Source organism: Streptomyces sp. NPDC007917, assembly GCF_042959105.1.
Taxonomy (GTDB): Bacteria; Actinomycetota; Actinomycetes; order Streptomycetales; family Streptomycetaceae; genus Streptomyces.
The window spans coordinates 281,244-332,340 of record NZ_JBIBKK010000011.1 but is presented as its reverse complement, the minus strand read 5'-3'; the positions used below and the strand labels follow the sequence as shown (position 1 = coordinate 332,340).

Below are 51,097 nucleotides of genomic sequence, written 5' to 3'. Positions count from 1 at the left end.
AGCCATCCAGCGGTCTCCCCACCATCTGCCATACCCAGAGCCCCTGGGTCCCGCTGATCTTACGAATGATCATTTCGAACCCACCAGAAAGGTAGGGCCCCGCCGTGCGACTCCACGTCATCCTGCCCGCCGAGTCGCCCGAGACCGGCATCCACGAGCTGACCGAACTCGCCCAGGAGGCCGAGCGCCTCGGATACGACGGCGTCTGGCTGCCCGACCACCTGCTGCCGCCCGGCCCGTACGGCCCGGAGAAGTACGGCGGCGTCCACGAACCTCTCACCGCGCTCTCCTATCTCGCGGCCGTCACCCGCCGGGTCACGCTCGGCACCTCGGTCCTCATCCTCCCGCTGCGCGACCCACTGCTGGTCGCCCGGCAGGCGGCGACGCTGGCGCGGATGAGCGGCGGCCGGTTCGTCCTGGGGGTGGGGAGCGGATGGGAGCAGTACGAGTTCGACGCCGCCGGGGCCGACTTCGCGACCCGCGGCGTCCGGACGACCAGCGCGCTGCGGCTGATCCGGCACCTGCACGAGAGCGGCGGCGGACCGTACGAGGACGCGTTCCACTCCTTCGACGAGCGCGCCGTCTTCCAGCCCGTGCCCGAGCGCCCCGTGCCGTTCCTCATCGGCGGCAACTCGCCCGCCGCGCTGCGCAGGACCGCGCAGATCGGCGACTGGTGGCAGGGGGTGGGCCTGGACCCGCGGGAGTTCGCCGGGCGCCGGGCGGGGCTGCGGGAGCTGAGCGGCGGGCGGGAGATCAACGCCGGGGCGCGAATCGACTGGGACGACGACGGGCGCGATGTCCGGGAGGTGCGCGAGGAGGTGGAGGCCTGGCGGGCGGCTGACGCGGACCATCTGGCCGTGTGGTTCGGCTCCCCGGAGGGCGGTGGCTTCCGCCGGCGGATGCGGGCGCTGGCCGGGGCGGCGGATCAGGGCGACCTGGCTTGAGCCGACCGGAGGACGGGGGCGGCGGGTGAGGCAATCTTGCGTGGTGCGCATCTTTACGCACCACGCATCTTTGCGTAGCGCGCAAGTTTTGCTACCCTTCCTGGCATGGGGTTGCGAGAGCGGAAGAAGGCCGAGACCCGCGCGTCGCTCAGCTGGGCGGCGATCCGGCTGACCGTCGAGCGCGGGTTCGACAGCGTCAAGGTGGAGGACATCGCCGAGGCCGCGGGGGTCTCGCCGCGCACGTTCAACAACTACTTCTCCAGTAAGGGCGAGGCGATCGCCGCCCGCCATCTCGACCGGTGTCTGGGCATCGCGGAGGCGCTGCGCGAGCGCCCGGCGGAGCCGCTGTGGGACGCGGTCCTCCACTCCGTACTGCCGCAGTTCGAGCCCGACGCGGCGGTGGCCGCCCACCCCGTTCCCGACGCGGCACAGTGGACGGCGGGGGTGCGCGTGGTGCTCGCCGAACCGACCCTGCAAGGCGAGCTCCTGCGGGCCGGAGCCATCGCCGAGGCCGAGATCGCCGCGGCCGTCGCCGAGCGCACCGGCACCGATCCGCAACAGGACCTGTATCCGCACCTCGTCGCGTCCGCGGTCATGGCCGCGACGAACGCGGCCATGGCGCACCACCTCCGCACCGATCCGCCGGTGCCGATGAGCCGGCTGCTCACGGACGCCATCACCATGATCGCGGCGGGGCTCCCCGCGCCCACGCCCTAGGCATCCCCTACGCACGCGAAGCCCGGCGACCGACCGGGCCGATACCCCCTGCCCGAAAGGGACTTTTCTCATGATCGATGTCGTCATCGCGGGCGCCGGCCCCAATGGCCTGATGCTCGCCTGCGAGCTCGCCCTGGCCGGCACGCGCCCGCTCGTCCTGGAACGTCTCACCGAACCGTCCACCGAGCAGCGCGCCAACGGCATGGTCGGCCAGGTCGTGCGGATGCTCGACCGGCGCGGTCTTTACGAGCGGCTGACCGCGCCCGGCGCCACACCCGAGCCGGTGCCCGGTTTCGTGTTCGGCGCGTTCCCGCTCGAACTGAGCGACCTGCCCGACAACCCCCTCTACACCTTGATGGTGCCGCAGCGCCGGATCGAGCAGATGCTCGCCGAGCGCGCCGCCGAACTGGGCGTCGAGATACGCCGTGACCACGAGGTCACCGGTCTGACGCAGGACGAGAAGTCGGTGACGGTCGAACTGCGCGGGCGGGAGCCGATCCAAGCGGCGTTCCTGGTCGGCGCCGACGGCGGGCGCAGCGTGGTCCGCAAGACCACCGGGATCGGCTTCCCCGGCGTGACCGCCGACGACTCCGTCTCACGCATGGGACAGGTGAGCGTGGACCCGGGCATGGTCGGCGCCGACGGCAGCCTGGTCGTGCCCGGCTTCGGCGTCGTACCCCCCTTCCAGCATCTGCGCACCGAGCGCGGCCTGATCGCCTGGGCGCCGTTCCCGGACCGCGATCCGCTGCTCAGCACGGTGGAGTGGGACCAGCCGGCCGAAGGCGAGGCCTCCCTCGACGAACTGCGGGCCAGCGCCTCCCGGGTGCTCGGCGCGGACGTACCGCTCGCCCCGCCGACCGGGCAGGGGCCGCATGTGATGAGGCGGCTGTTCGGCGGCAACACCCGCATCGCGGAGCGCTACCGCGCGGGCCGCGTCCTCCTGCTCGGGGACGCCGCCCATGTGCACTCGGCGATCGGCGGCCCCGGGCTCAACATGGGTCTCCAGGACGCGGTGAACCTCGGCTGGAAACTGGCCGCGGAGCTGCGCGGCCACGCACCCGAGGGGCTGCTGGACAGCTACGAGGCGGAACGCGCCCCGGTGGCGCGGCGCGTCGCCATGCACACCCAGGCGCAGTCGCTGCTGATCCGCCCGGGCGGCGAAGTGACGGCCTTCCGGGAACTGTTCGGCGAGCTGCTCGCCCAGCCCACGACCCGGCAGTACCTCGCGGAACTGCTGTCCGGCGCGGACATCACGTACGACATGGGTCCGGCGACCGGGCCGCTCGTCGGCCGCTGGGCGCCCGACCTGCCGGGCCTGCGCGAGGCGGCCCGCACCGGCCGCGCACTCCTCCTCGACCCCACCGGCACCCTCGACCCGGGCCCCTGGGCACCGCACGTCGACACCCTGACCGTCCCGGAGCTCGACACCGCGCTGCTGCTGCGCCCCGACTGCTACGTCGCCTGGCAGGGCACGACGGACGACGGCCTGCGCGATGCGCTGGGCAGGTGGTTCAGGGCGGCGTGAGCGACGCAAACCTAGGCCTGCTAGGTTAAACCTAGAGCCCCTAGGAAGAGAGGCGGGCCAGCCATGCCCAAGCCCACGACCGGCACCCTCGCCGTCCCCGGCGCCACCCTGCACTACGAGACCCGCGGCAGCGGCCCCGTCCTGCTGCTGATCCCCGGCGGCGCCGCCGACGCCGGGCTGTACGAGGGAATGGCGCCCAGCCTCGCCGCCCACTGCACCGTGGTCTCCTACGACCCGCGCGGTCTGTCCCGCAGCCCCCTCGACGGCCCGCTCACCGACCAGCGGGTGGACGTATGGAGCGACGACGCCCACCGGCTGCTCGAACTGCTCTCGCCCCACGAGAGCGCGTACGTCCTCGGCTGCAGCTCGGGCGCCATCGTCGCGCTCGACCTCCTGGCCCGCCACCCCGAGCGGCTGCGCCGCGTGGTCGCCCACGAACCCCCGCTGATCGAGACCCTGGAGGACCCCGCACCGCACCGCCGCCTCTTCGCCGAGGTGCGCGAGACGTTCCGCAGGGACGGGGCCGGCCCCGCGATGGCGCGGTTCAACGAAGGGCTGGGGGGACGGCCGTCGGACCGGCCGACCGAACTGCCGCCCGAGATCCAGGAGATGGCCGCCCGCATGCACGCCAACCTCCCCGTCTTCCTGGAACACGTCCTGTGCCCGTTCACCGCGACCGTCCCCGACCTCGCCGCCCTGCGCCCCGCCGCGGACCGGCTGGTGCTCGCGGCCGGGCGGGACTCCCGTCAGCAGGAGCCGCTGTACGGGCCGGCCCGGCGGCTGGCGCAGCTGCTCGGCGGCGAGTTCGCGGAGTTCCCGGGCGGGCACGTGGGCGCCACGGAGCACCCGAAGGAGTTCGCCGAGCAGCTTCTCGCGCTACTCCTGGACCCCGCCGACGTCAGTCCTCGCCCGCGCTGGACAGAGCCTCGGTGATCATGCGGGTGGCGAAGTCGCGGTCGTCGGTGAGGCGGTTGATGTGCTCCGCGAGCAGGAAGGCGGTGGCTTCCAGGGGAGTCATCTCGTCCTTGGTCCAGTATCCGTACTGTTTGCGCCACAGGCTGGGGCTCAGGCCGGTGCCCGCCGCGATGACCAGGCCGGCCATGGTGGGGATGGCCTCGGGGCTGACGCTCCTGGGCATCATGCGCATCGTGGCCACGAGGTTGGGCACCACGTACTCGATGACGTCCTTGTCGTGATCCTCGTAGCACATCCGCAGCCACTTCATGAACATGAAGATGAGCGTGCACGCGCCGTCCAGCACGGCATCGGCTCCCCCGGGGCCCAGGGACGCGGTGAACTGGTCCATCAGCGCCTGCTGTTCGGGGTCGGTCTCGGTCTTGCCGTCGTAGACGCTCTTGAGCCGAGAGTCGATCATCATGAGCGCCGCACCCACGTCGCCGGCGGGAGCGTACTTGGGGTCGCAGGGCGATGACACGGCATTCCTCCTCAGGTGACCGCAGTGGGTAGCGCGGCGCATCCGTAGAGTAGACGGCCGATGAGGTCAAGGTCTGGCGAATCCCCACAAAGCTCAGACGGGGGCCGCGTACGCGTCGAGCGAGCGCCGGATGTCCCCGTCCGACTCCAGGGCGGGGAAACCCTTCGACCATCCACACGCCGATCCGGCACCCTGCCCGGCATGACCACGCCCGATTTCATTCCCGGCCTGGAGCTCTCCCGCCGCTTCTACCTCGAAGCCGTACGCCCCGTGCTGGACGAGGCGGCCCGGGGGATGGTGCACTCCGCCGCCCGTCTCGGCAGCGGCTCGGAAGTCCTCGGATTCGACACCGCCCGCTCCGCGGACCACGAGTGGGGTCCCCGCTTGCAGATCTTCCTGAGCCCGCAGGACGCCGCCCGCCACGGCGAGCGGCTCAACGCGCTGCTCTCCGACCGCCTGCCGAAGACCTTCTACGGCTACCCGACCCACTTCGCCCCCACCGGCGAGGTGGGCATCGGGGTCATGCGGACGACCGCCGGGCCCGTCCACCACCGCGTCGACGTCACCGATCCAGCCACCTGGTTCACCAAGCACCTGGGCTTCGACCCGAACAAGGGCGTCACCCTGGCGGACTGGCTGGCCACCCCCACCCAACGCCTCGCCGAGGTCACCGCCGGCGCCGTCTTCCACGACGGGCTCGGACAGCTCGCCCCGGCCCGGACCAACCTCGACTGGTATCCCCACGATCTCTGGCTCCACCTGCTCGCCTGCCAGTGGCAGCGGATCTCCCAGGAAGAAGCCTTCGTCGGCCGCTGCGGCGAAGTAGGCGACGAACTCGGCTCCGCCGTCGTCGCCGCCCGGCTGGTGCGTGATCTGATGCGGCTCTGCCTGCTGCTCGACCGCCGCTATCCGCCCTACAGCAAATGGCTCGGCAGCGCCTTCGCCCGCACCCCCCAAGCCCCCGAACTCACCCCGCGCTTCACCGCCGCCCTCGCCGCCACCGACTGGCACACCCGCGAACAGCACCTGGCCCACGCCTACGAGACCATCGCCGCCCTGCACAACCAACTCGCCCTCACCGACCCGGTCGACCCGGCCACGCGCCCCTACCACAGCCGCCCCTTCCAGGTCCTGCACGCCGAACGCTTCACCGCCGCCCTGACCGCCCGCATCACCGACCCCGCCATCCGCGCCCTGCCGACGATCGGAGCCGTCGACCAGTTCATCGACAGCACCGACGTCCTGAGCCAACCCGAGCTCACACGCGGCACCACCCCCTTGCAAAAAAACGCTTGATGTAGAGCAAGCATTTTTTTGCGAGGGGGTGGGGGCGAGGGACAGAGGGCTGCATGCCGGCGTCACTCCCGCCGTGGCCCGTCGCAGACGTCGGGGTGCTTCTTCGCCTCCTCCGGGAACGTGACGTTTCCGGCGTCGGTCATCCACTCCCGTCCGCCTTCGGCCGGGCGCAGGAAGGCGACGCGGGGCCCCGGCATCCTGTGGTCGAAGGCGAGATCGTCAACGTGACAGACGTCCTGCAGGACGCCGATGCGCCCCGTGGCAACGTCGTACGCTTCCTGGCCCACCTTCGGGCCCCTGTACGGCGTCGGCCGGCTCATGCGGGCAACCCCCAACGAGCCGTAGGGCTCGGCCCTTCGTGGGAAGGATGACGGCGGCGCAAGATCTCGTACGTGCTCGCCTTGCCGTAGTCCCCGTCCTGCTTGGCCTTCTCCCGCAACGCGGTGTACTCCTTGCACTTCGCGCAGATCAACGACCTCACCGCCGCCTCCCCCGCTCCAGGTGTTTGCGGATCGCCTTGGCCAGAGCCTCCGCGCGCTGCTCCAGCTCCTTGAGCGTGGGGCGCGGGCGGGAACCCTCCGGCGTCTCCTCCTCTCGAACGTTTTTCGGATTAGTGGCGGCCAAAACGCGCATGAGCCGTTGTTCCGAGATGACAGTGACCACGTAACTCCCTTGACTGTGTGAGGAGTTGCGGCGCAACAGGCGCGCCCGCAGCGAGATGGCACAAAGGCCATCCCGCGTCATATCTGACGTAACCACGTTGGCGCATCCGCGAATTAAGGTGCAAGCGATCCGCGACGGGTCTTAAAATTGGTACATGCCACTGCGTAAGCAGGGGTCGTCCGAGGGGGAACAGGGAATGGCAGACTCGGCACACGAGCGCGCCGAGGGCCAGCAGAGGGACGTGGAGGGCACACAGGTGGCTGCACGACGAGGTGCGACGTTCCGGCGCAGGGAGCTCGGGAAAGAACTCCGACGCCTACGAGAGAAGTGCGGCCTCACCATCGATGAGGCCGCCGAGGGACTTGGCTTCTCGGAAACCAAGCTCGGCCGGGTGGAGACGGGCCACAACGCCCTCCCACGGGTCAAGGACATGGAGGCGCTGCTCGACCGCTACGGCGTCACCGACATCGACGACCGGGAGTCCCTGCTGACGCTCCACAGAGAGTCGCTGAGCAGTGACTGGTGGACCCCCTACCGAGCCGTCATGCCGTCCGGAATGCCCATGTGGGTCGGCCTCGAGGCGGACGCCCGCGCGATGCGTGCGTGGCATTCACAGCTCGTCTTCGGATTGCTCCAAACCGAAAACTACGCGCGCGCGATGTTCCTGACGGCAAAACCCGTTGAGGAGACGACCACGGAGTTCGTTGAATACAACGTGCGGGTGCGTATGGAGCGTCAGCAGATCATCACCCGCAAGGACAGCCCCGTGGAACTCCGGGTCGTCCTCGACGAGTCGGCCCTCCGCCGTGTCATCGGCAGTCCGGAGGTGATGCGGGAGCAGTACAAGACCATTGCCGAGCTGAGCAAGCGCGACAACGTAACGGTCCAGGTCCTGCCGCAGTCTCTGGCCACCTACCGGGCCGAGGGCAACTTCATCGTTCTGGATTTCGACGGTCACGTGGGGTCGGTCGTCCAAATGGATCTGCCGACGACTGTCAGCGTCACCGACAAAGAGCGGGAGGTCTGGCAGCACAATCGACGCTTCGACGCCATGCGCGAGGGAGCCCTGGCGCCAGCGGAGACCATTCGTTTCCTTGAACAACTAGCACGGGAGTTGGACTAGCTATGCCATCACGCACAAGCACCGTCGATGCGGCACCGGAAGACGCCTGGTTCAAGTCGTCCTACAGCGGCCAGCAGGGAGGGACCTGCGTCGAGGTCGCAAACCTGACCACCACCGTCGGCGTCCGCGACTCAAAGGACACCACGAGGCCCGCCCTCCTCATACCCCCCGCCGCGTGGGCCGCCTTCGTGAGCGGGGTGCGTACCGGCCGTCTCTGACGGCCCAACCCACGATGGGCGGCCCCGCCGCGGTCACCCCTGGCGCGCGCCGCCCGTCATCGCTCACGGCCTGGACACAGACTGACCACGTCACACTGCAGGATCGCCTGGTAGGGCTGCCCCTCGAACTCCGCCGCACGCGTATGGCGGACATCCGGCAGGAACCGCCACTGCGAGGGTTTGATGTGCCTCGTCCGGTCCGCCTTCTCCACGTGGGTGTTCAGTGTCCGGGCCTGCGGGTTGTTCGTCTCGACCAGAACCTCGTCCGCTTCGAGCGGAAAATGGTCGTGCAGCAGGCACAGGCCGAAGCGGTCGATGTTTCCGTGTTTCTTCAGTACCGCGATCAGGTCCCGTACGAATTCGGCGTCCCGTGGGCCCAATCCTTCGGCGTCCTCGAATCGGGGAAGCGCCGGCCTCTGTTTGGTCGCCCTTTTATCGACCATAGCCCTCTCCTACGGATTACGGATCAGCTACGGATTACGGATCGGCCTGTGCGGCCCCAAAAGATCGTAAGCCGCCGGACCGGGTCCCGCAATCCGGGGCGGTCCGTCCGGGGCGCGACCAACAGGGTTGAACATCGGCCCCCTGCTGCGCGTCTGCCGTCTCCGCTCCTCCCCTCATGAGTAGGAGTGGAGGATGATGGCAATCCGGTGGTGGCGCTGGCTGGCGCGGTTGATCGTGGTGGTGGGGTGGTGGGCATGGTGGCCGACAGAGGCGCAGGCAACTGCCCATAAGGGTTGCGATGCGGGTTCCATCGGAAAACCCAGCGTCGATGCCATCATCCAGTTCACCCATCACCGGCAGACGTTCGTCCAGGCACATGCGATCACCAAGGTCAAGGTGCCCATGGCGTGGCGCCTCGCGGATTTGCTGACGCTGAGCGATGAATCCGACAACTACCGGCGGGCGATGCGCTGTCTGCTGCGCGGAAATGAGGGGTTTCCGTCCCCTCGGCCGGAGGAATGGCGTCTCGATCCCCCTAGGGTAAAAGCCAAGGGACACTGGGTGACGGTGCACTACGAGGCGTATGCCTGGATCAGTAAATTCGGGACGACCTGGATCGGGCCCTGGCAAATCGAAGTCCGCAAAGGAAAAGATGTCTGGCAGGTCACCCTGCCGCAGAAGAAGCTGCCGGAAACGCTGAAGAAAGCGCGATGGACAAACATCGAAATCAGGCCGGGCGGTCTCAGCGTTCGCAACGAAAAACAAAAGGCGTCGCTCGTAAACGAGAAATATCGGGCTTGGAAAGGCCGGCAGCGGCCGGATGTGTCGGTCGGCCTGGCACCGCCCTGGCACGCTTCGTTCGCGCTGGAAAGCGCCAATCGGCCCTTCTGGAGCCGACTGGGCATCGGCCTGTGGTGGGTGTGCGGCTCGGCGGTGTTCGCGCTGGCGGTGCTCCATACCCGCACGCGCTCGTCGGTCCGGCCGAGATGGCTGGTGTGGTGCCGGCAGCTGCCCGGGCGGCTGGCCCGCGCGGTGGGAATGGGTCCCAGGGCGCCCAGGACGACGGGCTTGCGGTGCCCCCAGCCGCGCCCGGCCACCCCACCCGAGCCGTCGCGGCCCCACGGGCGACGGCCACGGTGGTGGACGCGCGAGGCCGGCAGGGAAGTTAGCGACCTCCCGACGCCTGCGGCCTTGCTGTGGTGGGCCGGGCTCAGCGCTGGACTTGGCCTGACTCTCGCACTGCTCTCGCCGAAACTCCGCTCATTCACCCTGTGGCAGACCTTCCTTGGCATCGCGGCAAGTCTGGCCCTCATCGTCGGCGCCCGCCCCTGGGGTGCCATCACGTCGTCCGATGCTCCACAGGCCGAGCCGGACAATCCTGCCCGGCGCAGGTGGACGCCGGCCCATAGCATGATCCTGACCTCGGCAGCGGTGGCCGTGCTCGGACTGCTGATGGTGGTGATCCCCCAACGCTTCCAGCTGCCCGCGCACATGGCTCCGCCCGACTCCGGTGCCGCCGGGCGGATGGTTCTTCAGCTGGTCATGGTGTGGGGGTGGCTGGCCGCGATGGCGGCCTGGGCATGGCGGTTCGCCGGGGAAGGCGGGTTGCTCCCCAGATCCTGGAGGAACGTCTCGAACAGGGCGCCCGGACGCTGCCTGGGAGTCGCCGGCGCGCTTCTGGGCGTGGTCGCGGTGCTGATGCTGGTCTCGTACTGGCGGTCCGCCGAGATCAATTGGCGACGTGCCACCTGGCTCAGTTCCGAGCACGTCCACAGGTACAGCTCCGAACACGCCCAGTATCTCCGGGACACTCTGGTGAGCTTCGGACCGACCGGGCTTCAGTGGGCCTACGCCTACACATGGGTGCTGACGGACATCGCCCTCGTGGCCCTGCTGAATGCCCGCGCGAAGGCCGCGCAGCACAAGGCCGACCTCTCCTCGGAGCAGGTCTCCCTGGGGCCTTCCCAAAACGACATGCGGCTGACCTCGCTTGTCTTCGCCATTGTCGTGGCGACCAGGCAGTCGCTCTTCGCGGGCTCCTCCCTGCTGCTCGTCGTCTGGCTCCTGCTGAACATCGCCGCTCTCTATGCCGTACGGGCGTTCGGCCGACGATGGTCCGTGCTGAGTCAGGCAGGAGGAGACTTTCTCACCCAGGCGTTGGGGACCGCGCAAGGCCGTGGCGACATGCTGGAGAAGGCCCACCAGTACCGCAATCTGCACAGCCAGCTGCGCCTGGTGGACCAGGGCCATGCGGAGAAGGGCGCCACCAGGGAGAAGCTGGAGGTCCGACTGCGCCGGCTGCGCCATTGGCGGCCCGCCGGATGCGACCGCGACTGTCTGCCCGACCAGGTGTCCGTCATGGACGTGGCCCTGAGCTGGGGACCGTATGACAGCTGGTGGGACAACGCACGGCATGCGGCACGCCTGGCGTTCCTCTTCGGGATTCCGGCCAGTGGCGCCATCGTGTGGGCCACATACCTCAAAGGTGCCAAGCAACTCATGCAGACGAACGCCAACTCCACGGCGCTGCCCGAGATCGTGGCGAGGTTCCTCACCTGGCAGATCGCATGGGCCGGCGCGGGACTCGTCCTGGGTGCTCTGTGGCGCATGCTGCCGGGTCGCCGCGGCCCGGCGCGCGCGTTGAGCCTGACGGTCGCCTACGCCATTCCCATCGGCGTGGGCGGCGTGGTCAACCGCATCACCGACACGGAGCTGGGCAACGCGATCCTCAGCGCATCGCTCATGCTCATCGTCCTGACGCTGACGAGCATCGCGATGGATGCGGCGACTTTCAGCAGCGAGAGACAACTCTGGCCGACCCGGTTCAGCCTTCTGCTCTCGATCTACCAGATGCGAGCGCTCTCCGTACAGCTCGCCTACCTCGTTGCCCAGCTGGCGGCCGCGGCAGGAATCTGGAAGGTGCTCGCGGGCGGGGCGCTCAACCCGCATTAGGCGCCGGACCGTCCATGCGCGCGCTAGCGCGCGCTCGTGCCCGAGTCGGTGGAGTCGGCCTTGATGGCCGGCTTGGTGTCGGTGACCGAGGTGTCGGCCTTGCGCGGAGTCGAGGCGGCGGAGGCGTCGTCGTTGCTGATGGCCGCGGTCAGGGCCAGGGCGGATGCGGCGACCACCGTGGCGACCGTGGTACGGACGGCGCGGGTGCGGCGGAAGGCGGTGGCGTTCATGGTGGGCTCCCCCGGAAGGTCGGCGGCCGGCCGACTCGAAGCCGGTCCTGCTCGGTACGGCTATGAGCTTTCCGCGCTCCGCTGGCGCCTCGCTAACGTCCCGCTAACGACGGCCCGGTCACGCGGTTCAAGGCGCTTCCCGGTCACCGCTACCGCGAGCGCAGCCGCGTCTTGAGCACCTTCCCGCTCGCGTTCCGCGGCAGCTCCGCCAGGAACTCCACCTGCCTGGGCACCTTGTAGTTGGCCATCTCCCGCCGTGACCAGGCGATCAGGTCGTCCGCCGTCAGCGTCGCCCCCGCCCGCCGCACCGCGTACGCCTTCCCCACCTCGCCAAGGCGCGGGTCCGGGACGCCGATGACCGCGACGTCGGCGATATCGGGGTGGCGGGCGATCAGCTGCTCGATCTCCGCCGGGTACGCGTTGAAGCCGCCCACGACGAACATGTCCTTGATGCGGTCGGTGATCCGCAGATTGCCGTCGGCGTCCATGACGCCGACGTCGCCCGTGCGCAGCCAGCCGTCCGGGGTGATGGCCCGGGCTGTGGCGACGGGGTCCTCGAAGTAGCCGGCGGTGATGTGGTAGCCGCGGACCCAGATCTCGCCCGGCCGGCCCGGGGGGAGTTCGGCGCCGCCGGCGCGGGCGACCTTGACCTCGGTGTCGGGGATGGCGCGGCCGGAGGTGGCGGAGACGGTCTCGGGCGGGTCGCCGCGGCGGCACATGGTGACGGTGCCGGAGGCCTCGCTGAGGCCGTAGGCGGTCAGGACGGTGGCGACGCGGAGTTCGGAGCGGAGCCGTTCGACCAGTTCCAGGGGGACGACGGCGGCGCCCGTGACGACGAGGCGGAGGCTGGACAGGTCGTGCCCGGCGCGGGCCGGGTGGTCGAGGAGGGACTGGTGGAGGGTGGGCGGGCCGGGGAGGACGGTGATGCGCTCGGCCGCGATGTTGGCGAGGGCGGTGTCCACGTTGAAGACGGGCTGCGGGACCATCGTCGCGCCGCGTATCAGACAGGCGATGATGCCCGCCTTGTAGCCGAAGGTGTGGAAGAACGGGTTGACGATGAGGTAGCGGTCGCCCTCCTCAAGGCCGGTGACCTCGCTCCAGGTGGTGTAGACGCGCACCGTCTGGGCGTGGGTGATCACGACGCCCTTGGGGTCGCCGGTGGTGCCCGAGGTGAAGGTGATGTCGGAGGGGTGGCCGGGGCGTACGGCGGCCGCTCGGGCGCGTACCGCCTCGGACGGGACGCGCTCGCCTGCCGCCAGGAAGTCCTTCCAGGCGCTGAAGTCGGCGGGGGCGTCGTCGGCCAGGACGACCACCTCACGCAGATACGGCAGACCGGGCAGCGGGCCGCGGCCCGGCCCCTCCCCCGCGGCCCGGCGCAGCGAGGCGACGTACGAGGTGCCGAGGAAGGTGCCGGTGACGAAGAGGTGGGTGGCGCGGGTGCGCCGCAGGACGTACGCCGCCTCCGCGCCCTTGAAGCGGGTGTTGACGGGGACGAGCACCCCGCCCGCCGTGACCGCGCCCAGCGCCGCCACGATCCAGTCGAGGGTGTTGGGCGCCCAGATCGCGATCCGGTCGCCCGCCTCGACGCCCGAGGCGAGGCAGGCCGCCGCGGCCCGCTCCACCCGCTCGCCGAGCTCCGCGTACGAGATCCGGGTGCGGCCCTCGACGACCGCCTCCGTGCCGCCGTAACGCTCCGCCGCCGCCCGTACCAGCGCCGGGATGGTCTCGCGCATCGGGTCACCTCCCGCAATCCCACTCCGCGTAGCTGACGGTACGTCAGATTAGCGGTAGCCTTCCCCGCTGTCAGCACCGATGCGCCGATGACCGCGACCACGGAGGTGGCGATGGGGGCGACCCTCAAAGACGCGACTGCGATAGCCGGCATCGGCCAGACCCCGTTCGCCAAACGCCTCCCCGAGTCCGAGAAGACCCTGGCCTGCCGGGCGATCCTCGCCGCGCTCGACGACGCGGGTCTCGCCCCCTCCGAGGTGGACGCCTTCGCCTCGTACACCATGGAGGAGACGGACGAGGTCGAGGTCGCCAAGGCCATCGGCGCCGGGGACGTGACCTTCTTCAGCAAGGTCGGCTACGGCGGCGGCGGCTCCTGCGCGACCGTCGCGCACCTGGCCGCCGCGATCGCCACCGGCCAGGCGAACGTCGGGGTGGCCTGGCGCTCGCGCAAGCGCGGCAGCGGCCCGCGCCCGTGGACGAACACCCGCGTCCAGCTGCCGACCCCCGCGCAGTGGACCCGGCCGTACGGGCTGCTGCGGCCCGCCGACGAGATCGGCCTGCTGGCCCGCCGCTATATGCACGAGTACGGCGCCACCCGCGACCACTTCTTCAACGTCGCGCTGGCCTGCCGCAACCGGGCCAACCAGAACCCGGCCGCGGTGATGTACGAACGGCCGCTGACCCGGGAGATGTACATGACGGCCCGCTGGATCAGCGAGCCGCTGTGCCTGTTCGACAACTGCCTGGAGACCGACGGCGCGCTGGCCTGCGTGGTCGTCTCCGCCGAGCGGGCCCGCGACTGCCGGCGCCCGCCCGTGTACGTCCACTCCACGGCCCAGGGGCTGCCCGCCCAGCACCACGGGATGGTCAACTACTGGAACGACGACCCGCTCACCGGGCCCGCCTGGACCGCCGCCCGCCAGCTGTGGAAGTCGGCCGACTTCGGGCCGCAGGACGTGGACGTGGCGCAGATCTACGACGCCTTCACCCCCCTGATCCCGCTGTCGCTGGAGGGCTACGGCTTCTGCGCGCGCGGCGAGGGGGCCGCCTTCACCGAGGGCGGCGCGCTGGAGATCGGCGGGCGGCTGCCGCTCAACACCGGCGGGGGCGGCCTCAGCGAGGCGTATGTGCACGGCTTCAACCTCATCACCGAGGGGGTCAGACAGCTGCGCGGAACCAGCACCGCACAGGTGCCGGACGCCGCGACCTGCCTGGTCACGGCGGGCGAGGGGGTGCCCACCTCGGCCCTGCTGCTGAGGAACTGAGGAGTTGATCAAGGAGATGACACAGACCGCTGACGGACTTCTCGCGCCCGTGCCCGACGAGGACGGGGCGCCCTTCTTCACCTACGCGGCGCGCGGCGAACTGCGCGTCCAGACCTGCGCCGGCTGCGGCGAGCCCCGCTTCCCGCCCCGCCCCTGCTGTCCGCACTGCCAGTCCTTCGAGAGCGAGTGGATACGGACCAGTGGCCGTGGCCGGATCTGGTCGTACGTCGTACCGCATCCGCCGCTGCTGCCCGCGTACGCCGCGCAGGCGCCGTACAACGTGATCCTCGTCGAGCTCGTGGACGCCCCGCGGATCCGGCTGGTGGGCAATCTGGTCGCCGCCGTCGACGCCGCCCTCGACTCGGTCGACCCGGCACGGATACGGATCAACGCCCCGGTGCGGGCGGTCTTCCACCGGCCCGCGGGCGGTGTCACGGTGGTGCGCTGGGTCCTGGAGCGGCCATGACGGTGCGCACGCGGATCGAGGACGGCGGCGTCGCGGTCGTCACGCTCGACCGGCCCGAGCGGCACAACGCCATCGACCTGGAGACGGCCGCGGAGCTGGCGGCCGTCTGGCGGGGCTTCCGGATGGACGAGTCGGTGCGGGCCGTGGTCCTCACCGGCGCGGGCGACCGGGCCTTCTGCACCGGCCTCGACCGCGCGGTGCGGGTGGACCAGCCCTCGTCGCCGTACTCGCTCGACGATCCGCTGCTGACCATCGGGCCCAAGGCGAACGACCTGTGGAAGCCGGTCGTCGCCGCGGTCGGCGGAATGGCCTGCGGCGGGGCGTTCTACCTGCTGGGCGAGGCGGAGTTCATCGTCGCCGCGGAGCACGCCACGTTCTTCGACCCGCACACCAGCTACGGCATGGTCAGCGCCTACGAGGCGGTCTACATGGCGCAGCGCATGCCCGTGGGGGAGGTCGCGCGGATGGCGCTGATGGGCACCGCGGAACGCCTCACGGCGCGGCGGGCCCATGAGATCGGCCTGGTCAGCGAGGTGACCCCGGCCGGCGCCGACCCGGTCGCCGCCGCCCTGCGCGCGGCCGCCGTCATCGCGTCGTATCCGTCAGCGGCGGTGCAGGGGACGGTACGGGCGGTGTGGGCGGCCAAGGAGGCGGCGTTGAGCCAGGCGCTGGCGCACGCCCCGCAGCTGGTCGCGCTGGGGAATCTGCCGCCGGAGCGCCAGGCCGGGCTCTTCGCGGCCCGGACGCCGGGGTTCCGTACGCGGTGATTCCGTACGCGGTGATTCCGTACGCGGTGAGGGGCGGCGCCGGCCGAGGGGCGCCGGCCGAGGGGCGCCGGCCGAGGGGCGCCGGCCGGGGTACGCCTCAGCTCGGGTACTTGAGCACCGAGTCCACCTTGCAGGTGAAGGACGTCTGCTCGGTGAGATAGCGGTAGGAGGTGGACGTGACCGTCTGGCTGCTGCCGGCCGACACCGTGACGGACTCGTAGTCGCTGCCGAGCCGGTTGGTCGTGTACTCGTCGCTCCATGTGACGCTGATCCCGTAACGCATGGTCTGCGTCTCGGGGTTGCGGACCGTGAGGGTGTACTGGAACGAGTGGGTGGACTCGTCGTAGTCGCAGTCGCTGGCGGAGACGTCGTTCGTGCCGTCCGAGTTGTAGGTGGGCGGCCGGGAGTAGCTGTAGGAGGGCGACGGGGTGTACGACGGCAGGTCGGAGGGGGTGTACGACGGCACGTCCGAGGGCGTGAACGACGGGAGGTCCGTGGGCACATCGGTCGGCAGGCCGCTGGGGTCGGACAGCGGCGCGTCGCCGCCGCTGCCGCCGGAGACGAAGCCGCCGGACCCGCTGCTGTGCCTGCCCTTCTTACCGCAGCCGGTCAGTGCCAGCAGACCGATCGCGGCGACGGCGACAAGACGCATGGAGCGGCGATGCATGGATTACCCCCGTTGGAAAGACGCATTCAGGCCGGTCTCGGCTGTTGACGAGTACACGCCACCCTAGGCAGTGGGGCTTCCTACCCCAAAGTCACTTCAGGAAGAGCGCTGGACCGGCCCGGCCCGTTCAGTCGACGGAGACGACCTCACACGTCACTACGGTTCCCACAACCTCAGGATCATTCAGAAGAACCTTCACGTTCTTCGTCTGCTTCGCGGAGAGGCGCACATAGGCGCTGCCCGAGGTCACCTTCGAGTCCTTGTCGCGGAAGTCCATCATGACCACGTACGACTGGGACTTGTTGGTCTGGTTGCCCACCTTCACGGTCGCGGCCGGCTCACCGTTCTTGTCCTTGCCGGCGCACTTGACGACGGTCGCGGTCGGCGCGAGCTCCCCCGGCTTGGAGGAGGAGCCGGACGACGAACCACTGCTCGACGAGGAGTCGTTGCTGTCGTATCGGTCGTCGTAGCGGTAGCCGCCGGAACCCGAGGTGGAGTTGGAGTCATCGGAGTCGGAGTAGCCGCCGGAACCCGAACCGGAACTGGAGCTGGAGTGGTGGGAGTTGGAGCTGGAGCAGCCGCCTCCGCCGCCCGAGCCGTGCCGCCCCCCGTGCCCTCCCCGGCCCTTGAACCCGGTCAGCGCCACCAGCACCACCGCGAGTACGGCCGTCAGCCGCAGACCACGCCGCATCATGTGTTCAGCCCCCGATTCCGCGTCGACCTTCCCGGTCCCACCGGGGCCGGGCAGCGCCCGCCACCGTAGCAGTCCCTGTCAGGTACACGATTGACTGCCCGTCGGATGCCCGCCAGATGCCCTCCGGAGATCCGGCGGAGATCCGGCGGGCTACCCCTGGCGCGCCGACGCCCGCGACTGGCCGGTGCCCTTGACCGCGTCCAGCGCGTAGACACAGCGGTCCTTGCTGCACGCGTACACCACACCGCCCGCGGCCACCGGCGAGCCCGTGATCTCGCCGCCCGTCGCGAGCTTCCACCGCAGCTGTCCGCCCGCCGCGTCCACCGTGTAGAGGCAGTGGTCGGCCGAGCCGAAGTGGACCCGGCCGTCCGCGACGACCGGGGAGCCGATGACCTCGCCGCCCGCCGCGAAGCGCCACTTGGGCGTGCCGGTGACCGCGTCCAGCGTGTAGAGCGCGGAGCCGCTGCCCAGGTGCACCGAACCGTCCGCCACCAGCACCGGCTCGCTCGACTGGCGCGCCTCGGTGGCGATCCGCCAGCGGTCGCGGCCGTTCGCCGCGTCCAGCGCGTAGACCGTGCCGAGGTAGTCGGCGATGTACACGCCGCCGCCCGTCACCGCGGGCCCCGGCGCGTACGCGGGGGCGCACAGGAAGACGGCGGGCGCCTCGAAGCGCCACCGCACCTCGCCGCGCTCGATGTCGATCGCCAGCACGCGTGTGCCCGCCGCCACGTACACGGACCCGTCAGGGGCCGCCAGCAGCCGGACCGGGACCCCGCCGCAGGACGCCGCGTCGCCGATCGGGTACGACCAGCGCTCCACGCCCGTACGCGCCTCCAGGGCGCGCAGCCGCGCGTCCGCCCAGACGAAGACCGTGCCGTCGTGGACGGCCGGCCCCGACTCGGGCGTCTCGAAGTCGGTCTGAGCGCCCTGCATCTCCCACAGCAGCTCGCCGTTCGCGGCCTCCCAGGCCTGGACGCCGCCGCCGCGCGTGCCGGTCACCACCGTGCCACGGTCGACCTTGAGGGAGTAGACCCAGCCGTCCGTGGACAGCCGCCACCGCTCGGCGCCGTCCTCCGCGTCCAGCGCGTACAGCGTCGGGCCGTCCGAGGCGTGAATCCGGCCGTTCGAGACGGCCATGGCCCAGGCCACGTCGCGGGTCTTGAACTGCCGCCGCCCCGTGGCCACGTCGAGGGCGTGGACCTCGAAGGACGTCACGTACAGCAGATCGCCCGCGACGGCCGGGGTGCCCCACACGTCGTTCGACATACGGAACCGCCAGGGGCGCCAGCGGCCGTGCGCCCCGCCCCCGCCGGGGGCCTCGGAGGCGTCCGGGGAGGGGGCGGAGGTGGGCGGGGACGACGGCGGCGGAACCGCGCCCGTCACGAGGCCGCCCTCGCCTCCGTTCCCCGCGCCGGTCAGGCCGCTCGGCGGCCGCACCCAGCCGGTGGCGGGGCCCGTCTCGTGCTGCGGCTGCGGCTCGCGCCCGTCGGTGGCCCGGCGGCCCGGGCCGATGGGCACCTGGGAGCCGGGCAGGCGGACCGAGGCGTCGGCCCCGGCGGGCGCCGGGCCCGTCGGACCGGGCGGACCCGTCGGGCCGGGCGGACCCGTCGGGCCTGACGCGCCCGGCGGACCGGCGGCCACGCCGGGGCCGGTGGGGCCCTGGACGGCGGGCGGCGCGGCCGCTGAGCCCGTCGGGGCCGCCGCCGCGGGCGCGGCGTGGCGCCCGGGGCCGATGGCGCTCAGCGGGCCCGGAGGGCTTGGCGGGTGCGGCTGGTTCCCCATGTCGGTGCGCAGCCCGCCGCGCGGGTCGCCCGCGGGCATGGGCTCCCAGCCGGAGGCGCCGGCGGGCGCGCTGTGCCGGCCGCGCCCCGTACCCGCTCCGTGCGCGGGCTCGTACCCCGGCCCGGGCGTCGAAGGGCGCTCAGGCGGCAGCGGCGCCGACGGCCGGCTCCTGCCGCCACCGCTCGCGCCGTCGCCGCCGTGGCGGCCGTCCGCGCCCCGCGCGGGGCGCGCGATCTGGTTCCGCCCGTTGCGCTTGCGCTCGATCAGCGCCACCGCGCCGGCCGGCAGCCAGGCCGAGGCCGTACCGCTGTCCTCGGCGTTGGAGGCGAACAGATGGGGGGCGAGCTGCGACTGCAGATCGGCCGGGGTGGGCCTGCGCTCGGGCTCCATCTGCATACAGGACTCGATGAGCGGCCGCAGCTCGTCCGGCAGGCCGGTCAGATCCGGGCCCTCGCGCAGCAGCATGAACACGGTCTCGACCGGGTTCGCGCCGTGGAACGGGGCGTGGCCGGTCGCCGCGAAGGTCAGCGTCGAGCCGAGCGAGAAGATGTCGCTCGCGCCCGTCACACTGCGCGAGTCACGCGCCTGCTCGGGCGACATGTAGGCCGGGGTGCCCACGGCCACGTTGGTCATCGTCAGCCGGGTGTTCGAGACCCCGGACGCGATACCGAAGTCGATCACCCGCGGGCCGTCCTCGACGACCAGCACGTTCGACGGCTTCAGATCCCGGTGGACCAGGCCCGCGCCGTGGATGGACTGCAGCGCCTCGGCGACCCCGGCCGCCAGCCAGCGCACCGCCTGGGCCGGCATCGGCCCGCACTCATTGACTATTTCCTCGAGGGAGGGGGCCGGTACGTACGCGGTGGCCAGCCACGGCACCGCGGCACGCGGATCGGCGTCCACGACGGCGGCCGTGTAGAAGCCGCTGACCGCGCGCGCCGCCTCCACCTCGCGGGTGAAGCGGACACGGAACAGCTGGTCCTCGGCGAGCTCGGTCCGCACCGTCTTGATCGCGACCCGCCGGCCGGACGCCGAGCGGGCCAGATAGACCAGCCCCATGCCGCCCGCGCCGAGCCGGCCGAGCACCTCGAACGGGCCGATACGCCTCGGATCGTGCTGCGTCAGCTGCTCCACCACTTGCCTGCCACCTCCCCGTGGGGCTTGAAAAAATACAGCCCCGCTGCAGCGTCTCACCGACAAACCAACCGGCGGCACGCAACCTGCATTCTCTCTGGCGAAGGCGGCGGTTGCGAACCCGGGGGCGATTTCGTCGTGTCATCCGGCGGCGCCCGTCCGACCTCCACTTTGCCGTACGCCGGGCTCCCGGCCCCGCTACGCTCCGCTTTCCGTGCGCGAAGCGCCCTCCGCCGAGGGGTCGATGACGGCGAAGTGCGCGCCCTGATTGTCCGCAAGCACCGCGAAACGCCCGTACGGCGTATCTTCGGGGTCATTGAGCAGGCGCCCGCCGAGCGCGCGCGCCGTCCGCGCGACTTCGTCACAATTCGCTACCACGAAGTAGGTGAGGAAGTGCGCGGGCATTTCGACCGGAAATCTGGCGCCCATGACCGTCCGGGCGCCGATCGCGTGCCCCGGTTCCGCGGGCCTCCCGCGCGGCGTCCAGAACACGACATCGGCCTCCCGCCGCCGCCCGTCCCCCTCCGGCTCCCCACTCGGCTCCTTCTCCTCGCCCGATCGCCCGCCCGACTCTTCTTCCTTCCCCGGCCGCACCGTTTCCTTCCCCGGCCGCACCGTCCCGTACCCGAAGACCGACCGGTAAAAGGCGTCCACGCGCTCCGGGTCCCGGGTACGGAGCTCGGTCCAGCCGTACGAACCGGGGGTGCCGTGCTCCTCGAAGCCGGGGTGGCTGCCCGCCTGCCAGACGCCGAAGACCGCGCCCCCGGGGTCCACGGCCGTCACCATGACGCCGAAGTCCCCGACCGGCGCGGGCCCGGCGATCACATGGCCGCCGGCGGCGCGGACGCGCGCGGCGACCGCGGCGGCGTCCTGGGCGGCGAGGTGGATGTTCCAGACGGTGGGCAACCGGCCGTCCGGCTTGGGGACGAGGGCGGCGACGTTCCGCCCGCCGTGGAACGCCTGGGTGTAGTGGCCGTAGCGCGGCTCGCCCGCCCCGAAGGTCCAGCCGAACAGCTCGCCGTAGAAGCGCTTGCCCGCCTCCAGGTCGGGGAGCATCGCGTCCACCCAGCAAGGCACGCCTTCCGTGAATGCGGCCATGGCTCCGGTCCTCCCGCGTGCATACCCCTCTGTGCCACACAACAACACTTTTGCGTCATTTGCCACGCTAATGGTTTCTCGCCGGGAAGGACCGATTCGATACGCGGGCGCGGGGCCTGACCCGGACGTACCCCGATGGTCTATTTCAGGCCGCCCGCCGGTCGCCCACCGCCCTCTCGGGCCGCGCCGCCATCGCTCTGTCCACCGAAGTTATCCACAGGCTGTTGATAATATGATTCATGCGAACGGGTTAGCCGTCGACGGCCGGGCGAGAAGCCGCCCAGACGGCGCTCAATGACGCGTTGTCCCTGATCAGCACGGCCTCAGGAGTCCCGTGCCGAGCACGGACCCCATTTGCACGCAGCCGAATCGCGCTTCGATCACCCCTCGGTAAGCTGACGTCATGACAGGACAAGTACGCACCGTCGACGGGCGGGTCGCCGGTCGCCGCGGGCAGGCGACGCGGCAGAAGCTGCTCGACTGCCTCAGTGAGATGCTCAGCTCATCCCCGTACCGAGACGTCAAGGTCATCGATGTCGCCCGCAAGGCCGGCACCTCGCCCGCGACGTTCTACCAGTACTTCCCCGACGTCGAGGGCGCCGTCCTCGAGATCGCGGAGGAGATGGCGAAGGAGGGCGCGGGCCTGACCGACCTGGTCGCCGGGCGCTCCTGGGCCGGAAAGTCCGGGGCGCAGGCCGCGGAAGAGCTCGTCGAGGGCTTCCTCTCCTTCTGGCGCAAACACGACGCCATTCTGCGAGTTGTCGATCTTGGCGCGGCGGAGGGGGACAAGCGGTTCTACAAGATCCGCATGAAGATCCTCAACTCCGTGACCAATTCCCTGACCGAAGCCGTCAAGGAGCTCCAGTCGAAGGGCCGGTACGACAAAGACGTCAGTCCGGCGGCCGTCGCGGGCTCGATCGTCGCGATGCTGGCCGCGGTCGCCGCCCATCAGAAGGGCTTCCAGAGCTGGGGCGTCAAGCAGGCCGAGCTCCGGCCCGCCCTGACGCTTCTGATCCACCTCGGCATCACGGGCAGGAAGCCGCCCAAGTAGGGCGAGTCACCCGCACCGCGTCGCGCCGGCGTCATGAGCGCCCGGGCCCCGACCCTTCGGGCCCGTCATCGCTCGCCCACCAGCGCGGGCCGGTCGGCTCCGGGGTCCCGCACGTCCTGTCACCCCCCACGGCGAACCCCCGACCCACCGGCCCTACGACGGCCCGCACAGCTCCTTGGGCCCGCTCCTCGGGTCCGCGCTGCGCCACACCGCAGCGCGGGCCGTCTTGAGACGGCCCGCGCGCTGGTCTTCTCCGCTCGCGCCACCGACCGCCCTACGCGCCGTCGGATCCGCCCCCGTCCCCGTCCCGCGCCGGCGTCACGCGGAACAGCCGGATCCGGCGCTCCACCCGCGCCTGGTACGTCGCGTACGGCGGCCAGAAGCGGAGCGCCGCCGCCCAGGCCGCCTCCCGCTCCTCACCCGTCAGCAGCCGCGCCCGGACCGCGATGTCCCGGCCCTTCCAGCTGATCTCGGCGTCCGGGTGGGCGAGCAGGTTCGCGGTCCACGCCGGGTGGCCCGGCCGGCCGAAGTTGCTGCCGATCAGCAGCCAGGTGCCGCCGTCCTCCGGCATGCAGGCCAGCGGGGTGCGGCGCGGCAGGCCGCTCCTCGCGCCCGTCGTCGTGAGGATCACGCCGGGCAGCATCCGGGCACTGGGCAGCACCTTGCCGCGCGTCAGCCGGTGCACGGCACGGTCGAGCGCCGGGATGAGGTGCGGTGCGACCTTCGCGAAGGCCCGGCCCGACGACACCTTCTGGATCAGCCGGACTCCCAAGCCCGTCCGCGTCGCGGGCGGCGCCATCACACCGCCACCGCCTTCCGCGCCCGGTACCCGCCGGCGCTCGCGCCCGCGCCCGCGCCCGCGCCCGCGCTCCCGCTCGTGCTCCCGCCCGCGCTCGCCGCATCCGGCTCGGCGAACAGCCCTTCCCGCTCGGCCGCGCGCGCCCGCAGCCTGTGCACCGGGCCGAAGAGCAGGTCGTCCGAGGCGGCCCGCTTGAAGAAGAGGTGCGCGTCGTGCTCCCAGGTGAAGCCGGTGCCGCCGTGCAGCTGTACCGCCTCCCCCGCGGCCGTGCGCTGCGCCTCCAACGCCTGCGCGAGCGCCAGACCGCTCGCGACGGACGCCTCGGCGGCCTCGGCACCCGGGCCCGCCCCCGCGCCTGGGTCCGCCCCGGCACCTGGGCCCGCCCCGGGCCCGCTCGCCGCCGTGGGCCGCCCCACGGCCCACGCCGCGTAGTACGCCGCCGACCGTGCCGCCTCGACCTTCACATACACCTCCGCAAGCCGGTGCTTGACCGCCTGGAACGACCCGATCGGCCGGCCGAACTGCACCCGCGTCCGCACATACTCCACCGTCCGCTCCAGCGCCGCGTCCGCCGCACCCACCGCCTCGGCGGCGAGCGCCGCCGCCGCGGGCGCGCCCAGCCGCGCCAGCGCGCCCACCGCCTCCGCGCCCCGCGCCCCCTGCTCGCCCAGCAGCTCGGCCGGTACGTCCCGCAGCTCGATCCGGCCCTGCGGCCGCGTCTCGTCCAGCGCGGTCAGCCTCGTCCGGGACAGACCGGGCGCCCCGGCCCGGACGAGGAAGAGCAGCGTCCGACCGCGCGTATAGCCGCCCGTGCGGGCGGCGACGAGCAGCAGCCCCGCGCTGTGCCCGTCGAGGACCTGGTCGACCTGCCCGTAGAGCCGCCATCCCGCGCCGCCCCCGCCGGCCCCGCTGCCATCGCTGCCCCCGCCGCCACCGCTGCCCCCGGTCTCCCGCGCCTGGACGCCCCCCGCGCGCCCGCCGCCCGCCCAGGCGCCGCCGTCGTCCCCGCCCGTGAGGCCGAGCGCCCTGGTCAGCTCACCGCCGGGCACGGCGAGCGACGCCGTGAGCCCGCCGTCGGCGATGCGCGGCAGCAGCTCGGCGCGCTGCGCGCCCGTCCCGAGCCGGTCGACGAGGGGCGCGGCGAGCACCGCGGTGGCCGTCAGCGGGGAGGGGAGCAGCGCGCGCCCGGTCTCCTCGCAGGCGAGGGCCAGCTCGGTGGGCCCGCAGCCGACGCCCCCGGCCTCCCGGGACAGGGCCAGACCGGGCAGCCCGAGCTGCCGCGCGAGCAGCCGCCACAGCGTTCCGTCGTGGCCCGGCGCGGTGCGGACCGCCGCCTTGACCTCGTCGGGGCCGCACCGCTCCCGCAGCAGTCTGCGCAGCGTACGGCGGATCTCGACCTGTTCATCGGTGAACGCGGCGTCCATCGTCAAGCACCTCCGCTCCTGACGGACCGTCATATTAGGGACGCGGTGAGCACTTTCCCACCCCTACACACGGCCTCCCTTGTAAACCGCCGCAACCCCGTCACGTTCCCCCTCCCGCCACCCCGCCCTGTCCCGGCGGCCATTTACCTGATGTACCGTCAGATTCATGCCCGCAGCGAAGCGCAAGCGCGCCCGCAAGGTCGCCGTCGTCGGCGTCTCCCTCTCCGACTGCGGCCGCGTCGACAGCGCGACCCCCTACGCCCTCCACGCCCAGGCCGCCCGCCGCGCCCTCGCCGACTCCGGCCTCGACCGGTCGGCCGTCGACGGCCTCGCCTCGGCCGGGCTCGGCACGCTGGCCCCGGTCGAGGTGGCCGAGTATCTGGGGCTGCGCCCCACCTGGACCGACTCGACGTCCGTCGGCGGCTCCACCTGGGAGGTCATGGCGGCCCACGCGGCGGACGCGATCGCCGCGGGCCACGCACGCGCCGTCCTCCTGGTCTACGGCTCCACCGCCCGCGCCGACATCCGCGCGGGCCGCCGCACCTCCAACCTCTCCTTCGGGGCGCGCGGACCGCTCCAGTTCGAGGTCCCGTACGGCCACACCCTGGTCGCCAAGTACGCGATGGCCGCGCGCCGCCATATGCACCAGTACGGCACGACCCTCGAACAACTCGCGGACATCGCCGTTCAGACCCGCGCCAACGCCGCGCACAACCCGGACGCGATGTTTCGCACCCCGATCACGGTGGACGAGGTGCTGAGCGGCCCGATGATCGCCGATCCCTTCACCAAGCTGCACTGCTGCATCCGCTCCGACGGCGGCTGCGCCGTGCTGCTCGCGGGCGAGGAGTACGTACCGGACACGGCGAAGCCCCCGGTGTGGGTGCTGGGTTCGGGCACCGCGATCTCCCACACCACCATGTCGGAGTGGGACGACTTCACCGTCTCGCCCGCCGCGGCCTCCGGGCGGCAGGCCTTCGAGCGGGCCGGGGTGCGGCCGTCGGACATCGATGTGGCCGAGCTCTATGACGCGTTCACCTATATGACGCTGGTGACCCTGGAGGATCTGGGCTTCTGCGCGAAGGGCGAGGGCGGGGCGTTCGCGAGCAAGGGGCGGCTGCGGCTTACGGGCGACCTGCCGACGAACACGGACGGCGGTGGGCTCTCCGCCTGCCATCCCGGGATGCGCGGGCTGTTCCTGCTGGTGGAGGCCGTGCGGCAGCTGCGCGGCGAGGCGGGTGAGCGGCAGGTGCGCAAGGCGGGCGGGCGGCTGCCGGAGCTGGCCGTGGCGTCGGGGACGGGTGGCTGGTTCTGCTCGTCGGGGACGGTGGTGCTCGGACGCGACTGAGGGCGCGCGGGCCGCCGCGCGCTCCTCGCCCCGCCCCGTGTCACCCTGCTCCTCGGGAACGGACGAGGAGGCAGGGAGCCCGATGGGTGGAACCGACAACGAGGCCGCCGAGAAAGCCGCCGAGGAAGCCGCCGAGGAATTCCGCGCGCTGCTGCGCGGACTGCGCGTGCGTGACGGCGGCGAGCTGCCCGCCTTCGACCCGACGACGGCGCCCGAGGACCCGCTTCCGCTCTTCCGGCGGTGGCTGCGCGAGGCCGCCGAGGCGGGCGTGCCGGGCCCGCACACCATGACGCTGGCCACCGCCGACGCGGACGGCCGCCCGTCCGTGCGTACGGTGATGCTGCACGACGCCGACGCGCACGGCTGGCACTTCGGCACGCACCGCACCAGCCGCAAGGGCCGGGAACTGGCCGCGCGTCCGTACGCGGCGCTGGGGTTCCACTGGACCGCGGTGGGCCGGCAGGTGCGGATCGGCGGGCGGGTCACGGCGGCCGGCCCCGAGGAGAGCGCGGCGGATCTGCGCGGGCGCTCACCGGCGGCGCTGACGGCCGCGCTGGCCGGGGCCGGGCGGCAGAGCGAGGTCCTGGGCTCGTCCGAGGAGCTGGAGCGGGCCTTCGAGGCGGCGCGGGAACGCGTCGCCCGGGAGCCGGACGCGACGGCGCCGAGCTGGACGCTGTACGTACTGGTCGCCGACGAGGTGGAGTTCTACCAGGAGGAGGAGCACCGCCGGCACGTACGGCTGCGCTACCGCCGCGCGCCCGAGGGCGGGGACGGGGGCGGGGGCGGAGGGTGGCGGCGCGAGCTGCTGTGGCCGTGAGAGGCGGGGCGGAAGACGGGGATCGCCGGGGCACCCTCGGGCGAGGCCCCTGGGGCCGGGGCGTCCCCGCCCAGGGCCTCCCCGCCCAGGGCGCCCCCATCCAGGGCGCGAAAGGCGACGCACAGGTCCATCCCCACGCGCAGATCAGGACCGGCGCATCCGACCAGTTCGGTCATCATCCGCGGGCCCTCGGCCAGTTCGACGACAGCGGCGGTATAGGGGACACGGGCGCCGAACGGCGGGAGGTCGTTGCGGTGCACCACGGACCAGGTGTAGAGGGTCGCGCGGCCGCTCGCCCGCTCCCAGACGACGTTCTCGCTCCAGCACCGGGGACAGAACTCACGCGGGTAGTGGTGGGCTCGGCCGCAGTCCGTGCAGCGGCGGATCAGCAGCTGCCCCTGCGCGGCCGCGTCCCAGTAGGGGCGGGTGAAGGCGTCGGTCTCCGGCAGGTCGAAGCGGGGCGCGCCCGCGGGGCGCGCGCTCACAGGAACAGGCCCCACGCCTCGTCCAGCGCCCAGGCCTGCCAGCTCATGCCGAAGAGGCCGACCAGCGAGATGAGCACCATCATGGAGTTCTGCCCCTGCTCGGCCCAGTCGTGGATCATGAGCACGAAGTAGAGCAGGTTCAGCAGCGCGCCGCCGACCAGGGCGATCGGGGTGAGGAAGCCCAGGACCAGGCCGAGGCCGATGGCCAGTTCGGCGTAGAGGACGACATACGCCATGAGCTTGGGGCGGGACCCGACGGCGGCGTCGAATCCACCGCGTACGAACGCCCACCGGTGTTTGGCGGCGACCCCGGCCGCCCAGGTGATGCCGGTGTTCCGTTCCAGCCAGGCCTTCTTGTCCTTGTGGCGCCAGCTCTCCAGCCACCACAGGCCGAGCCCGATGCGCAGCACGGCGAGCCATTCGGGCCCGCTGAGCCAGATCGTACGCATCTCTCCCCCTCTCCGTCCGTCCCGCCGGGCACCCCCGCCATATCTGACGGTACGTCAGTTCAGCGGACGCGGGTACGGGCGCGCAAGGGGTCGCACAGCGGCCCGTGATCGATCCGCAATCGATTCGGAATGCATTTGACGAAAACGCGTCAATTACCTGGCTACGCTCGCGCCCATGGCCGACACTTTCCCCGAGCACTCCTCACCTGTGTACGTGATCGGCGGCGGTCCGGGCGGGCTCGCCACAGCGGCGGCCCTGCGCGAACGCGGCATCCGCGCGGTGGTCCTGGAGAAGTCGGAGGCGGTCGCCGCCTCCTGGCGCGCCCATTACGACCGGCTGCATCTGCACACCACGCGCCGCCTGTCCGCCCTCCCCGGGCTCGCGATCCCCCGCGCGTACGGGCGGTGGGTCGCCCGGGACGACGTGGTGCGCTATCTGGAGCAGTACGTCGAGCACCACCGGCTGGAGATCGTCACCGGGGTGGAGGTCTCGCGGATCGACCGGGCCCCGGACGGCGAGGGCTGGGTGCTGCGGGCCACGGGTGGGCGGGTGCCCTCCTCGCCCGTCGTGGTCGTGGCCACCGGCTACAACCACACCCCGCGCGTGCCCGACTGGCCGGGCCGTAAGACCTATACCGGCGAGCTGCTGCACGCGAGCCGCTACCGCAACGCCCGCCCGTACCAGGGCCGGGACGTCCTGGTCGTCGGCGTCGGCAACACGGGCGCCGAGATCGCGGTCGACCTCGTCGAGGGCGGCGCGGCCCGGGTGCGGCTCGCAGTGCGCACCGTGCCGCACATCCTGCGCCGCTCCACGGCGGGCTGGCCCGCACAGGCCACCGGCATCCTGGTGCGGCGGCTGCCCGCCCCGCTGGTGGACCGGGCGGCGCGGGTACTGAACCGGCTCACCATGCCGGACCTCACCGAGCACGGGCTACCCCTGCCGGAGACCGGCCTGTACACACGGGTGCGCCAAGGCGCGATCCCGGTGCAGGACATCGGCCTCATCGACGCGGTCCAGGCGGGGAAGGTGGAGGTGGTGGCGGCGGTCGAGTCCTTCGAGGACGACAAGGTGGCGCTGGCCGACGGCTCCCGCATCAGCCCCGACACCGTGGTCGCGGCGACCGGCTACCGGCGCGGCCTGGACGACCTGGTCGGCCACCTGGGCGTGCTCGACGCACACGGCAAGCCGCTGGCCCACGGCCCGCGCACCGCCCCCTCGGCACCGGGCCTGCACTTCACGGGCTATACGAACCCGATCAGCGGCATGTTCCGCGAGCTCGCCATCGACGCGCGCAAAATCGCCAGGGCCATCGACCGCATATCGGCGTGATATCGCCTCTCCCGCCCGGCGTGACCCTTGGGCCCGCCGGGCACCATCACCTCACCGCCCCCGGGGCGGCCCCCGTCACCCTGCGTTTCGTCCACGCACCCCCATTCCTGACAGGGTGTCAGTTCCGTTAATCTGACTCCTGAGTAATCTGACTGGACGTCAGTTATCTGGCTTGTCGCCAACGAGCAGGAGTGGCGGATACCGATGCTTGGATCGACTCACGGCACCCTCACCACCAACTCCCGTCACGCCCGCGTCGCCGCCTGCGGCCGGCCTCCCGGCCCCGCCGTCCATGTCCACGGCAGGTCAGCGGCCGCCGAGGACGTGGACGTCAGCGGCCGCCCGCTGCACTCCGCCGTCCCCGATCTGGACCGGTTCTTCCGCCCCGAGTCGGTGGCCGTCGTCGGCGCCTCCGACGCCGAGGGCCGCCCCAACACCGGCATCACCCGGCAGCTGATCGCCTGGGCCGAGCGCGTCGGCGCGCGTCTGCACCCCGTACACCCCTCCCGCTCCGCCGTCTTCGGCCTCCCCTGCGTCCCGTCCGTGGCCGATCTGCCCGAACCGGTCGACCTCGCCGTCCTCCTCGTCCGCGACCCCCTCCCGCTCGTCGAGGAACTCGCCTCCGCCAAGGTCAGGTTCGCCGTCGCCTTCGCCTCCGGCTTCGCCGAGACCGGCGCCGAGGGCGCCGCCGCCCAGGCCCGGCTGGCCGCCGCCGTACGGCGCGGCGGGCTGCGCCTCCTGGGCCCCAACACCAACCTCAACGCCTTCGAGGAGTTCCGCGAGGACCTGGACGGGCCGGCGATCGCCCTGATCACCCAGTCCGGCCACCAGGGCCGCCCCGTCTTCACCCTCCAGGAGCTGGGCATCCGGCTCAGCCACTGGGCCCCCACCGGCAACGAGGCCGACCTGGAGAGCGCCGACTTCATCTCCTACTTCGCCTCCCGGCCCGAGGTCGGCGCCATCGCGATGTATGTGGAAGGGCTCAAGGACGGGCGCAGCTTCCTGCTGGCCGCCGACCGCGCCGCCCGCGCCAAGGTGCCCGTCGTGGCCGTCAAGGTCGGCCGCACCGAGACCGGGGCCCGCACGGCCGCCTCCCACACCGGCAAGCTGACCGGCTCGGACGCGGTCGTGGACGCGGCCATGCGGCAGTTCGGCGTGATCCGGGTCGACGGCCTCGACGAGCTGCAGGACACGGCCGCGCTGCTCGCCCGCGCCCGGCCCCCGCGCGCCGAGGGCGTCGTGGTCTATTCGATCTCCGGGGGCACCGGCGCCCACTTCTCCGACCTGGCGACGGCCGCCGGGCTCACGCTGCCCACGCTCGGCGCCGAGAAGCAGGCCGAGCTCCACCAGTGGATACCCGGGGACCTCAGCGTCGCCAACCCGGTCGACAACGGCGGCCACCCCGTCGGCGACTGGCGCGGCCGTAAGATCATCGACGCCATCCTCGCCGATCCGTCCGTCGGCGTGCTGATCTGCCCGATCACCGGGCCGTTCCCACCGATGAGCGACAAGCTGGCGCAGGATCTGGTGGACGCGGCGAAACAGACGGACAAGCTGGTGTGCGTGGTGTGGGGCTCGCCGGTCGGCACCGAGGCCGCCTACCGCACCACCCTCCTCGGCTCCTCGCGCGTCGCCACCTTCCGGACCTTCGCCAACTGCATCACCGCCGTACGCGCCTATCTGGAGCACCACCGCTTCACGGCCGGCTACCGCTCCCCCTTCGATGACGCCCCGCGCACCCCCTCCCCCTCGGTCCGCAAGGCCCAGGCGCTGCTGCGCCCAGGAGAGCAGCTGAGCGAGCACGCCGCGAAGCAGCTGCTGCGGGCGTACGGCATCCGGGTGCCGCGCGAGCAGCTGGTGACCAGCGCGGCGGCGGCAGTACGCGCCGCCGGTCTGGTCGGCTACCCCGTCGCCATGAAGGCCTCCGCGCCGCAGCTCGCCCACAAGACCGAACTGGGCCTGGTCAGGCTCGGGCTCACCTCCGCGAGCCAGGTCCGCGACACCTATCGGGACCTGACCGACATCGCCCGCTACGAAGGCGTCGAGCTGGACGGCGTGCTGGTCTGCCAGATGGTCGAGCGCGGTGTGGAGATGGTCGTCGGCGTCACCCACGACAGCCTCTTCGGGCCCACCGTCACCGTGGGCATCGGCGGGGTGCTCGTCGAGGTGCTGCGGGACACGGCCGTCCGCGTGCCGCCCTTCGGCGAGGACCAGGCGCGCGCGATGCTCACCGAGCTGCGCGGCCGGGCCCTGCTCGACGGCGTGCGCGGCATGCCCCCCTGTGATGTGGACGCCCTCGTCGAGGTCGTCCTCCGCGTCCAGCGCATGGCCCTGGAGCTCGGCGACGACCTCGCCGAACTGGACGTCAACCCCTTGATGGTGCTGCCGCGCGGCCAGGGCGCGGTGGCCCTCGACGCCCTGGCCGTGTGCCGCTGAGGCACCCGGCCCGCGCGCCCGGCCCTCCACCCGAGCCCGCGCCGCAGCTCCGGCCACGGCCCCAGCCCAAGGGATCTCCCCCATGACTTCCTCCCCCGAAGAATCACCTGAGTCCGTTGTACGGCACGCCACTGACAACGGCGTGGTCCGGATCACCCTCGACCGCCCGGCCGCGATGAACGCCATCACCCCTGACCAGCGCGAACGCCTGATCTCGCTGCTCGATGACGCCTCCGCCGACCCGGCGGCCGGGGCCGTGGTGCTCACCGCCACCGGCAAGGGCTTCTGCGCGGGAGCCGACCTGCGCGGCGGCGGGGGCACACGTACCGGCTCCGGCAGCGGCACGCGGCCGGGCCCCGGGGCCGGCGGGGGTGAGCGGGTCGCCGGCGATGTCGCCCGGCTGATCCGGCGCGGGGCGCAGCGGCTCATCGCCGCCGTGCTGGACTGCGAGAAGCCGGTCATCGCCGCCGTGAACGGGACCGCGGCCGGGCTCGGCGCCCATCTCGCCTTCGCCTGCGATCTGGTGATCGCGGCCGAGTCGGCCAGGTTCATCGAGGTCTTCGTGCGCCGCGGGCTGGTCCCCGACGGCGGCGGTGCCTATCTCCTCCCGCGCCTGATCGGCCCGCAGCGGGCGAAGGAGCTGCTGTTCTTCGGCGATGCGCTGTCCGCCGCGGAGGCCGAGCGGATCGGCCTGGTCAACCGGGTCGTCCCGGACGGCGATCTGGCGAAGACCGCCCGCGAGTGGGCCGAGCGCCTGGCCGGCGGCCCGACCCGCGCCATCGCCCTCACCAAGCAGTTGGTGAACGGCTCGCTGGAGGCCGACCGCGCTGCCGCGTTCGCCGCCGAGGCGGCGGCCCAGGAGATCAACATGACCACGGCGGACGCGCGGGAAGGCGTCCGCGCCTTCGCCGAGCGCCGCGCCCCCGAGTACCGGGGCCGCTGAAAGGGCACCTTCCGGGGACTTCCTATCTGACGCAGCATCAGATTCAATGCAAATCATGATGGGACACGCCGGGATGGCAGCCACCGCGGTCCGCTATCTGCGCTCGGTCGGCTCGCCGACCGCCGCCGCGCGCCGCGACGAACCCCGGCCGCCGGCGGCCTCGGCGCCACCCCGCCCCGGCCGCCCCGCCCTGCGCGCCGTGCGCGCGGACGAACGACTTCCGCTGGACCCCGCGGAGTTCCGGCGGGTTCTCGGCCACTTCGCGAGCGGCGTCACGGTCGTCGCGGCCGTGGACGACGAGGGCCCGGCCGGGTTCGCCTGCCAGTCCTTCTCCTCCCTCTCCCTCGACCCGCCGCTGATCGCCTTCATGGTCGCCCGTACGTCCACGACCTGGCCGCGCATCGCCCGCGCCGGGGTCTTCTGCGTCAACATCCTGGGGGCGGACCAGGGCGAGCTGTGCCGGGGCTTCGCGGTCAGCGGCTCCCGGCGGCCGGACAAGTTCGCCGGCGTCCGGCACCGGCCGGCCCCGGTGACCGGCTCACCGCGGCTCGCGGACGTCCCCGCCTGGATCGACTGCACGGTCCACGCCGTGCACACCGGCGGCGACCACCTGGTGGTCGTGGGCCGGGTCCGCGCCCTGGGCACGGACGACCTCGCCGCCCGCTCCGGCCCCCTCCTCTTCCACCGCGGCGAATTCGCCACCCTGGCGCCGCACGGCCCAAGCGCCGCTCGGCCTTAGGCGGCGCTCGGCCCTAGGCGACGCTGGGGATCTCCTCCCGCTCCCGCCGGATGACCAACGCCATCAGAGCCGCCACCGCGCACAGCGCACCCGCGCCGTACCAGACCATGTCGTACGACCCGAAGGTGTCCCGGGCCACCCCGCCGACGAAGGCCACCAACCCCGCGCCCACCTGGTGCGAGGCCAGCACCCACCCGAAGACGATCGCGCTGTCCTCGCCGTAGTGCTCCCGGCACAGCGCGATGGTGGGCGGCACGGTCGCGACCCAGTCGAGCCCGTAGAAGACGATGAAGAAGAGCATCGGGGGGTGCACGGTGTCCGACAGGAGCATCGGCAGGAACATCAGCGACAGCCCGCGCAGCGCGTAGTAGACGGCGAGCAGCCGTCGCGCGTCGAACCGGTCGGTGAACCAGCCGGAGGCCACCGTGCCCACGATGTCGAAGATCCCGATGACCGCGAGCAGGCTCGCGGCGGCCGTCACCGGCATGCCGTGGTCGTGCGCGGCGGGCACGAAGTGCGTCTTGACCAGGCCGTTGGTGGAGGCGCCGCAGATCGCGAAGGTCCCGGCCAGCAGCCAGAACGGGCCGGTGCGCGCGGCCGAGACCAGCGCGGTGACCGCCCGGCGGGCCGCGCCGCGCTGCGGGGCGGGCTTGCGCGCGGGCGGCCCCTCGGCCCCGTAGGCGGCCAGCCCCACGTCGGCCGGGTGGTCGCGCAGCAGCAGCCAGACGAAGGGGATGACGGCGAACGCGACGACCGCCACCGTGACCACGGACGGGCGCCAGTGGTGGTGCTCCACGATCCACGACAGGGCGGGCAGGAACATCAGCTGCCCTGACGCGCCGCCCGCCGTGAGGATGCCGGTGACCAGGCCGCGCCGCTTGACGAACCACCGGTTGGTGACGGTCGCGGCGAAGGCCAGCGCCATGGAGCCGCTGCCGAGGCCCACGAGCACGCCCCAGCACAGGACGAGTTGCCAGGCGGCGGTCATGAAGACCGTGAGCCCGGCCCCCACGGCGATCACCGTCAGGGCGCAGGCGACGACCTTACGGATGCCGAAGCGGTCCATAAGGGCGGCGGCGAACGGCGCGGTGAGCCCATAGAGGGCGAGGTTCACGGACACCGCGAAGCCGATCAGCCCGCGCGACCAGCCGAACTCCTCGTGCAGGGGGTCGATCAGCAGGCCGGGGAGCGAGGCGAAGCCGGCCGCGCCGACGATCGTCACGAAGGTGACGGCGGCGACCCACCACGCACGGTGAATCCTCGGCCGCCGCCCGGCTGGAAGGGGTTGCTCGTCCTGCCCCGGAGTCCCTGGGAGTTCGGTTGTCTGCGTCACCTGACCAGCATCAATACTTCGATCGGCCCGTACGAGTGGCCCGTGGGACAGCATTCGCTAGGATCGGGCCACCAGATATGCGCTGGAGGCCCGTATGCCCTCATCCATGGACGCCGGGAGCCGGCACCGGATCGCCGTGCTGGTCCTGCCCGGTGTGATCCCCTTCGAGCTGGGCATCCCCTTCAGGATCTTCGGCAAGGCCCGCTCCACCGAGGGCGACCGCCTCTACGAGGTGTTCAGCTGCACTCCTGAGCCCGGCGAGGTGTCGACGGACGCCGACTTCCCGATCGTCGTCGAACGCGGCCCGGAGGCGCTGGCCGGAGCCGACACCATCCTCGTACCCACCGGCTACGAGATCGGGCAGGTCTACAAGGAGGGCACACTTCCGCCGGCGCTCGCCGCCGCGCTCGTCCACGCCCGGCCCGGCGTCCGCTGGATGTCCATCTGCACCGGCAGCTATGTGCTCGCGGCCGCCGGGCTGCTCGACGGCCGCCCCGCCACCACCCACTGGCGGAGCGCCGCCCACTTCCAGGCCCTTTTCCCCTCCATCGCGGTCGACCCGGACGTGCTCTTCGTCGACGACGGCGATGTGCTGACCTCCGCGGGCGTCGCCTCGGGCATCGACCTGTGCCTGCACGTCGTGCGGCGCGATTTCGGCGCGGCCGTGGCCAACGACGTCGCGCGGCGCAGCCTGGTGCCGCCGTACCGCGACGGCGGCCAGGCGCAGTACATCGAACGGCCGCTCCCCGAGCCGCAGCAGGCGACCACGACGGCCGCGCGCGCCTGGGCGCTGAGCCGCCTGGAACGCCCGATCTCGCTGCGCGAGTGGGCCGACCAGGAGTCGATGAGCGTACGGACCTTCACCCGCCGCTTCCGCGAGGAGGTCGGGAGCAGCCCCGGGCAGTGGCTCGTGCAGCAGCGCGTGGAGCGGGCCAGGCATCTGCTGGAGGGCACCGACCTGTCGGTGGACCAGGTGGCGCGGGACGCGGGCTTCGGCACGGCCGCGTCGATGCGGCAGCATCTCCAGGCGGCGCTCGGCGTCTCGCCCACGGCCTACCGGCGCACCTTCCGTGCCACCGCCGACGCCACCGCCGCCGCCGACGCCACCGCCGCCACCGCCGACGCCTCCGGCGCGGGTAGCCCCGCGGGGCTACCGGCGAGGGCGCCCGCGGGTAGCCCCGCGGGCGCCCTCGCCGGTCAGAACGCGAGCACGGCCCGCGCCACCCGGCCCGCCCGCGCGTCGTCGGCGGCCTTCGCGAAGTCCTCGACGGGGTAGGTCCGGGTGACCAGTTCGTCCAGCAGCAGTCGGCCCTGGCGGTAGAGGTCCGCGTACAGGGCGATATCGCGCTGCGGCCGGGCCGAGCCGTAGCGGCAGCCCAGGATGGCCTTGTCCAGATACATGGAGGAGACGAGGAAGGACGCCTCGGCGTCGACGGGCGGCACGCCGAGCAGCACCGCCTGGCCGTGCCGGTCGAGCAGGTCCACGGCCTCGCGGATGAGGCGGGTGCTGCCGACGCACTCGAAGGCGTGGTCGGCGCCGGACGGCAGGATCTCCCGGGCGGCGGCCGCCGAGGCGACGAAGTGCGTGGCGCCGAACTGTCTGGCCGGTCCCTCCTTGGCGGGGTTGGAGTCGACGGCGACGATCGGCCCGGCCCCGGCGATCCGGGCGCCCTGCAGCACATTGAGCCCGATTCCACCGGTGCCGATGACGACGACCGACTCTCCGCGGTCGACCCGGGCGCGGTTGAGCGCGGCGCCGACGCCGGTGAGGACGCCGCAGCCGATGAGGGCGGCCGAGGTGAGCGGGATCTCCTCGGGGATCCTGACCGCCTGCACGGCCTTGACCAGCGTGTGCTCGGCGAAGGCTGAGTTCGAGGCGAAGCTGTACAGCGGCTGCCCGGCGCGGCTGAACGGCCGTTGCGGCCTGCCGATCGCCTTGCGGCACATGGTGGGACGGCCGCGGCCGCAGTCGGCGCAGGTCCCGCAGTTGGCGATGGTGGTGAGGGCGACGTGGTCGCCGGGGGCGACATGCGTGACGCCGGCGCCCACCTCCAGCACCGTGCCCGCGCCCTCGTGGCCGAGCACGACCGGGACGGGGAAGGGGATGGTGCCGTCGAGGACGGACAGATCGCTGTGGCACAGTCCCGCGGCGGCGACGCCGACCAGCACCTCACCGGGGCCGGGCGCCCGGATCTCCAGGTCGTCGGCCACGCGCGGTGCGGTGCCGTCGAAGATGACGCCTCTCATCACCATTCCACCTTTCAGGAAGCCCAGACCAGCGACTGGAGTTCGCTGTACGCGTGCAGGCCGAACGAGCCGCCGTCGCGGCCCACCCCGCTGTGCTTGAAGCCGCCGAACGGCGTCTCCGGGTGGCGCTGGGCGGTGTTGATGCCGACGTTGCCGCTGCGCAGGCGCGCGGCGAGGGCCCAGGCGCGGCCCGCGTCGGCGCTGAAGACGTAGTCGTACAGGCCGTACGGCGTGGAGCAGGCGATGTGGACCGCCTCGTCCTCGTCGTCGAAGGGGAGGGCGACGACGACCGGGCCGAAGATCTCCTCCTGCGCGACGGTCATGTCGGGGGACGCGTCGGTGATCAGGGTCGGGGCGACGTAGAAGCCGGGCTCGACCGCGGGGCGTTCGCCGCCCACCACGATCCGGGCGCCCTGGTCACGGGCCCCGGCGAGGTACGCCTCGACGCGGTCGCGCTGGGCCGCGGAGATCAGCGGGCCGACGATCGTGGAGTTATCCACAGGGTCCCCGACGATCAGTGACTTCGCATACCGTGTGAGTGCGGCGATGACCCGCTCGTACAGCGATCGATGGACGAGCACGCGGGTCGGCGCCGTGCAGATCTGCCCGCTGTGGAAAGACCAGGTCGAACCGACCGCCCCGACCGCCGACTTGATCACGGACTCGTCGGCGTCCCCAAGGACGATGGCCGCGCCCTTGCCCCCCAGCTCCATCAGGGTGCGCTTCATCGAGTGGCCTGCGGATTCGGCGATCTTCTTTCCCACGGCGGTGGAGCCGGTGAAGCTGACCATGTCGACGCCCGGGTGCGCCACAAGCGCCTCGCCCGCGGCAGCGCCCGATCCGGTGACGACATTGAAGACACCGTCCGGGAGCCCGGCCTCCTTCAGCAGGGGGCCGAGTTCCAGACAGCACAGAGGGTCCTGCGGGGCCGGTTTGGCGACGACCGTATTGCCCATCGCCAGGGCGGGGGCGACCTTGCCCGCGAGGTTGGCGAGGGGGAAGTTGTAGGAGGTGATACAGCCCACCACACCCACGGGGCGGCGGACGGCGGCCGCGCCGATGAGCCCGCCGGGGGCGAGGGGCGAGGCGGCCACGGGCAGGGGCGCGAGCGGGACCGTGTCCGGCTCGACGGCGCCTCGCGCGTAGCGGCGGAAGCGGTCGGCGGCCGGGGGCACCTGCATGGCCTTGGCGACGCGCATCGTCGCCCCGGTCTCCGCCTGGGCGAGCGGGACCAGGTCCCGGGCTTGCTCGGCGATCAGGGTGGCGGCGCGGTCGAGCACGGCGGCGCGCTCATGGGGGGCGGTGCGCGCCCACCCCTCGTAGGCGTCCCGTGCCGCGCTCACGGCGGCGTCGACATCGGCCGCGTCGGCCTCCGGGGCGTGGCCGACGATCTGCTCGGTGGCGGGATTGACGACCGGATAGTGCCCCTGCCCCGGCCGCCGCCGGCTGCCCGCGATCCAGTGCCCGTGCTCCGCTCGCCCGTCCCACTGCCGCCCGTCCCACTGCCGGCCGTCCGGCTGCCGGCCGTCCGGCTGCCGGCCGTCCGGCTGTCGGCCCTCCGCCCGCTGCCCGTCTGCCGTCTGCCCGTACGTCGTCATCCGCGTGATTCCTTAGGGAGGTTGAGAACGCGCTCGGCGATGATGTTCCGCTGGATCTCGTCCGAGCCGCCGTAGATCGTGTCGGCCCGGGAGAAGAGGAAGAGGCGCTGCGCGTCGTCGAGTGCGTACGGCCGCTCGGCGGTCCACGGCCCGGGGCCGAGCGCGGCCGCGGCGCCGCGTACCCGCACGGCCAGTTCGCCCAGCCGCTGGTGCCAGCCGCCCCACAGCAGCTTGGCGACGCTGGGCGCGCCAGGGCCTGCCGCCGCGCCCAGGGTCCGCAGCGCGTTCCAGCGCATGGTCTTCAGCTCGGCCCACTGCTCGACGAGCCGGTCGCGCAGTACGGGGTCGTGCGAGGCGCCGGTGCGCAGCGCCAGCCGGACGACCCGGTCGAGCTCCTGGGCGAAGCCGATCTGCTGGGCGAGGGTGGAGACGCCGCGCTCCACGGCGAGCAGGCCCATGGCCACGCGCCAGCCCTGGCCGGCGCCGCCGACGAGGTGTTCCGCGCGCGCCACCGCGCCGTCGAAGAAGACCTCGTTGAACTCGGCGTCGCCGGTCAGCTGGCGGATCGGACGCACCTCGACCCGTCCGGGCTGGTCCATCGGCACGAGAAGGAAGGAGAGACCATGATGGCGTTGTGAGCCCGCCTCGGTGCGCGCCAGCACGAAGCACCAGTCGGCTTCCTGGGCGAGGGAGGTCCAGATCTTCTGCCCGGTGACGCGGTAGGTGCCGTCGCCCGGGTCGCGGACGGCGCGGGTCCGCAGCCCGGCGAGGTCCGATCCCGCCTCGGGCTCGCTGTAGCCCTGGCACCACAGGTCCTCGCCCCGGGCGATGGGGGGCAGGAAGCGGGCGCGCTGTGCGTCGTCGCCGTAGGCGAGCAGGGTCGGGGCGAGGAGGTTCTCGCCGATGTGGCCGAGCCGGGTGGGGGCCCCGGCGCGGGCGTACTCCTCGGCCCAGACGACCTGCTGGGTGAGGGTGGCGGGCCGGTTGCCGTAGGTGCCGTGCGTACGGTCCCAGCCGAGCCCGATCCAGCCGCCGGCGCCGAGTTCCCGCTCCCAGGCGCGGTACGGGTGGGCCGGTCCCGGTGGGCCGTCGTGGCCGGGCCCGGGCCGCGGCCGGTCCTGGGGACCAGGCTCGGCCAAGGCGCTGGTGACGTGCTCGTCAAGCCAGTCGCGGGCTCGGGTGCGAAAACGTTCGTCCTCCGGTCCGAAAGCGAAGTCCACGGCTTCTCCCGTCTCCCGTCTGCCGCCCCGCTCCCCCGGCCCCCGCCGGCACCTCGCGGTGGTGCGGTGCCCCTGCCGGGGGTGCGGGTCACGCGTTGGGGCGTTGGCCCTTGGCCGCCGCCTTGGCCATGGCGTCGAGCTGCGCGAGCATCGGCATGGGGTCGGTGCCGACCGTGCCCGGGAGGAAGTCGGCGATCTTCTCCGGGGTCCAGGAGCCTTCCGCGTATCCCGCGCGCAGCTCCCGCGGCTGGGCCCAGACCGCGATCTTGGGGCCCGCGATCGTGTAGACCTGCCCGGTGATCTTCTCGTCCCGGGCCCGGTCGCTCAGCAGATAGACCACCAGCGCCGCCACGTCCTCCGGCTCGCCGATCTCCTTGAGCTCCATGGGCACGTTCGCGGACATGCGCGTCCGGGCGACCGGGGCCACGCAGTTGGCGGTCACCCCGTACTTGTGAAGGCCGAGTGCGGCGCTGCGGACCAGGGAGATGATCCCGCCCTTCGCGGAGGCGTAGTTGGCCTGCGCGACGCTCCCCTGGTGGTTGCCGCTGGTGAAGCCGATCAGGGTTCCGGAGCCCTGCTTGCGCATCACCGCTGAAGCCGCCCGGAAGACCGTGAAGGTGCCCTTGAGATGGGTGGCGACGACCGGGTCCCACTCCTCCTCGGTCATGTTGAAGAGCATCCGCTCGCGCAGGATCCCGGCGACGCAGACCACACCGTCGAGCCGTCCGTAGTGTTCGAGCGCGGTGTCCACGATCCGCTGCCCGCCCGCCATGGTCGAGACGTCGTCGGCGACGGCCACCGCCGCTCCGCCCGTCGCCTCGATCTCCTTGACCGCCGCGTCGGCGACCTCGCTGCTGGGTGCGCCGCCCTCGATCGACACCCCGTAGTCATTGACGACGACCTGGGCTCCTTCGGCAGCGCAGGCCAGTGCCACGGCTTTGCCGATGCCCCGCCCGGCCCCGGTGACGGCGACCACCTTGCCGCCCAAGAAGTTGCCCACGTCGCGTCCCCTCCCGGAGTATCTGACGGTCCGTTAGATTTTTGAGCAGACACGGCCCGAGTACAACCCCCCGAGCGGAATCCCGCCCGGAAGCCGAACCGAGGAGGTTCCATGGCCCTGCCGCCCGAATTCCACGACATCGCCAAGCGCGTCAACAACTGGGGCCGCTGGGGGGAGGCGGACGAGATCGGGACGCTGAACCTGATCACCGATGAGGTGGTCCGGGGCGCCGCGGCGTCCGTACGAAGCGGCCGCCGCATCCCGCTCGCGGTCCCGCTCCAGCAGGACGGGGTGCAGACCGGCGTGATCCCGGGCCGGGTCAACCCGCTGCACACCATGATCGCGGTCAATCTGGAGATATTCGGCCCGGACACCGTGGCCACCAGCGACGACGCCGTGACGATGGGGCTGCAGGCGGGCACCCACTGGGACGGGCTGCCCCATGTCTCGCATTCGGGCCGGATCTACAACGGCCGCCCCGCCGGTTCCGTCACCCCCCATGGCCGCGCCGCCTTCAGCGGTATCGACAAGGCGCGGCACATCGTCTCGCGCGGGGTACTCCTCGATGTCGCCCGCGCCCACGGCCTCGACCGGCTCCCCGAGGGGCACGCCGTCACACCCGAGGACCTGGACGCCGCCGAGGCGCTGGCGAAGACCACCGTGCGCCCCGGCGACATCGCACTGGTGCGCACCGGGCAGATCCAGCGCTATCTCGCGGGCGAGAAGGAGGCTTACGCCTTCCCCTCCCCCGGCCTGTCCCTCCGCACCCCCGAGTGGTTCCACGCCCGGGACGTGGCCGCGGTGGCCAATGACACCCTCACCTTCGAGATCTTCCCCCCGGAGATAGAGAACCTGTGGATGCCGGTCCACGCCCTCGATCTGGTCGAGATGGGCATGCAGCAGGGCCAGAACTGGAATCTGGAGGAGCTGTCGCGAGCCTGCGCCGAGGAGGGGCGCTACACGTTTCTGCTGTCGGCCACGCCCGAGCCGTTCGTCGGCGGCGCGGGGAGCCCCGTCGCGCCCGTGGCGGTCCTCTGACGCGCGGGGCTGTGGGCCGCGGCCCCGCACGCGGCGGGGCGAGGGGCGGGTCTGTCGGGCGGCGGCGCGCTCATGCACACCCCGAGCACGGCACGGCGCACCGCCACCCGGCTCCGGCGCCGATGCCCTGTCACGCGCCGGGCAGCGACCCGCACTCGCCGAGGAACCGGGCCGCGAGCACACGGCTCACAGTGATCACGGAGCCCTCGGCGTCCCCTCACAACGAATCGCTGATCCTAGAGTGATCAAGCCACCACATCACGTCAACACCTGGTCTGGACTTTGTCGACCAAGCCCGGTTCATGATGACGCGTGAGAGCCCACATGCCCCGTCAGGACCGGTTCTTCATGGCTTTCCCGCATCGCATGACCCTCACGGGCTTCCCGGTCCACTTCGCACCAGATGCGCTTGCCCGCGCCTTCCGGTTGCCAGCCCCACCGGTCCGCCAGGCCGTCGACCAGTTCAAGACCGCGCCCGTTGGTGGCCTCCTCGCTCGCGGACCGCCGTCGCGGCGCCCGGCCGCTGGCGTCGGCGACCTCGACCCGGACCGTGCCGGAGCCCGACCCGCGGCCCCCGCGGCCGCCCGCACCGGGCCCGCCGCTGTCACCCTGCGCCGGGAAGAGCATGCGCAGCACCGCCGGACAGCCCGTGTGCACCACGGCGTTGGTCACCAGCTCCGAAATCAGCAGGATCAGCGTCTCGGCAAGCGGCTCGTCCACTCCTATCCCGGACCCGGCGAGCCGCGAGCGCGCCCATCGGCGGGCCCGACTCACCTCCGCGGGGTCGGGCCGGACCTCCATCTGCATCTGAAGCACCTGCACCGCTCACACCATCCGAACCGGCGGACACATCGCCTCGTACCTCCAAGAGGTCACGGAACGTGACTCTCCCTCCCCGCCTACCGCCGGGAGGTACCCCCTTGCGAGACAGCATGGTTGACGTACAGTCACCCCAACAAGCGCTTCGGTCATATTCCAGCGCCAAGGAGTATGCGTGCGGCATACTGTGCGACGCGCACCGTGGGGAGTCGAACATCGGGGCGCAGAGTCTGCGCACCCCGTGCGAGCGGGGCACATTGGCGTGCCCGGAGTCGCCCCATGGGCCACGCCGGGATAGTTGCACCCCAAAACCACTCGCACGCAACGGAGAGTACCCGAGCATGGGCCCGACTCCCCCCTGTGACGAGTCACGCCTAGGAAACAACCCGGTATCAACGCTCAGTCACCTCGAAGGACCTGGGGATTTCCCCAGCAATTGCGACACCTGAACAATCCAGGCGTTTCCACGAAGTCGGGTCACAAACCTCATACGCCGGCGCTCAGCAGTCCGGCCGCGAGCTCCTCCTCGGCCTCGGCCGCCGTTTTCCACTGCTCGGCCCTGACCCAGGCCCGCTTGAGGTGCAGATGGACATCGGCCTCCCAGGTGAAGCCCATCCCGCCGTGGACCTGCAGACAGTCCCGCGCGTTACGGACGGCGGCCTCGTCGGCGAGCAGCTTGGCGGCGGCCACTTCACCCGCGTCTTCGGTGACGGCGGCGGCGTAAACCACACTTCTGGCCGTCTCCGCGCGCACCAGCATCCCGGCGCACAGATGCTGTACGGCCTGGAAGGCGCCGATCGCCCGGCCGAACTGGGAGCGCTCCTGGGCATGGCGTACGGCCGTCTCGACCGTACGGGCCGCGCTGCCGAGTTGCAGGGCGGCGGTCAGCAGCACCGCCTCCCGCCGGAGCCGGGCCGCCGAGCGCGCGAGTCCGGCGGGCCCCCGATCCCCCCGGCCCGGACGGCTGCCACGGTCCAGATGGTCCGCACTCTCCAGACAGTCCGCACTCTCCAGGCGGTGCAGCGGAGTCGCCGGGTCCACGGACCGTATCGGCCGCGCGGAGCGCGCCAGTCCGGCCGCGGACAGCACACCGACACCGCCGCCGTCCCCACCGCCCCCGTCACGCTCGTCGTCGCGGTCGTGCCCGTCGTCACCGATCACCAACACGGCATCGGCCGACGCCACGTGCTCGACCAGCGGCCCGGCCGGGCCAGGCGCCGCGTCCAGTGCCGCGTCCAGCGCCGTGACCACGGCCCGGCCCTCGGCCGCTCCCTCCACCACCCCGGCCGCCAGATGCGTCGCGACCAGCGGCCCGGGCAGCAGCGCCCGGCCCGCCTCCTCGAAGACCAGCACCGCCTCCGGCAGGCCGAGCCCCACCCCGCCGTCCGCCTCCGCCAGCCGCAGCGCGAAGAACCCGGCCCCGCCCAGCTCCCGCCACAGCGCGCGGTCCACGACGGGCGGGCCCGCGTCCACCGCCGCCCGCAGCCGCTCCCGCGGAAACCGTCCCTCCAGCAGCTCGCGGACCCCCGCCCGCAGAACACGCTGGTCGTCCGTGAGCCGGAAGTCCACGGGCCCGCTCACCGTCCCTTCGGCAGGCCGAGGATGCGCTCGGCGACGATGTTGTGCTGGATCTGGGAGGTGCCCGCCGCGATGGTGTACGAGAGCGAGGACAGCCGGTCCGCCACCCACGCGTGGTCGGCGTCCAGCGCCCCCGCGCCCAGCACTTCGGCGGCCGCGTCGTACAGCTCCAGCCGCATATGCGAATAGCGCAGCTTGAAGACCGAGCCGCCGGCGCCCGGCACCCCGCCGGTGCGCTGTGCCTCGCTCACGTTCCACTGGGTGAGCCGCCACAGCGCGGCGAACTCGGCCGCGAGCCGCCCCAGCCTGCGGCGCAGCACCGGGTCGTCCCACCGCCCGTTGGCCTTCGCCTCGCGCGCCAGGGCCTCCAGCACCCGGCGGCAGGCCACCACCTCCCCCACGAACGCGGTGCCGCGCTCGAAGGAGAGGGTCACCATGGTCACGCGCCAGCCGTCGTTCTCCGCCCCGATCCGGTTGGCGACCGGCACCCGCACCTCGTCCAGGAACACCTCGGCGAACTCCGCGGTCCCGGCGAGGGTGCGCAGCGGCCGTACGGTGACCCCCGGGGCGTCCATCGGCATCGCCAGCCAGGAGATCCCCCGGTGCTTGGCCGCCCCGTCGCCCACCGGCGCGGTGCGGACCAGGAGTTCGCACCAGTCGGCGACCTCGGCGTGCGAGGTCCAGATCTTGCTGCCGGTGACGACATAGGAGTCGCCGTCGCGCACCGCCCTGGTGCGCAGCGAGGCCAGGTCGGAACCGGCCTCCGGCTCCGAGAAGCCCTGGCACCAGACCTCCTCCCCGCGCAGGATCGGCGGCAGCCAGCGCGCCCGCTGCTCCGCGTCGCCCTCGGCGGCGATGGTGGGGCCCGCGTGCAGCAGACCGACGAAGTTGGCGCCCACATAGGGCGCCCCGGCCCGTTCGGTCTCCTCCAGGAAGATCAGGTGCTGGGTGGGGGTCGCCCCCTGGCCGCCGGCGTCTTCCGGCCAGTGCAGCCCGGCGTACCCCGCGTCGTACAGCGCGCGCTGCCAGCCGCAGTCGTAGGCGCGGCGGCCGGGCCAGTCGGCGGGGTCGGGGGGACCGGGAAGCCGGGGCAGGGCGTCGGCGAGCCAGGCGCGCAGCCGCCGGCGGAAGTCCTCCTCCGCCTCCGTGTAGTCGAGGTCCATCCGCGCCCCCCTCGGCCAGCTTTTCTGACGCTACGTCAGATAAATGGCAAGGCTAGCCCCGCGGACTCTGGACCGACAAGGCACCGAGCCCTACGCTTCCCGCACAATCTGACTAGGCGTCAGCTGGAGGTCCCGCATGACCGACACCGCGCAGGAATCCGGCACCGCACAGGAGCTCGGCGCATCGGCGACGCTGTGGGAACTGGTCGAGCGGCGCGCCGCGCTCACCCCCGACGCCCCCGCCCTCCTGCAGGCCGCCGCCTCCGCCCGCGACGACCGGCGGCTGACCTTCCGCGCGCTGCGCGCCCGCGCCGAACGCACCGCGGCCGGGCTGTACGGGATGGGGGTGCGCCCCGGCAGCCGCGTCGCCTGGCAGCTGCCCACCCGCATCGAAACGGTCGTCCTGAGCATGGCCCTGGCCCGCCTGGGCGCCGTGCAGACCCCGCTCATCCCCTTCTACCGCGACCGGGAGGTCGGCTTCGCGCTGCGCGCCTCCGGCGCCCGCTTCCTCGCCGTCCCCGGCCGCCGGCGCGGTTTCGACCACACCGCGATGGCCCACCGCCTCGCCGCGCGGCTGCCCGAACCACCCCTGGTCTTCGAGGCGTACGACACCCTCCCCGAGGCCGATCCGGACGCCGTGCCGCTGCCCCCGCCGCCCACGGACGGGACCGCCGTCCGCTGGATCTACTGGACCTCCGGCACCACCTCCGAGCCCAAGGGCGTCCTGCACACCGACCGCAGCCTCATCGCCGCCGGGGCCTGCCTGGGCCACGCGCTGCGGCTGCGCCCGGACGACATCGGCTCCATGGCCTTTCCGTACGCCCATGTGGCGGGACCCGACTACACCGTGATGCTGCTGATGTACGGCTTCCCCGCCGTGCTGCTCGAGCACTTCGCGCTGCCCGCCTCGCTCGCCGCGTACCGGCGGCACAAGGTCACGGTCGCGGGCGGCAGCACCGCCTTCTACTCGATGTTCCTGGCCGAACAGCGCAAGGACCCCGCCCACAAGCTCATCCCCACCCTGCGGCTGCTGGCCGGCGGCGGCGCCCCCAAGCCGCCCGAGCTGTACTACGAGGTCGTCCGCGAGCTGGGCTGCCAGCTCACCCACGGCTACGGCATGACCGAAGTCCCGATGATCACCATGGGCGCGCCCGACGACACCCCCCACCACCTCGCGACCACCGAAGGGCGGCCGCCAGCGGACATGGAGATCCGCATCGTGGACCGGGACGGAAAATCGCTGCCCTCAGGGGCGGACGGCGAGGTGCGGCTGCGCGGCGAGGCTGTCTGCGCCGGGTATCTGGACGAGGCCCAGACCCGCGAGGCGTTCGACGCCGACGGCTTCCTCATCACCGGCGACCTCGGGCACCTCACCGAGGAGGGGCATCTCGTCCTCACCGGCCGGGCCAAGGACGTCATCATCCGTAAGGGCGAGAACATCTCCGCGAAGGAGATCGAGCAACTGCTCTACGAGCACCCCGACGTCGGCGATGTGGCCGTGATCGGACTGCCGGACGCCGAGCGCGGCGAGCTGGTGTGCGCGGTCGTCGAACAGCCCGCCGGCGCGGAACCGCTCACCCTTGAGGCCGCGACCGGGTATCTGCGCGCCCAAGGGCTGTCCGTCCACAAGCTGCCCGAACGGCTCGAAGTCGTCGACGCGCTGCCGCGCAACGACACGCTCCGCAAGGTGCTCAAGTACAAGCTGCGGGAGCGGTTCGCCTAAAGCGCGCCCTTATGGTTCAGCCGGTCGTGCTGTACGTCGCCGTCGCCTGCTCGAAGTAGCGGGCGACCGCGCGGCGCTCGTCGGCTGGGCCGATGACCAGGACGACGTGGTACCGGCCGTCGATGAGCATCGCCAGATTGCGGGCGTACACATTGCGCCCGCTGCTGTCCCGCCAGCTGAACTCCCCCTCGGCCATCGCCGTCCGCCCCACGTCGATCCGGCGCAGCCCGGAGGACGAGGCCCAGGAGGAGGAGCGGAAGGCGGCCAGCTCGGGCTCCTTGTTCTGCTGGTAGGCCATGGGGTCGGCGCCGAACTCGGACTCCTTGTCCCGCCCGGCCACCACGACCAGTTCGAAGTCGCCGCCGATGTAGCGGATCTGGCCGCGGGAGTTCTCGCCGCGCCGGGTCCAGCTCTCGTGCACAGCGACCTTGAACCCCTTGGGGTCCTTGCGCACCGCGAAGCCCTTCGCCAGGCCCGCGGGCGGCGTCGACTGCGCCTGCTGGTCGTCCGGCGAGGAGGTGCCCGAACCCGCCTCGCCGCCGCTCGTGTTCCGCGGATCCCGCGGCGACGGCTCCCGCGAGGCGCTCGGCGCGTCGCTCTGCGCGCCCGCCGTGCCCGTACGGCCCTGGCCGTTCTTCTCGTCGGCCCGCGGCATGAACATCATCGCGTACAGCACCGCCGCCGCCAGAGCCAGCAGTATCAGCGTCAGCAGCACCCGCCCCAGCCTGCGCGGGCGGCGCTCGCCCGGCTGCTTGCCCCGCTTGTGCCGCGCGTGGGCGGCGACCGGCGCACCGCCCGCCCGGCCCCTGCGCACCAGCCAGCCGCGGCGGCGCACGATGGGCAGCCGCCGCGGGTCGGACGGCCCACCCGGCCCTATCGACGGCACCGTGACCGTGCTGCTGCCCACGTCCGGCTCCGGCGCCGAGCGGATCAGCGACCGCAGCCAGCCGCGCAGCTCCTCGAAGTCCGGGCGCTCGGTGGGGTCCTGGCGCATCAGCGACTCGACGACGGGGCGCAGCGGACCGCACTCCTCCGCGTACGCGGGCGCCTCGGAGCACACCAGCTGCACCAGCTCGGCGGCGCTCTCCTCCGGGTACGGGGCGTGGCCCTGTACGGCGCGGAAGAGCAGCACGCCCACCGCCCACAGGTCGGCGGCCGGGCCGACGGGGGGCGCCAGCCGCCAGTTCTCGTGGACCGGGACCGCCTGCTCGGGCGCCCACCGCTCGGTGACGGCCCCCACCACCACGATCCGCGCCTGCCGCGCGCGCTCGGCGGCCAGCGCGGTCGCGGGCCCGCGCCGCGCGCCATGGGCGGCCGGGCCGTCGTCGTCCCACGAGCCCGCGCCGGGCCCCGTGGGACGGGGGGCGCCGCCGGGGGCGGTGCGGTCCGGGGCGGCGTACGGCGCCCGGGGCGCCTGCCGGTCGGAGGCCGGGGCCGGGTCGGCGTACGGGCCCAGAACCCCCCGCAGATCGGAGGCCGGGGCCCCGTTCGGGGCGTCCGGACGGCCCGGGTCGATGTACAGCGCCCGGGTCGCGTGCGGGTGCCGGCCGGGCCGGTTCGAGGCCGGGCCCGCGCTCCCATCGGCCCGAGTGCCCAGGTCCGGCTGCCGGTTCGGGTCGAGGTCGGCATGGGGGTGCGGGGCCGCCGACTGGTTCGGGTCCGGGCCGGCGTACGGAGCCGGGGCCCCGTGCGGGTGCCGGTCGCCCTGCCGGTGCGGGGCCGCGCCGGAATCACGGTCGGCCTGCCGACTCGGGTCGGCGTACGGGTCCGGATTCCCGCTCGGGTTCCTGTCGGCGTACGGGACTAGGCCCGGGGCGGCACCGTTGGCGTCGGGCGCGGGGCGCGGAGCGCCTTCCGCGCGCTCGGCGGCGGGGCCGCTCAGGCCGTCGGCCGCGCCGGGGGGCGCGCTCCGGGGCGCGGAGCCCTCGACGTTCGCCCGCGCGGCGGCGCGGGCGCCCGCCGCGTAGGCGGCGATCGCGCTGGCCCGTGCGGCGCGCCCGGCGGGGCCCTGCGGGTCGCCGGGGGCCGGTTCGCCCGGCCGCGCTCCTGGGACGCCCGGCCCGCCGCCGTGCGTGCCGTTCGCACCGCTCAGGCCGCTCGCACCGTTCGCACCGTTCGGGCCGCTCAGGCCGTTGGGGCCGCTCAGGCCGTTCGGGCCGTCCGTCCGCTCGCCTTCCTGGCGCTCGGCGGGCCGCCACTCCGAGCCGGGGGGCAGCCGCAACGCGGGGCCCGGGACGGGCTGTTCGAGCGCGCCGCGCGGCCCGGGGAACCCGCCCGCCGGGCCGGGACGCGGCTCGCCCTCGCCCGGCTCCGCACCTGAGGCACCCGCCGCGCCCGGCACACCCCGCACACCCGGATCGCGCGGCGCTGGGAAGCCGCCCGCCGCGCCCTGGTCGCGGTACAGCGGCGGCGCCTGGCGGGCCGTGGGACCGCCGGGAGGCAGAGCGCCGCCTTCGCCGGAACGCCGCTCGACGGCCGGGCCCCCGCCCTCGCCGCCGCCGGCCTCGGCCTCGGCGCCGACCGCCTCCGCCGGGGCGGAACGCCCGCCCCGCTCCGGCCAGTCGGCCGCGTCAGCCCCTTCGCCCTGGCCGGACGACGGCCGGGGCACCGGGTCGTATCCGCACAGCGCCTCCTCCGCGGCGCCCGCCGCCAGCCCGGTGAGCATGGCGCGTCCGTCGTCGCAGACCAGGACGGTCCGGGCGGTGATGTTGCGGTGGATCCAGCCGTCGGCGTGCAGGGCGCGCAGCGCGGTGAGGATGTCGTGGGCGAGCTCGGCGGCGCGGTACGGGGACAGCGTCCGCTCCGCGAGCAGCGCGGCCAGCGGCCGGCCGGCGACCAGTTCGCTGACGATCCACAGGCTCCCGGCCTCCACGAAGACGTGGAAGACCTGGTCGAGCCGCGGGTGGTCCGGCACCTGCGCGGCAGCCGTCGCCGCCTCGATGGCGCGGCGCACCGCCGGGTCGGCGCCGCCGGAACGGCCGCCGCGGCCCATCCCGTTCGTACGCGGCCCTGAGGCCCCCCGGTACGGAGCCCCGGGGCCGCCCGCCCCGTAGCGCCCGTCGTCGCCGACGACCTCCGCGTCGACGGTCTCCGGCAGCGGTATCTGCCGGAGGTGGACTTCCTGCCCGCTGTAGGTGTCGAAGGCGCGGGTCTCGGCGAGTTCGTACTCATCGGCCGGCGGCAGGGGCAGGCGATAGCGGTCGGCGAGAACCCGACCCGCGTATTCGTCCACGACGCCTCCCCGAGCGCGCGATCCACACCCTCATCCGCACCGCACGAAACCGTCAATCAGGGGCGTTTTGCCCGCGCTTGCCGCTGCGTACGGTTCGCGGCCTCTCACGATACGTGCCCGGGGCGCGCCGTGCCGACCGGAGTGCTCAGTCCGTGATGTCGAAGGTGTCGAACGCGGTCTCGCGGAGCGTCTTGCACTCCTTCTCGTCCCACTTGCTCTTCTCGCACATGATCACTATGGCGAAGCCGTGGCTGCTGTCCGCCCTGAAGCCGCGGTTGAGCACCCGGACCCGCTTGCCGTCCTTGTCGCGCTCGAACTGCCAGTCGGCGACCGTGGGGTAGCCGTGCCATTTGACCGACTCTATGCCGATCAGCTTGTACCCCGGCGTGGTCCTGCTCACGGCGGGCTCGCTCTTGCGCCACTCCGCCGCCGCGTCCGCCTTCGGGGAGTCGGTGAAGTCGACCTGAATCCGGGGGATGCCGGAACCGCCGTAGTAAATCCGGCTGCCGCCGTACGTCCCCGCGTGGACCTTCCAGCCCTTGGGCATCGCCATGGTGAACGGGAAGTCGGAGCTCTTGACGGTCTCGTACCCGTCCGGGAGCGAGCCCTTGCCGTCCCCACCGCCCTTGCCCTTGTTGCCGTCGTCGTCGCCGTCGTCGTCCGAGCTGCCGGACCCGCCCTTGGTCGCGTCGTCCGCCGGCTTGTCGGTGGACGTCTGCGCGTCCGGGGACTGGGTGGAGGACTGGCTGGACTGGTTGCCGGAATCCTCCCCGTCCTTCGTGTCACCGCTCGCACCGGCCGAAGCCGTTCCACGGTTACCGGACTTGCCCTGGTCACCGCCGTCGTCGCCGCCGCTCAGCGCGATGGCGAGCACCGTGCCGACGACCGCGAGCGCCACGATCACCGCGATGATCACCAGTGTGCGCCTGGGCACCACGTCCGTCAGCGGGGCGCGCGGCGGCTGCGGGGCGGGCGGGCCCCCCAAGTCCGCGGAACCCGAGGAGCCCGCGGCGGGGGCCGCCTTGGCCTTGGCGGACTTGGCCGCCTTGGCGGGCCGGCCGTCCGGGGCCTTCTTCGCGGCGGAGGCCGCCGAGTCGGCCGATGCCCCCGACCCACCCGAACCGGCGGCGGCACCGGCCGACGCGGCCGAGGCCTTCCGTACGGAGCGCAGCGC

General features: G+C 72.7%; 45 protein-coding genes (1 of these 45 running past the window's edge). 21 read left to right on the top strand and 24 right to left on the bottom strand.

What is annotated here, in order from left to right; genetic code table 11:
- The first annotated feature begins 104 nt into the window (after positions 1-104).
- From ACFZDL_RS24260 to ACFZDL_RS24245, 4 genes are all read left to right on the top strand, one after another.
- Complete coding sequence (locus tag ACFZDL_RS24260) at positions 105-944, top strand: TIGR03619 family F420-dependent LLM class oxidoreductase (protein ID WP_353592421.1); 840 nt, start codon at positions 105-107, stop codon at positions 942-944.
- 105 nt (positions 945-1,049) lie between these two features.
- Positions 1,050-1,661 (top strand): TetR family transcriptional regulator, encoded by a 612-nt coding sequence (locus tag ACFZDL_RS24255; protein ID WP_353592420.1) that lies wholly within the window; start codon positions 1,050-1,052, stop codon positions 1,659-1,661.
- Between the two features lie 70 nt (positions 1,662-1,731).
- Positions 1,732-3,186, top strand: a complete 1,455-nt coding sequence (locus tag ACFZDL_RS24250) for an FAD-dependent monooxygenase (RefSeq protein ID WP_353592419.1) — start codon at positions 1,732-1,734, stop codon at positions 3,184-3,186.
- Positions 3,187-3,249: 63 nt separating this feature from the next.
- Positions 3,250-4,119, top strand: a complete 870-nt coding sequence (locus ACFZDL_RS24245; protein ID WP_353592418.1) for an alpha/beta fold hydrolase — start codon at positions 3,250-3,252, stop codon at positions 4,117-4,119.
- Here the strand turns inward: ACFZDL_RS24245 and ACFZDL_RS24240 are convergent.
- Positions 4,085-4,621 (bottom strand): hypothetical protein, encoded by a 537-nt coding sequence (locus ACFZDL_RS24240; RefSeq protein WP_353592417.1) that lies wholly within the window; start codon positions 4,619-4,621, stop codon positions 4,085-4,087. The two genes, ACFZDL_RS24245 and ACFZDL_RS24240, sit on opposite strands and share 35 nt — an antisense overlap.
- Before the next feature lie 201 nt (positions 4,622-4,822).
- Between ACFZDL_RS24240 and ACFZDL_RS24235 the strand changes: the two genes are divergently transcribed.
- Entirely contained in the window at positions 4,823-5,917 is a 1,095-nt protein-coding gene (locus ACFZDL_RS24235; protein ID WP_353592416.1) for a DUF4037 domain-containing protein, read from the top strand.
- Between the two features lie 62 nt (positions 5,918-5,979).
- On the opposite strand, the gene ACFZDL_RS24230 is transcribed toward ACFZDL_RS24235, so the two are convergent.
- Both ACFZDL_RS24230 and ACFZDL_RS24225 read right to left on the bottom strand, forming a co-directional pair.
- Complete coding sequence (locus tag ACFZDL_RS24230; protein WP_353592415.1) at positions 5,980-6,204, bottom strand: hypothetical protein; 225 nt, start codon at positions 6,202-6,204, stop codon at positions 5,980-5,982.
- 190 nt (positions 6,205-6,394) lie between these two features.
- Positions 6,395-6,580 (bottom strand): hypothetical protein, encoded by a 186-nt coding sequence (locus ACFZDL_RS24225; protein ID WP_353592414.1) that lies wholly within the window; start codon positions 6,578-6,580, stop codon positions 6,395-6,397.
- Between the two features lie 154 nt (positions 6,581-6,734).
- Between ACFZDL_RS24225 and ACFZDL_RS24220 the strand changes: the two genes are divergently transcribed.
- Entirely contained in the window at positions 6,735-7,703 is a 969-nt protein-coding gene (locus tag ACFZDL_RS24220) for a helix-turn-helix transcriptional regulator (protein ID WP_353592413.1), read from the top strand.
- A 2-nt stretch (positions 7,704-7,705) separates the two neighbouring features.
- Positions 7,706-7,921 carry a DUF397 domain-containing protein gene (locus ACFZDL_RS24215; protein ID WP_353592412.1) on the top strand — a complete coding sequence of 72 codons (216 nt, stop codon included), beginning with the start codon at positions 7,706-7,708 and terminating at the stop codon, positions 7,919-7,921.
- Positions 7,922-7,977: 56 nt separating this feature from the next.
- Here the strand turns inward: ACFZDL_RS24215 and ACFZDL_RS24210 are convergent, their stop codons facing one another.
- On the bottom strand, positions 7,978-8,301 hold the full coding sequence (locus ACFZDL_RS24210; RefSeq protein ID WP_353592411.1) for a hypothetical protein: 324 nt from the start codon (positions 8,299-8,301) through the stop codon (positions 7,978-7,980).
- Between the two features lie 256 nt (positions 8,302-8,557).
- On the opposite strand from ACFZDL_RS24210, the gene ACFZDL_RS24205 reads away from it, so the two are divergent.
- Complete coding sequence (locus tag ACFZDL_RS24205) at positions 8,558-11,317, top strand: DUF6185 family protein (protein WP_353592410.1); 2,760 nt, start codon at positions 8,558-8,560, stop codon at positions 11,315-11,317.
- A 23-nt stretch (positions 11,318-11,340) separates the two neighbouring features.
- Here the strand turns inward: ACFZDL_RS24205 and ACFZDL_RS24200 are convergent, their stop codons facing one another.
- Positions 11,341-11,547 carry a hypothetical protein gene (locus tag ACFZDL_RS24200; protein ID WP_353592409.1) on the bottom strand — a complete coding sequence of 69 codons (207 nt, stop codon included), beginning with the start codon at positions 11,545-11,547 and terminating at the stop codon, positions 11,341-11,343.
- Between the two features lie 149 nt (positions 11,548-11,696).
- Entirely contained in the window at positions 11,697-13,280 is a 1,584-nt protein-coding gene (locus tag ACFZDL_RS24195; protein WP_353592408.1) for a FadD3 family acyl-CoA ligase, read from the bottom strand.
- 111 nt (positions 13,281-13,391) lie between these two features.
- On the opposite strand from ACFZDL_RS24195, the gene ACFZDL_RS24190 reads away from it, so the two are divergent.
- From ACFZDL_RS24190 to ACFZDL_RS24180, 3 genes are read left to right on the top strand one after another with little or no spacing between them, the layout of a single operon-like run.
- A complete protein-coding gene (locus ACFZDL_RS24190; RefSeq protein WP_353592434.1) occupies positions 13,392-14,543 on the top strand; it encodes a lipid-transfer protein in 1,152 nt (383 codons plus the stop codon).
- A gap of 16 nt (positions 14,544-14,559) precedes the next feature.
- Positions 14,560-15,009, top strand: coding sequence for an OB-fold domain-containing protein (locus ACFZDL_RS24185; protein ID WP_353592407.1), 450 nt, complete (start codon positions 14,560-14,562; stop codon positions 15,007-15,009).
- A complete protein-coding gene (locus ACFZDL_RS24180) occupies positions 15,006-15,776 on the top strand; it encodes an enoyl-CoA hydratase/isomerase family protein (RefSeq protein ID WP_353592406.1) in 771 nt (256 codons plus the stop codon). The genes ACFZDL_RS24185 and ACFZDL_RS24180 overlap by 4 nt, the downstream gene beginning before the upstream one ends.
- Before the next feature lie 97 nt (positions 15,777-15,873).
- Here ACFZDL_RS24180 and ACFZDL_RS24175 read toward each other — a convergent pair whose 3' ends face one another.
- From ACFZDL_RS24175 to ACFZDL_RS24160, 4 genes are all read right to left on the bottom strand, one after another.
- A complete protein-coding gene (locus ACFZDL_RS24175) occupies positions 15,874-16,443 on the bottom strand; it encodes a hypothetical protein (protein WP_353592405.1) in 570 nt (189 codons plus the stop codon).
- A 127-nt stretch (positions 16,444-16,570) separates the two neighbouring features.
- A complete protein-coding gene (locus ACFZDL_RS24170) occupies positions 16,571-17,137 on the bottom strand; it encodes a hypothetical protein (protein WP_353592404.1) in 567 nt (188 codons plus the stop codon).
- 150 nt (positions 17,138-17,287) lie between these two features.
- The gene (locus ACFZDL_RS24165; RefSeq protein WP_353592403.1) at positions 17,288-20,056 is read right to left on the bottom strand and encodes a PQQ-binding-like beta-propeller repeat protein; all 2,769 of its coding nucleotides are present in this window, start codon (positions 20,054-20,056) and stop codon (positions 17,288-17,290) included.
- 195 nt (positions 20,057-20,251) lie between these two features.
- Positions 20,252-21,151 (bottom strand): VOC family protein, encoded by a 900-nt coding sequence (locus ACFZDL_RS24160; protein ID WP_353592402.1) that lies wholly within the window; start codon positions 21,149-21,151, stop codon positions 20,252-20,254.
- A 403-nt stretch (positions 21,152-21,554) separates the two neighbouring features.
- Here ACFZDL_RS24160 and ACFZDL_RS24155 point away from each other — a divergent pair, with 403 nt between their 5' ends.
- A complete protein-coding gene (locus ACFZDL_RS24155; protein WP_353592401.1) occupies positions 21,555-22,202 on the top strand; it encodes a TetR family transcriptional regulator in 648 nt (215 codons plus the stop codon).
- 274 nt (positions 22,203-22,476) lie between these two features.
- Here ACFZDL_RS24155 and ACFZDL_RS24150 read toward each other — a convergent pair whose 3' ends face one another.
- Positions 22,477-23,001: a nitroreductase family deazaflavin-dependent oxidoreductase gene (locus ACFZDL_RS24150; protein ID WP_353592400.1), complete on the bottom strand. Its 525-nt coding sequence runs from the start codon at positions 22,999-23,001 to the stop codon at positions 22,477-22,479.
- Positions 23,001-24,425 carry an acyl-CoA dehydrogenase family protein gene (locus ACFZDL_RS24145; protein ID WP_353592399.1) on the bottom strand — a complete coding sequence of 475 codons (1,425 nt, stop codon included), beginning with the start codon at positions 24,423-24,425 and terminating at the stop codon, positions 23,001-23,003. The genes ACFZDL_RS24150 and ACFZDL_RS24145 overlap by 1 nt, the downstream gene beginning before the upstream one ends.
- 166 nt (positions 24,426-24,591) lie before the next feature.
- On the opposite strand from ACFZDL_RS24145, the gene ACFZDL_RS24140 reads away from it, so the two are divergent.
- Both ACFZDL_RS24140 and ACFZDL_RS24135 read left to right on the top strand, forming a co-directional pair.
- On the top strand, positions 24,592-25,773 hold the full coding sequence (locus tag ACFZDL_RS24140) for an acetyl-CoA acetyltransferase (RefSeq protein WP_353592398.1): 1,182 nt from the start codon (positions 24,592-24,594) through the stop codon (positions 25,771-25,773).
- Between the two features lie 82 nt (positions 25,774-25,855).
- Positions 25,856-26,590, top strand: coding sequence for a pyridoxal 5'-phosphate synthase (locus tag ACFZDL_RS24135; RefSeq protein WP_353592397.1), 735 nt, complete (start codon positions 25,856-25,858; stop codon positions 26,588-26,590).
- Here ACFZDL_RS24135 and ACFZDL_RS24130 read toward each other — a convergent pair.
- Both ACFZDL_RS24130 and ACFZDL_RS24125 read right to left on the bottom strand, forming a co-directional pair.
- A complete protein-coding gene (locus tag ACFZDL_RS24130; RefSeq protein ID WP_353592396.1) occupies positions 26,518-27,075 on the bottom strand; it encodes a Zn-ribbon domain-containing OB-fold protein in 558 nt (185 codons plus the stop codon). The two genes, ACFZDL_RS24135 and ACFZDL_RS24130, sit on opposite strands and share 73 nt — an antisense overlap.
- A complete protein-coding gene (locus ACFZDL_RS24125) occupies positions 27,072-27,524 on the bottom strand; it encodes a DoxX family protein (RefSeq protein WP_353592395.1) in 453 nt (150 codons plus the stop codon). The genes ACFZDL_RS24130 and ACFZDL_RS24125 overlap by 4 nt, the downstream gene beginning before the upstream one ends.
- A 175-nt stretch (positions 27,525-27,699) precedes the next feature.
- Here ACFZDL_RS24125 and ACFZDL_RS24120 point away from each other — a divergent pair, with 175 nt between their 5' ends.
- The 4 genes from ACFZDL_RS24120 (at position 27,700) to ACFZDL_RS24105 (ending at position 32,972) form a co-directional block, all read left to right on the top strand.
- Positions 27,700-28,854 carry an NAD(P)/FAD-dependent oxidoreductase gene (locus tag ACFZDL_RS24120; RefSeq protein ID WP_353592394.1) on the top strand — a complete coding sequence of 385 codons (1,155 nt, stop codon included), beginning with the start codon at positions 27,700-27,702 and terminating at the stop codon, positions 28,852-28,854.
- A 204-nt stretch (positions 28,855-29,058) separates the two neighbouring features.
- Positions 29,059-31,290 carry an acetate--CoA ligase family protein gene (locus tag ACFZDL_RS24115; RefSeq protein WP_353592393.1) on the top strand — a complete coding sequence of 744 codons (2,232 nt, stop codon included), beginning with the start codon at positions 29,059-29,061 and terminating at the stop codon, positions 31,288-31,290.
- 82 nt (positions 31,291-31,372) lie between these two features.
- Complete coding sequence (locus ACFZDL_RS24110) at positions 31,373-32,233, top strand: enoyl-CoA hydratase-related protein (protein ID WP_353592392.1); 861 nt, start codon at positions 31,373-31,375, stop codon at positions 32,231-32,233.
- 73 nt (positions 32,234-32,306) lie between these two features.
- Complete coding sequence (locus ACFZDL_RS24105; protein ID WP_353592433.1) at positions 32,307-32,972, top strand: flavin reductase family protein; 666 nt, start codon at positions 32,307-32,309, stop codon at positions 32,970-32,972.
- 13 nt (positions 32,973-32,985) lie between these two features.
- Here the strand turns inward: ACFZDL_RS24105 and ACFZDL_RS24100 are convergent, their stop codons facing one another.
- A complete protein-coding gene (locus ACFZDL_RS24100; protein WP_391192209.1) occupies positions 32,986-34,359 on the bottom strand; it encodes an MFS transporter in 1,374 nt (457 codons plus the stop codon).
- Between the two features lie 52 nt (positions 34,360-34,411).
- On the opposite strand from ACFZDL_RS24100, the gene ACFZDL_RS24095 reads away from it, so the two are divergent.
- Positions 34,412-35,581 carry a helix-turn-helix domain-containing protein gene (locus tag ACFZDL_RS24095; RefSeq protein ID WP_353592390.1) on the top strand — a complete coding sequence of 390 codons (1,170 nt, stop codon included), beginning with the start codon at positions 34,412-34,414 and terminating at the stop codon, positions 35,579-35,581.
- Here ACFZDL_RS24095 and ACFZDL_RS24090 read toward each other — a convergent pair.
- From ACFZDL_RS24090 to ACFZDL_RS24075, 4 genes are all read right to left on the bottom strand, one after another.
- Entirely contained in the window at positions 35,503-36,552 is a 1,050-nt protein-coding gene (locus ACFZDL_RS24090) for a Zn-dependent alcohol dehydrogenase (protein ID WP_353592389.1), read from the bottom strand. The genes ACFZDL_RS24095 and ACFZDL_RS24090 overlap by 79 nt on opposite strands.
- Before the next feature lie 14 nt (positions 36,553-36,566).
- On the bottom strand, positions 36,567-38,150 hold the full coding sequence (locus ACFZDL_RS24085) for an aldehyde dehydrogenase family protein (protein WP_353592388.1): 1,584 nt from the start codon (positions 38,148-38,150) through the stop codon (positions 36,567-36,569).
- Positions 38,147-39,370: an acyl-CoA dehydrogenase family protein gene (locus tag ACFZDL_RS24080; protein WP_353592387.1), complete on the bottom strand. Its 1,224-nt coding sequence runs from the start codon at positions 39,368-39,370 to the stop codon at positions 38,147-38,149. Before ACFZDL_RS24080 ends, ACFZDL_RS24085 begins: the two co-directional genes overlap by 4 nt.
- Positions 39,371-39,458: 88 nt before the next feature.
- Positions 39,459-40,370 (bottom strand): SDR family oxidoreductase, encoded by a 912-nt coding sequence (locus tag ACFZDL_RS24075; protein WP_353592386.1) that lies wholly within the window; start codon positions 40,368-40,370, stop codon positions 39,459-39,461.
- 111 nt (positions 40,371-40,481) lie between these two features.
- On the opposite strand from ACFZDL_RS24075, the gene ACFZDL_RS24070 reads away from it, so the two are divergent.
- Positions 40,482-41,408 carry a cyclase family protein gene (locus tag ACFZDL_RS24070; RefSeq protein ID WP_353592385.1) on the top strand — a complete coding sequence of 309 codons (927 nt, stop codon included), beginning with the start codon at positions 40,482-40,484 and terminating at the stop codon, positions 41,406-41,408.
- A 300-nt stretch (positions 41,409-41,708) separates the two neighbouring features.
- Here ACFZDL_RS24070 and ACFZDL_RS24065 read toward each other — a convergent pair whose 3' ends face one another.
- The 3 genes from ACFZDL_RS24065 to ACFZDL_RS24055 form a co-directional block, all read right to left on the bottom strand.
- Complete coding sequence (locus tag ACFZDL_RS24065; RefSeq protein ID WP_353592384.1) at positions 41,709-42,230, bottom strand: ATP-binding protein; 522 nt, start codon at positions 42,228-42,230, stop codon at positions 41,709-41,711.
- A 483-nt stretch (positions 42,231-42,713) separates the two neighbouring features.
- A complete protein-coding gene (locus tag ACFZDL_RS24060) occupies positions 42,714-43,796 on the bottom strand; it encodes an acyl-CoA dehydrogenase family protein (protein ID WP_353592432.1) in 1,083 nt (360 codons plus the stop codon).
- A gap of 8 nt (positions 43,797-43,804) precedes the next feature.
- A complete protein-coding gene (locus tag ACFZDL_RS24055; RefSeq protein ID WP_353592383.1) occupies positions 43,805-44,968 on the bottom strand; it encodes an acyl-CoA dehydrogenase family protein in 1,164 nt (387 codons plus the stop codon).
- 136 nt (positions 44,969-45,104) lie between these two features.
- Between ACFZDL_RS24055 and ACFZDL_RS24050 the strand changes: the two genes are divergently transcribed.
- On the top strand, positions 45,105-46,691 hold the full coding sequence (locus ACFZDL_RS24050; protein WP_353592382.1) for an AMP-binding protein: 1,587 nt from the start codon (positions 45,105-45,107) through the stop codon (positions 46,689-46,691).
- A 16-nt stretch (positions 46,692-46,707) separates the two neighbouring features.
- On the opposite strand, the gene ACFZDL_RS24045 is transcribed toward ACFZDL_RS24050, so the two are convergent.
- Positions 46,708-49,923, bottom strand: a complete 3,216-nt coding sequence (locus tag ACFZDL_RS24045; RefSeq protein ID WP_353592381.1) for a protein kinase — start codon at positions 49,921-49,923, stop codon at positions 46,708-46,710.
- 145 nt (positions 49,924-50,068) lie between these two features.
- A protein-coding gene (locus tag ACFZDL_RS24040; protein WP_353592380.1) for a protein kinase crosses the window boundary here: on the bottom strand, positions 50,069-51,097 show its 3' portion. 957 nt of this gene lie beyond the right edge of the window; only the last 1,029 of its 1,986 coding nucleotides appear in the window; the start codon falls outside the window, past its right edge; it ends in the stop codon at positions 50,069-50,071.

What these genes read in the sequence shown, in the direction of transcription:
- ACFZDL_RS24255 (WP_353592420.1), top strand. Translation starts at nt 1,050, where the DNA reads ATGGGGTTGCGAGAGCGGAAGAAGGCCGAGACCCGCGCGTCGCTCAGC.
- ACFZDL_RS24250 (WP_353592419.1), top strand. Translation starts at nt 1,732, where the DNA reads ATGATCGATGTCGTCATCGCGGGCGCCGGCCCCAATGGCCTGATGCTC.
- ACFZDL_RS24245 (WP_353592418.1), top strand. Translation starts at nt 3,250, where the DNA reads ATGCCCAAGCCCACGACCGGCACCCTCGCCGTCCCCGGCGCCACCCTG.
- ACFZDL_RS24235 (WP_353592416.1), top strand. Translation starts at nt 4,823, where the DNA reads ATGACCACGCCCGATTTCATTCCCGGCCTGGAGCTCTCCCGCCGCTTC.
- ACFZDL_RS24220 (WP_353592413.1), top strand. Translation starts at nt 6,735, where the DNA reads ATGCCACTGCGTAAGCAGGGGTCGTCCGAGGGGGAACAGGGAATGGCA.
- ACFZDL_RS24215 (WP_353592412.1), top strand. Translation starts at nt 7,706, where the DNA reads ATGCCATCACGCACAAGCACCGTCGATGCGGCACCGGAAGACGCCTGG.
- ACFZDL_RS24205 (WP_353592410.1), top strand. Translation starts at nt 8,558, where the DNA reads ATGATGGCAATCCGGTGGTGGCGCTGGCTGGCGCGGTTGATCGTGGTG.
- ACFZDL_RS24200 (WP_353592409.1), bottom strand. Translation starts at nt 11,547, where the DNA reads ATGAACGCCACCGCCTTCCGCCGCACCCGCGCCGTCCGTACCACGGTC.
- ACFZDL_RS24195 (WP_353592408.1), bottom strand. Translation starts at nt 13,280, where the DNA reads ATGCGCGAGACCATCCCGGCGCTGGTACGGGCGGCGGCGGAGCGTTAC.
- ACFZDL_RS24190 (WP_353592434.1), top strand. Translation starts at nt 13,392, where the DNA reads ATGGGGGCGACCCTCAAAGACGCGACTGCGATAGCCGGCATCGGCCAG.
- ACFZDL_RS24185 (WP_353592407.1), top strand. Translation starts at nt 14,560, where the DNA reads ATGACACAGACCGCTGACGGACTTCTCGCGCCCGTGCCCGACGAGGAC.
- ACFZDL_RS24180 (WP_353592406.1), top strand. Translation starts at nt 15,006, where the DNA reads ATGACGGTGCGCACGCGGATCGAGGACGGCGGCGTCGCGGTCGTCACG.
- ACFZDL_RS24175 (WP_353592405.1), bottom strand. Translation starts at nt 16,443, where the DNA reads ATGCATCGCCGCTCCATGCGTCTTGTCGCCGTCGCCGCGATCGGTCTG.
- ACFZDL_RS24170 (WP_353592404.1), bottom strand. Translation starts at nt 17,137, where the DNA reads ATGATGCGGCGTGGTCTGCGGCTGACGGCCGTACTCGCGGTGGTGCTG.
- ACFZDL_RS24160 (WP_353592402.1), bottom strand. Translation starts at nt 21,151, where the DNA reads ATGGCCGCATTCACGGAAGGCGTGCCTTGCTGGGTGGACGCGATGCTC.
- ACFZDL_RS24155 (WP_353592401.1), top strand. Translation starts at nt 21,555, where the DNA reads ATGACAGGACAAGTACGCACCGTCGACGGGCGGGTCGCCGGTCGCCGC.
- ACFZDL_RS24150 (WP_353592400.1), bottom strand. Translation starts at nt 23,001, where the DNA reads ATGGCGCCGCCCGCGACGCGGACGGGCTTGGGAGTCCGGCTGATCCAG.
- ACFZDL_RS24145 (WP_353592399.1), bottom strand. Translation starts at nt 24,425, where the DNA reads ATGGACGCCGCGTTCACCGATGAACAGGTCGAGATCCGCCGTACGCTG.
- ACFZDL_RS24140 (WP_353592398.1), top strand. Translation starts at nt 24,592, where the DNA reads ATGCCCGCAGCGAAGCGCAAGCGCGCCCGCAAGGTCGCCGTCGTCGGC.
- ACFZDL_RS24135 (WP_353592397.1), top strand. Translation starts at nt 25,856, where the DNA reads ATGGGTGGAACCGACAACGAGGCCGCCGAGAAAGCCGCCGAGGAAGCC.
- ACFZDL_RS24125 (WP_353592395.1), bottom strand. Translation starts at nt 27,524, where the DNA reads ATGCGTACGATCTGGCTCAGCGGGCCCGAATGGCTCGCCGTGCTGCGC.
- ACFZDL_RS24120 (WP_353592394.1), top strand. Translation starts at nt 27,700, where the DNA reads ATGGCCGACACTTTCCCCGAGCACTCCTCACCTGTGTACGTGATCGGC.
- ACFZDL_RS24115 (WP_353592393.1), top strand. Translation starts at nt 29,059, where the DNA reads ATGCTTGGATCGACTCACGGCACCCTCACCACCAACTCCCGTCACGCC.
- ACFZDL_RS24110 (WP_353592392.1), top strand. Translation starts at nt 31,373, where the DNA reads ATGACTTCCTCCCCCGAAGAATCACCTGAGTCCGTTGTACGGCACGCC.
- ACFZDL_RS24105 (WP_353592433.1), top strand. Translation starts at nt 32,307, where the DNA reads ATGGCAGCCACCGCGGTCCGCTATCTGCGCTCGGTCGGCTCGCCGACC.
- ACFZDL_RS24100 (WP_391192209.1), bottom strand. Translation starts at nt 34,359, where the DNA reads ATGCTGTCCCACGGGCCACTCGTACGGGCCGATCGAAGTATTGATGCT.
- ACFZDL_RS24095 (WP_353592390.1), top strand. Translation starts at nt 34,412, where the DNA reads ATGGACGCCGGGAGCCGGCACCGGATCGCCGTGCTGGTCCTGCCCGGT.
- ACFZDL_RS24090 (WP_353592389.1), bottom strand. Translation starts at nt 36,552, where the DNA reads ATGAGAGGCGTCATCTTCGACGGCACCGCACCGCGCGTGGCCGACGAC.
- ACFZDL_RS24085 (WP_353592388.1), bottom strand. Translation starts at nt 38,150, where the DNA reads ATGACGACGTACGGGCAGACGGCAGACGGGCAGCGGGCGGAGGGCCGA.
- ACFZDL_RS24070 (WP_353592385.1), top strand. Translation starts at nt 40,482, where the DNA reads ATGGCCCTGCCGCCCGAATTCCACGACATCGCCAAGCGCGTCAACAAC.
- ACFZDL_RS24055 (WP_353592383.1), bottom strand. Translation starts at nt 44,968, where the DNA reads ATGGACCTCGACTACACGGAGGCGGAGGAGGACTTCCGCCGGCGGCTG.
- ACFZDL_RS24050 (WP_353592382.1), top strand. Translation starts at nt 45,105, where the DNA reads ATGACCGACACCGCGCAGGAATCCGGCACCGCACAGGAGCTCGGCGCA.